This is a genomic window from Streptomyces sp. NPDC006208, from assembly GCF_040613775.1.
Lineage (GTDB): Bacteria > Actinomycetota > Actinomycetes > Streptomycetales > Streptomycetaceae > Streptomyces.
The window spans coordinates 171829-229499 of sequence record NZ_JBEXSW010000005.1 but is presented as its reverse complement, the minus strand read 5'-3'; the positions used below and the strand labels follow the sequence as shown (position 1 = coordinate 229499).

At 69.4% G+C, this 57671-nt stretch carries 42 protein-coding genes and 3 pseudogenes (1 of these 45 running past the window's edge); 24 read left to right on the top strand and 21 right to left on the bottom strand.

Translation table 11 applies throughout. The features are described 5' to 3' along the window. Positions 1 to 65: 65 nt before the first annotated feature. Positions 66 to 1559 carry a polysaccharide biosynthesis tyrosine autokinase gene (locus ABZ208_RS05855; protein WP_356908330.1) on the bottom strand — a complete coding sequence of 498 codons (1494 nt, stop codon included), beginning with the start codon at positions 1557 to 1559 and terminating at the stop codon, positions 66 to 68. A gap of 403 nt (positions 1560 to 1962) precedes the next feature. Between ABZ208_RS05855 and ABZ208_RS05850 the strand changes: the two genes are divergently transcribed. From ABZ208_RS05850 to ABZ208_RS05840, 3 genes are all read left to right on the top strand, one after another. After that, positions 1963 to 3666, top strand: a complete 1704-nt coding sequence (locus ABZ208_RS05850) for a DUF4012 domain-containing protein (protein WP_356908329.1) — start codon at positions 1963 to 1965, stop codon at positions 3664 to 3666. Then, positions 3663 to 3836 (top strand): hypothetical protein, encoded by a 174-nt coding sequence (locus ABZ208_RS05845; RefSeq protein ID WP_356908328.1) that lies wholly within the window; start codon positions 3663 to 3665, stop codon positions 3834 to 3836. The genes ABZ208_RS05850 and ABZ208_RS05845 overlap by 4 nt, the downstream gene beginning before the upstream one ends. A gap of 305 nt (positions 3837 to 4141) precedes the next feature. After that, positions 4142 to 5638, top strand: coding sequence for a sugar transferase (locus tag ABZ208_RS05840; RefSeq protein ID WP_356908327.1), 1497 nt, complete (start codon positions 4142 to 4144; stop codon positions 5636 to 5638). Between the two features lie 126 nt (positions 5639 to 5764). On the opposite strand, the gene ABZ208_RS05835 is transcribed toward ABZ208_RS05840, so the two are convergent. Continuing rightward, positions 5765 to 6691, bottom strand: coding sequence for a class I SAM-dependent methyltransferase (locus tag ABZ208_RS05835; RefSeq protein WP_356908326.1), 927 nt, complete (start codon positions 6689 to 6691; stop codon positions 5765 to 5767). Between the two features lie 304 nt (positions 6692 to 6995). Between ABZ208_RS05835 and ABZ208_RS05830 the strand changes: the two genes are divergently transcribed. From ABZ208_RS05830 to ABZ208_RS05820, 3 genes are read left to right on the top strand one after another with little or no spacing between them, the layout of a single operon-like run. Next, complete coding sequence (locus ABZ208_RS05830) at positions 6996 to 8198, top strand: hypothetical protein (RefSeq protein ID WP_356908325.1); 1203 nt, start codon at positions 6996 to 6998, stop codon at positions 8196 to 8198. A 13-nt stretch (positions 8199 to 8211) separates the two neighbouring features. Beyond that, on the top strand, positions 8212 to 9609 hold the full coding sequence (locus ABZ208_RS05825; protein WP_356908324.1) for an O-antigen ligase family protein: 1398 nt from the start codon (positions 8212 to 8214) through the stop codon (positions 9607 to 9609). After that, positions 9606 to 10970, top strand: coding sequence for a lipopolysaccharide biosynthesis protein (locus ABZ208_RS05820; RefSeq protein ID WP_356908323.1), 1365 nt, complete (start codon positions 9606 to 9608; stop codon positions 10968 to 10970). The genes ABZ208_RS05825 and ABZ208_RS05820 overlap by 4 nt, the downstream gene beginning before the upstream one ends. Here the strand turns inward: ABZ208_RS05820 and asnB (ABZ208_RS05815) are convergent. From asnB (ABZ208_RS05815) to ABZ208_RS05790, 6 genes are all read right to left on the bottom strand, one after another. Further along, positions 10946 to 12838: an asparagine synthase (glutamine-hydrolyzing) gene (gene asnB, locus ABZ208_RS05815; protein WP_356908322.1), complete on the bottom strand. Its 1893-nt coding sequence runs from the start codon at positions 12836 to 12838 to the stop codon at positions 10946 to 10948. The genes ABZ208_RS05820 and asnB (ABZ208_RS05815) overlap by 25 nt on opposite strands. A gap of 61 nt (positions 12839 to 12899) precedes the next feature. Beyond that, the gene (locus tag ABZ208_RS05810) at positions 12900 to 15182 is read right to left on the bottom strand and encodes a bi-domain-containing oxidoreductase (RefSeq protein ID WP_356908321.1); all 2283 of its coding nucleotides are present in this window, start codon (positions 15180 to 15182) and stop codon (positions 12900 to 12902) included. Position 15183: 1 nt separating this feature from the next. Then, positions 15184 to 16377, bottom strand: a complete 1194-nt coding sequence (locus tag ABZ208_RS05805) for a glycosyltransferase family 4 protein (protein ID WP_356908320.1) — start codon at positions 16375 to 16377, stop codon at positions 15184 to 15186. An 8-nt stretch (positions 16378 to 16385) separates the two neighbouring features. After that, positions 16386 to 18368, bottom strand: a complete 1983-nt coding sequence (locus tag ABZ208_RS05800; protein ID WP_356908319.1) for an alginate lyase family protein — start codon at positions 18366 to 18368, stop codon at positions 16386 to 16388. Then, positions 18355 to 20352: an asparagine synthase (glutamine-hydrolyzing) gene (asnB, locus tag ABZ208_RS05795; protein WP_356908318.1), complete on the bottom strand. Its 1998-nt coding sequence runs from the start codon at positions 20350 to 20352 to the stop codon at positions 18355 to 18357. The genes ABZ208_RS05800 and asnB (ABZ208_RS05795) overlap by 14 nt, the downstream gene beginning before the upstream one ends. Beyond that, complete coding sequence (locus tag ABZ208_RS05790; protein WP_356908317.1) at positions 20277 to 21875, bottom strand: glycosyltransferase family 4 protein; 1599 nt, start codon at positions 21873 to 21875, stop codon at positions 20277 to 20279. The genes asnB (ABZ208_RS05795) and ABZ208_RS05790 overlap by 76 nt, the downstream gene beginning before the upstream one ends. A 288-nt stretch (positions 21876 to 22163) precedes the next feature. Here ABZ208_RS05790 and wecB point away from each other — a divergent pair, with 288 nt between their 5' ends. Both wecB and ABZ208_RS05780 read left to right on the top strand, forming a co-directional pair. Continuing rightward, complete coding sequence (wecB, locus tag ABZ208_RS05785; RefSeq protein ID WP_356908316.1) at positions 22164 to 23399, top strand: UDP-N-acetylglucosamine 2-epimerase (non-hydrolyzing); 1236 nt, start codon at positions 22164 to 22166, stop codon at positions 23397 to 23399. Positions 23400 to 23544: 145 nt separating this feature from the next. Next, on the top strand, positions 23545 to 24306 hold the full coding sequence (locus ABZ208_RS05780) for a class I SAM-dependent methyltransferase (RefSeq protein WP_356908315.1): 762 nt from the start codon (positions 23545 to 23547) through the stop codon (positions 24304 to 24306). 81 nt (positions 24307 to 24387) lie between these two features. Here the strand turns inward: ABZ208_RS05780 and wecC are convergent, their stop codons facing one another. Together wecC and ABZ208_RS05770 are read right to left on the bottom strand one after the other, a co-directional pair. After that, entirely contained in the window at positions 24388 to 25629 is a 1242-nt protein-coding gene (gene wecC / locus ABZ208_RS05775; protein WP_356908314.1) for a UDP-N-acetyl-D-mannosamine dehydrogenase, read from the bottom strand. Positions 25630 to 25723: 94 nt separating this feature from the next. Continuing rightward, positions 25724 to 26452 (bottom strand): WecB/TagA/CpsF family glycosyltransferase, encoded by a 729-nt coding sequence (locus ABZ208_RS05770; protein ID WP_356908313.1) that lies wholly within the window; start codon positions 26450 to 26452, stop codon positions 25724 to 25726. A gap of 376 nt (positions 26453 to 26828) precedes the next feature. Between ABZ208_RS05770 and ABZ208_RS05765 the strand changes: the two genes are divergently transcribed. Then, positions 26829 to 27422 carry a low molecular weight phosphatase family protein gene (locus ABZ208_RS05765; protein WP_356908312.1) on the top strand — a complete coding sequence of 198 codons (594 nt, stop codon included), beginning with the start codon at positions 26829 to 26831 and terminating at the stop codon, positions 27420 to 27422. Between the two features lie 186 nt (positions 27423 to 27608). On the opposite strand, the gene ABZ208_RS05760 is transcribed toward ABZ208_RS05765, so the two are convergent. Next, entirely contained in the window at positions 27609 to 28838 is a 1230-nt protein-coding gene (locus ABZ208_RS05760) for an LPXTG cell wall anchor domain-containing protein (RefSeq protein ID WP_356908311.1), read from the bottom strand. Between the two features lie 841 nt (positions 28839 to 29679). Between ABZ208_RS05760 and tkt the strand changes: the two genes are divergently transcribed. From tkt to ABZ208_RS05735, 5 genes are all read left to right on the top strand, one after another. Further along, positions 29680 to 31740 (top strand): transketolase, encoded by a 2061-nt coding sequence (tkt, locus tag ABZ208_RS05755; RefSeq protein WP_356908310.1) that lies wholly within the window; start codon positions 29680 to 29682, stop codon positions 31738 to 31740. A 75-nt stretch (positions 31741 to 31815) separates the two neighbouring features. Next, complete coding sequence (gene gnd, locus ABZ208_RS05750) at positions 31816 to 32829, top strand: phosphogluconate dehydrogenase (NAD(+)-dependent, decarboxylating) (RefSeq protein ID WP_356908342.1); 1014 nt, start codon at positions 31816 to 31818, stop codon at positions 32827 to 32829. Between the two features lie 3 nt (positions 32830 to 32832). Next, a complete protein-coding gene (gene zwf / locus ABZ208_RS05745) occupies positions 32833 to 34290 on the top strand; it encodes a glucose-6-phosphate dehydrogenase (RefSeq protein WP_356908309.1) in 1458 nt (485 codons plus the stop codon). Positions 34291 to 34445: 155 nt separating this feature from the next. Beyond that, entirely contained in the window at positions 34446 to 35189 is a 744-nt protein-coding gene (locus ABZ208_RS05740; protein ID WP_356908308.1) for a beta-phosphoglucomutase family hydrolase, read from the top strand. After that, complete coding sequence (locus tag ABZ208_RS05735) at positions 35186 to 37573, top strand: glycosyl hydrolase family 65 protein (RefSeq protein ID WP_356908307.1); 2388 nt, start codon at positions 35186 to 35188, stop codon at positions 37571 to 37573. Before ABZ208_RS05740 ends, ABZ208_RS05735 begins: the two co-directional genes overlap by 4 nt. 93 nt (positions 37574 to 37666) lie before the next feature. Here ABZ208_RS05735 and ABZ208_RS05730 read toward each other — a convergent pair whose 3' ends face one another. Continuing rightward, positions 37667 to 38659 carry a DUF5937 family protein gene (locus ABZ208_RS05730; RefSeq protein WP_356908306.1) on the bottom strand — a complete coding sequence of 331 codons (993 nt, stop codon included), beginning with the start codon at positions 38657 to 38659 and terminating at the stop codon, positions 37667 to 37669. Between the two features lie 107 nt (positions 38660 to 38766). Between ABZ208_RS05730 and ABZ208_RS05725 the strand changes: the two genes are divergently transcribed. Then, entirely contained in the window at positions 38767 to 39387 is a 621-nt protein-coding gene (locus ABZ208_RS05725) for an isochorismatase family protein (protein ID WP_356908305.1), read from the top strand. Positions 39388 to 40144: 757 nt separating this feature from the next. Here the strand turns inward: ABZ208_RS05725 and ABZ208_RS05720 are convergent. Then, positions 40145 to 40756 (bottom strand): annotated as a pseudogene (locus tag ABZ208_RS05720) (iron chelate uptake ABC transporter family permease subunit); the annotation flags it as partial. A gap of 262 nt (positions 40757 to 41018) precedes the next feature. Between ABZ208_RS05720 and ABZ208_RS05715 the strand changes: the two are divergent. The 5 genes from ABZ208_RS05715 to argB all read left to right on the top strand — a co-directional run bounded on the left by ABZ208_RS05715 (position 41019) and on the right by argB (position 45741). Then, positions 41019 to 41726: a DUF2470 domain-containing protein gene (locus ABZ208_RS05715; protein WP_356908304.1), complete on the top strand. Its 708-nt coding sequence runs from the start codon at positions 41019 to 41021 to the stop codon at positions 41724 to 41726. A gap of 206 nt (positions 41727 to 41932) precedes the next feature. Then, complete coding sequence (locus ABZ208_RS05710) at positions 41933 to 42589, top strand: isochorismatase family protein (protein ID WP_356908303.1); 657 nt, start codon at positions 41933 to 41935, stop codon at positions 42587 to 42589. A gap of 46 nt (positions 42590 to 42635) precedes the next feature. After that, positions 42636 to 43676 carry an N-acetyl-gamma-glutamyl-phosphate reductase gene (gene argC / locus ABZ208_RS05705; RefSeq protein ID WP_356908302.1) on the top strand — a complete coding sequence of 347 codons (1041 nt, stop codon included), beginning with the start codon at positions 42636 to 42638 and terminating at the stop codon, positions 43674 to 43676. Continuing rightward, positions 43673 to 44824, top strand: a complete 1152-nt coding sequence (gene argJ, locus ABZ208_RS05700; protein WP_356908301.1) for a bifunctional glutamate N-acetyltransferase/amino-acid acetyltransferase ArgJ — start codon at positions 43673 to 43675, stop codon at positions 44822 to 44824. Before argC ends, argJ begins: the two co-directional genes overlap by 4 nt. A 17-nt stretch (positions 44825 to 44841) precedes the next feature. Continuing rightward, positions 44842 to 45741, top strand: a complete 900-nt coding sequence (gene argB / locus ABZ208_RS05695) for an acetylglutamate kinase (RefSeq protein ID WP_356908300.1) — start codon at positions 44842 to 44844, stop codon at positions 45739 to 45741. A gap of 83 nt (positions 45742 to 45824) precedes the next feature. Here the strand turns inward: argB and ABZ208_RS05690 are convergent, their stop codons facing one another. Next, the gene (locus ABZ208_RS05690; RefSeq protein ID WP_356908299.1) at positions 45825 to 47039 is read right to left on the bottom strand and encodes a transposase; all 1215 of its coding nucleotides are present in this window, start codon (positions 47037 to 47039) and stop codon (positions 45825 to 45827) included. A gap of 50 nt (positions 47040 to 47089) precedes the next feature. On the opposite strand from ABZ208_RS05690, the gene tnpA reads away from it, so the two are divergent. Next, complete coding sequence (gene tnpA, locus ABZ208_RS05685; RefSeq protein WP_356908298.1) at positions 47090 to 47518, top strand: IS200/IS605 family transposase; 429 nt, start codon at positions 47090 to 47092, stop codon at positions 47516 to 47518. A gap of 70 nt (positions 47519 to 47588) precedes the next feature. Next, positions 47589 to 48715 (top strand): annotated as a pseudogene (locus ABZ208_RS05680) (acetylornithine transaminase). Positions 48716 to 48799: 84 nt separating this feature from the next. Here ABZ208_RS05680 and ABZ208_RS05675 read toward each other — a convergent pair. The 7 genes and pseudogenes from ABZ208_RS05675 to ABZ208_RS05645 all read right to left on the bottom strand — a co-directional run bounded on the left by ABZ208_RS05675 (position 48800) and on the right by ABZ208_RS05645 (position 54836). After that, positions 48800 to 49309 carry a GNAT family N-acetyltransferase gene (locus tag ABZ208_RS05675; protein WP_356908341.1) on the bottom strand — a complete coding sequence of 170 codons (510 nt, stop codon included), beginning with the start codon at positions 49307 to 49309 and terminating at the stop codon, positions 48800 to 48802. A 165-nt stretch (positions 49310 to 49474) separates the two neighbouring features. After that, positions 49475 to 49687: pseudogene (locus ABZ208_RS05670) on the bottom strand (bacterioferritin); the annotation flags it as partial. A gap of 352 nt (positions 49688 to 50039) precedes the next feature. Then, positions 50040 to 50267: a hypothetical protein gene (locus tag ABZ208_RS05665; RefSeq protein WP_356908297.1), complete on the bottom strand. Its 228-nt coding sequence runs from the start codon at positions 50265 to 50267 to the stop codon at positions 50040 to 50042. Next, a complete protein-coding gene (locus tag ABZ208_RS05660; RefSeq protein WP_356908296.1) occupies positions 50264 to 51844 on the bottom strand; it encodes an amidohydrolase in 1581 nt (526 codons plus the stop codon). Before ABZ208_RS05660 ends, ABZ208_RS05665 begins: the two co-directional genes overlap by 4 nt. Positions 51845 to 51856: 12 nt before the next feature. After that, a complete protein-coding gene (locus ABZ208_RS05655; RefSeq protein ID WP_356908295.1) occupies positions 51857 to 52741 on the bottom strand; it encodes an ABC transporter ATP-binding protein in 885 nt (294 codons plus the stop codon). Next, a complete protein-coding gene (locus ABZ208_RS05650) occupies positions 52738 to 53844 on the bottom strand; it encodes an iron chelate uptake ABC transporter family permease subunit (protein ID WP_356908294.1) in 1107 nt (368 codons plus the stop codon). Before ABZ208_RS05650 ends, ABZ208_RS05655 begins: the two co-directional genes overlap by 4 nt. Then, complete coding sequence (locus ABZ208_RS05645) at positions 53841 to 54836, bottom strand: iron chelate uptake ABC transporter family permease subunit (protein ID WP_356908293.1); 996 nt, start codon at positions 54834 to 54836, stop codon at positions 53841 to 53843. Before ABZ208_RS05645 ends, ABZ208_RS05650 begins: the two co-directional genes overlap by 4 nt. Positions 54837 to 55110: 274 nt before the next feature. Here ABZ208_RS05645 and ABZ208_RS05640 point away from each other — a divergent pair, with 274 nt between their 5' ends. Both ABZ208_RS05640 and ABZ208_RS05635 read left to right on the top strand, forming a co-directional pair. After that, positions 55111 to 56808, top strand: coding sequence for an ABC transporter ATP-binding protein (locus ABZ208_RS05640; RefSeq protein ID WP_356908292.1), 1698 nt, complete (start codon positions 55111 to 55113; stop codon positions 56806 to 56808). A 146-nt stretch (positions 56809 to 56954) separates the two neighbouring features. After that, a protein-coding gene (locus ABZ208_RS05635; protein WP_356908291.1) for an ABC transporter ATP-binding protein crosses the window boundary here: on the top strand, positions 56955 to 57671 show its 5' portion. Its footprint extends 1056 nt past the window's final position; only the first 717 of its 1773 coding nucleotides appear in the window; the start codon lies at positions 56955 to 56957; its stop codon lies off the right edge, out of view.

Below are 57671 nucleotides of genomic sequence, written 5' to 3'. Positions count from 1 at the left end.
GGCGCCCCTGCCCGAGGTCCCGGACCGACAAAGCCGCCATGAAGCGGGCCGTCCCCCGGCCGGGGCTACGTCCGCGTCTCGGCCGACGCCGACGCCGACGCCGCGCGCCCGTTGGCGGACGATCTCCGTCGCGGAACCACCGATGCCAGACGGGTCGACACCAGCGCCGTGAGCCCGCCCGCCGTCTCCGGCTTCGGCTGGTACCGGTACGCGTAGCCGTGCGCCTCGCCGTCGCCTCGCGCCGGTGCCGCGTTCAGCACGGCTCCCAGCACGGGCACCTTGACGCGGTCGAGGATGCGCAGGGCGTCGAGGACCTGGCTTCTGCTCGTCCGTCCGGCACGCGCCACGAGCAGGTAGCCGTCGACGGCATGGGCCATCGCCGGAGTGTCGGCGAACGGCAGGACAGGAGCGGTGTCCACCACCACGTGGTCGAAATCCTCGGCGAGCCCCTGCAGCAGGGACTCGAATTGAGGGCTGCCGAGGAGCTGGGTCGGATTGGGGGGAATCATCCCACTGGTGAGCACGGAGAAGGACCCTGCCGACTGCAGCACGTCGCACACCGCGACCTTGCCCAGCAGGGCCGTGGTCAGCCCCGCGTCCCTGACCAGACCGAGAGCCGAGGCGACGGACGGACGGCGCAGATCGCAGTCGACCAGACACACCCGGGCGCCTTCCTCGGCCAGTGTGGCGGCCAAGTTGACCGAGACGCTGCTCTTGCCTTCCCGCGGCAGCGGACTGGTGACGGCGATGACCTTGGGCCGCTTGCCCACCTCGGCGAACTGGAGATTGACCCGGAGCTTGCGGAAGCCCTCCGCCCGCGTGCCGTGCGTGTCGTCGCGCAGGGAGACCGGGCGCCGCGAGGCACTCGGATCGTGCACGATGCTCGACAGCACCGGAGGCCCGGCAGCGGCCGCCAGGCATTCGGCCAGTGCCTTTGAGCCCCGCATCGACGTGTCCACGGTCTCCAGTGCGACCCCCAACCCGAGGCCGAGTGCGAGGCCCACGGCCAGGCCGAGGGCGACATTGAGAGTGGTCTGCGGGGACGACGGGGCGGACGGCACTGCCGCAGGCTGGATAACGGTGAGTCTCACCGGAGATTCGGACGTGTCCGCGTCGGGGCTCTCCAGCTCCCTGATCACCTCGGCGAAGCGACCGGCAAGGGCGTTGCTGGTACGCGCAGCCCGTACCGCTTGTGTGTCGGTGACGGTCAGCCGGACAAGCACGGTGTTGAGCGGTGCCTCGGCCGAGATCCGCTCGGCAAGCTGGCCCGGCGTCACACGGAGACGGAGGTACTCGATGACCGGCCTGGTCACCTCCGGGCTGGTCACTACTTCGGCGTAGGACTGGACCCGGGCCTGGGTGAACGAATTCCCCTGATTCAGCTGTGAGGTGTCGGCGCCTCCCTGAAGTGATGCGAACAGCGTGGTGGTTGCCCGGTACTCGGGAGTTGCGAGAGTACTTGCCAGGATGCCCGCCCCGGTTCCCAACAGCGTGACGAGGGCGATGACACGCCATCGACGGGAAAGGACTCGTAGGTAGTCGCGCAAATCCAAGGTCATCCCCGATCGGAGCGAGTGAATGGAATAGTCACTCTAGGACCGGGCCGAGGAATTTCAGGCACATTGCATGTCGCTCGCCTTTTCGTACCCCAACGGAGTGCAAGCGCACCCTCAAGAGGTACGACGTCTCCGCGTGGCACGCAGGGATGGGATGCAATTTCAGATTAGATTCACCCTCGACTGCGCTTTATCCGCTGTGCCGGTTTCACCGGGAGGTTCGTGAAGACATGTCCTCGCCATCCCAGTGGGGCTCTGCGCAGGTAACCATGGCGGCCTCCGCACCACCGTGGGGGCTGCGGTGAGGGGTACTGGTCCCACGGCGTGGCTGCGGCACTGCCCACGCCCGCGCCTGCACCAAACCAGGCTTCCTCTGGCAGCCGCTGCCGTGCTGCTCCTTGCGGGCATGGCATGGATCGCTGTCACCGGACTGCTCGCCCGCGCCGAACTGATGGCCGCACAGCGCGGGCTGGAGAGCCTGCGACAGTCCTTTTCCGGTACAGACCCGAAGGCAGGAGCGGACGGGGCCGGTCCGCGAGCCGCGATGGATTCCGCGGCAGCCCATGCAGCCAGGGCCCATCGCCTCACGACGGGGCCCGCCTGGTGGCTGGCTGCGCACGTCCCTTTCCTCGGTGCACCCGTCAGCACTGCGCGTGGCACAGCGCATGCGGCTGACCGGCTGACGCACGAGGTACTGCCACCCGTGGTGGGCATCGGCTCCGACACGCGTGCAGGTGGTCTGCAGACTCTCCTGTCCGCGCTCCACGGAAAGGCTCCGGAGCTTGACAGGGCGTCCAGAGCCGCCGCTGAAACTCGTGCCCAGGCCGCTGCGCTGCCCCGCGACACCTGGCTGCCGGCTGCCGACCGCGCCCGGGACCACCTGGTACACCAACTCGGCACCGTCACCACGGCCATGGCGGATGTGGCTGTCGCCAGTCGCGTACTGCCTCCGATGCTGGGTGGGCACGAGCCCCGGCGATACTTCGTCGTCTTCCAGAACACCGCCGAGGCGCGCGGCACGGGTGGGCTGCCCGGGGCCTTCGCCGTCCTCACCGTCAACAAGGGCCGACTGCGCTTCGAGACGTTCGGCAACAACACCGTCCTGGAGCACGTGAGGCCCTCGGTCGAACTGGGAGCCGAGTTCAGGGCGCAGTATGGAGCCAGTGATCCGACCGGAACCTGGGCAAACACGAATCTCAGTCCGCACTTCCCTTACGCGGCACGTATCTGGACGGCGACCTGGAAGAAGTACAGCGGTGAGCGGCTGGACGGTGTGGCCGCGCTCGATCCCAGCGCGCTGGCTCTGCTGCTCCGCGCCACAGGCCCGGCACAGCTGCCCGACGGTACCGCAGTCACCGCGGACAACGTCCTGGACCTGACCGAGCGCACCGGGTATGCGCGCTACCAGGACGTCGCCGAACGCAAAGCGTTCTTTCTCGATGTGGCGCGAGCGGCCGCGGCCAAGCTCACGGATGCCATCAGCGATCCTCATAGGCTCTCCGCCCTGCTGACATCCGTCCACGACGTGGTGAAGCAGGAGCGGCTGAAGGTGTGGAGTGCCCAGAGCGACGAACAACGCATCCTGGAAACACATCCCCTGAGCGGGGCACTGCCGCATGGCTCAGGGCCGTTCGCGGGGTTCGTCGTCAACAATGCCGCGGGCGGAAAGCTGGATTTCTATCTCGAGCGGCAGTTGCAGTGGATTCCGCGGCACTGCACACGCGAGGGCAGGTCGGTCACCGTACGGATCCGGCTCAGCAACCGCGCACCGGCATCGGGGCTTCCCGACTACGTGACCCTGCGTGTCGACAAGCGGTCGTACGCCACCCGCCCCGGCGACAATCGGCTGCTGCTCTCCTATTACGCCAGCCCGGGCGCACAGTTGACCCGCGCGACGGTGGACGGTCGTCGCGCCATGACGGCCAGCGGCGTCGAACGTGGGCACCCCGTATACACCTTGGACATGGAACTGCCCGCACAAGAGACCCGCACCGTGACGCTCCAGCTGGTGGAACCGGTCAGTGACCGCGCCCCCATCGTGTTGCGACAGCCGCTGGTCAGTCCTCTGAATGTCGACGTTCAGCCCTACCCGTCCTGTGGTGCCGAATGAGGTCACCCGGCGGTGGCGTCGCCATCCAGGTGATCACCGAGACGCTGCGGACGGACCGCAGGACGGACCGCAAGAACGCACACGCGGCCACCGTGGATGAACTGCTGTCCCCACCGCGGCAGAGCCGCCAGATGCTGCAGCCCTCGGCCGAGTACCTCGACAGCCGCTGACAAGCGGGCTGCACCGGCAGTGGCCGCTCTGTCCTTCCGCCGTCACGGACCCGGTCGCGCTGCGGACCGCAACCTGATGCTGCGGATCGGGTGACATTCTTCCGCCGCCGAGCGTCGCCACCGACCGCATGGTCGACGCATCGGACAATCACAAATGCATCTGCCACCTACCGGAGGCCGCTTTCCCTCACGCCAAGCATATGCACCCGGCATGATGCGTCGCCCTCCCTCCAGCACTGGTGCCCGTCATCGGGGGGTGCGAGGTGCACAGACCCCATGCGGTTTTGGAGCCAGTTGGAGGGCGAATGTGGCTGTTCGGGGCTAGCGGCTCCAATATGCCGGCGACTGACCAAATGCAGGTTCAGCGCATCCAGGAGCGGCCTCGAATCAGCCGAAGACACCCTGGTAAGCCCTTCTGGTACCTGCCGGTCTCACTCGCGTTCGACGCGTCATGGGCAGCCGCACCGGTGCACCTGGCCCTGCGGTCGGCCGGGGACACCCAAGCCATGCGGTACGCGTTGGTGGCAGCTGCCGCCTGGTTGTTCGTACGGACTTCGCGCGGACGCTATGCGCTGCGGAGTCTGGGCGAGAGCGGCACCGTCAGTGCTGCACTACGGGACTGGCTGGTATTGGTGGGGCTGCTTGCAGTGATGTGCGTGGCCTCTGGTGAGAGAACCCCCGTCCTGCATGCTGTCGCCGGCCTCGCCCCCTGTGGCCCGATGGCCGCAGTTTTTCAATCGCTGATCCACCGTCACCTGCGGGCCCAGCGTCGCGACGGACGGGCAGTCCGCCGGGCTCTGGTGATCGGTGAGGTGAGCGCTATCGAAGGCCTGGTGAACCACCTCGCCCGGCGCACCGATCACGAGTTCGTCGTCGTCGGGCTGTGTCCGATCGGGGATGAAGATCCCGACTCGCTCATTCCGGTCCACGCCCGGCTGGACAGGCAGCCGCCAACCCACTTGTCGGGGGACTCCTCACCGGTGCTGGAGGCTGTCCGAGGGCTCGATGTGGACTTGGTCTTCGTCGCCGCGGGGCCCTGCATGGCAGGCGAACGGCTACGCAGACTGTCCTGGGCCGTGCACGGGGAGGGACGTCCCCTCATCGTGTTGCCCGGACTGTCGGAGGTGGCACGGCGCCGGGTTGATGTGTCGTCAGTGGCGGGGCTCACCATGCTGCATGTGGCTCCGCCCGTCCGGCACGCCGGCGCTCTGCTGCTGAAGGCGGCGAGTGACCGGTTGGGCGCGATACTGCTGATCGTGCTGCTCGCCCCGGTGTTCGCCGCGGTGGCGTTCACGGTACGGCTGGGTTCACCAGGAGCTGTCCTCTACCGGCAGATCCGCATGGGGAAGGGCGGTCGCCCTTTCACCATGTGGAAGTTCCGTACCATGGTCGCCAATGCGGAGCAGTTGGCGAAAGAGCTTGCCGGCACCAATGAGCAGGACGGCCGCATGTTCAAAATCCGCCGCGACCCGCGGGTCACCCGCGTGGGCCGGGTACTGCGGCGCTACTCCCTGGACGAGCTCCCCCAGCTCTTCAACGTACTGCAAGGGCACATGTCGCTGGTCGGGCCAAGACCTCCCCTGCCGGAAGAGGTGGCCGAATACAACGATGTGGAGCTGCGCAGACTGACCGTCAAGCCAGGACTCACCGGCTTGTGGCAGATCAGCGGGCGCTCCGATCTGTCGTGGGACGAGACTCTCGCCCTTGACCTGCGCTATGTCGACAACTGGTCTCCGTCCGTGGACTACGGCGTCCTCTGCCGGACCCTTCGGGCCGTCGTCGAGGGCAATGGAGCCTACTGAGAGTGCCCGCGGTGCTGGAAATCCCTTGGCTCTGGGACGTAACGGCGGCAGTCCGCCGAGCCCTGACACCATGCGCAGGACCACCCAGCAGGCCGCCCAGACGCTGTTGTGGCCTCGATACCCTCGTCACCTGGGCTCGACTCCCCTGGGCGATACGCCGATGGACCGTGGGCCAACAGGGTGTGTCGTGCGCACTCGCGGACGCAGGTGAACCCACAGATGCCAACCGGCCAGTGCCGCGCCCGGGAGCCTGTGCACCGGCAGGGGCGGCGCATGCATGAAGCGCTTGTACGCACGAGTGAGCGAAAAGTCGGGAAAGCTCTGACGCACCGTGCGTGAGTCATACACCCGGGCGTAGGGGTTGTCGGGGCCGTCGGTGTTGTGGTGAATGAACTCCCGCATGCGCAGGTACTCGAACAGCCCGGTCGTTCGAGCATTCCTCACATGAGCGCCGACGACCCCGGTCGGTTGCAGCAGACCGACCCGGGCCAGCGGAACGGTGACTGCCAGGGCCATCCGCCGGACGAGGCCGATGGCAATGAGGTAGTTCAACGACCAGCGGGCATAAAGCATCGCCACCAACTCGCCTCCCGGCACCAGAACACGATGGATTTCCCGCTGCGCGGCAATGATGTCCGGCACGTGATGCAATACGCCGTGGCTGAACACCATGTCAAAGGATTCCGCCTCGAACGGCAGGTCGAGCACGCTGGCACGGTGCAGACCGTCGAAGGGCAGATTGCGCTGCGTCAGGCGGGTTCTCACACGCTCCAGGGAGGCCTCGGTCAGATCGACACCCGTCCATTTCGCACCGCGTCTGATGAGTTGTTCGGACTCTGCTCCTTGCCCGAGCCCGATTTCGAGTACGCGCCGGCCCGCTACATCGAGGCCGTCAAGGCATCGAGGGATGTGCGACTCCAACTCGTACTTGAACGCGTCGTAGCGGGTGAAAAATGATGCGTAGTCACCCTGCTCCTCCCTGGCCCGGCCGCCTGCCAACTGCTCTCCGCAGGGATGTGAGGACCAGAACGCAGCGATATCCGTCTCGCGCATTTACCCTCCTGTGGCGGTGTCACGACAGAAGAAGAGCCGCGCCTCAGGCGCGCCGGCCCTTGCCGCCAAAGCTTCGCTGCGGGGCGCGTCGGACAAGCGGAGTTACAGCGGACCGCTTCGGAGTGAAGGAAACCAGTAGGCGCGCCCGAACGGAGGATTCTTTACACGGGCGGCCCATCCCGACGAGACATTCTGCAGTCCGCCGAGTGCGTCGCCTGGCACAGCAGACGGACTTCCCCACTAGCCTGGCATTTCGTGAAGCGCGGCGTGAAAAGCGCCCCGGCAAGGAATTTTCGGAGGGCGCGTGGTCTGGAAGAGCAGCGTAGTCGCGGAACCCGGATCCGGCCCTGCCCCGATGAATGATGAAGAGCTCGAGGGGTATGCCGATCGTCTCTTCCGCCGACTGGACAACTGCGGCTGGGCGGGCCCGGATCCCTATGACGGGATGACAAGTCCGCTCTCGGCCCTCGCCGTTCACCCGCTTCTGCGCCAGGCCCTCCTCCAGACGGTGAAGCGCAGCCCTGTCGATCTCCGCCCCTGGCTGGGGATCCGCCCGCTGCGTACCGCCACGGCCTGCGGTCTGGGTGCGACGGCCTGCAGTCGTCCGGGCGGTTCGCCTCTGTGGCACGCCCGAGCCCAGCGGCTCGGACGGTGGACGGCCGACCGTCAACTGTCAGGCCGCTACGCTGGACTGTGGCGCTACGAGTTCGATGTCCAGACACGCTGGGGGCACTACCCCGCATCGGTGCCGAACGTCATCGCCACCACGTTCTGCGCCGACGGTTGCCTCGATGCCGGGACGCTCGACGGCCAGGCCGTGGAGACGCTCGCCGCCGCACTGCTGGAGCACCTGTTCAACGGCCGGTACTTCGTCTACACACCGACGACGAAGGTGCTGATCCACAACGCCAACCTCATGGGCGCAGCGCTCGCGACTCGTGTCGCCCACCTGGACAGCATCTCCCGGCCGCTCGCGTCGCGCCTGCTGGACGCCGCACGGTCGTCGGTCTCAGCCACGGTTGCGGCCCAGCGGCCCGACGGCTCCTGGCCCTACGGGACTTCTCCGAACCTCGGCTGGGTCGACGGGTTTCACACCGGCTACGTGCTGATGCGGCTCGACGCGGCGGCGAGAGGCCTGGACCTCGATCTCGACGTCGCGATCAGCACCGGAGCCCAATACTATTTCGACTACTTGTTCGACGGCCCGCTGCCCCGTTACTACGCCAACGAGCGGCCCCGCCTGGTCTCGCCCGGCCGTCGCGACCCGAACAACGACGCAACTGCCGTTCGTACAGCGGCATGGGCGGCAGAGCGCGGCTACGTGCCCCTTGGCTTCGCCGACGATGTACTGGCCGCCGTTGTCGACGGGATTCCCGGCTGTGGACGCATTCCGCTGCGACAGCCTTCCGCCATGATGCGGCACCCGGCCCGCTTGTCGCCCCGGTGGAGTCTCACGCCCTTCCTGGATGCACTGACCGCATTGCGCGTGGCCCGACGCAACGGGTGAGCGGAGCGCATCGATGACGACAACCCTGATCTTCGCGGCGGCGCTGCTGACGGCCATCGGCCTCCTGGCCGCACCCAACCTGTACTTCGCCGGCATGGCGTGGCTGGTGCTGTCACCCGCCCTGTATCCGTTCGCCCGGTACCCGCAGTCGGGCGCGCTGCTCACCTTCGACCGGGTGTGTGTGGGAGCCCTCGCGCTGGCGCTCCTGATGAGCAAGATCCGACGGCCGCCCCGCGCGCCGAGTGTGCGCGCCTTCGCCATCTCGGGCGTCGTCTTCGCGGGGCTCTTCCTGGCCCGCTGCCTGACGACCAGGCCGGGTGCGCTGAGCGCGCTTCAGACATTCATCGACGCGGTGCTGCTGCCGTGCGTCGTCTTCGCCGTCTGCCGCAGTACGGGGGGCAGCCACAGGAGACTGCGCGCGTGGGCAGCGGGGCTGATGGTGTGCGGAACGATCGTCGCCCTGCTGGGCATCACCGAGCGGCTCTTCACGTACGAGCTCGCGTCGCGCAGCGGAGGCTCCGCGCGGGTGGACCACGAGATCGGGGGAATCGTCAGGGTCTCCGGCCCCTACTCGGTCCCGGAGGTCTACGCACTCGTCCTGGCGCTGACACTCGCCGCGACCCTGTTCTGGTGGATGAGCGGACGGGTTCGCGGCAACCACCGAAGGGGCCTTGTCGATCTCGTGGGTCCCGTGCTCGCCGCCGTACAGATCACGGGCATGGCCATCTCGTTCTTCCGCGCGGCCTGGGCCTGTGCCCTGCTTATCCTGGTGGTCGGATTCGGCCTGCGGAGCAGACGCCGGATCAGGCTTGCGGTCGCCGGTGTCGTCGTCGCCTTCGGGGCGATGATCCTGCTGATGCCTCTGCAAAGCAGTGACGTGTTCCGCGAACGGGTGGGCAACACGGACAACGTCGCCGGACGGTTGGCCACCCACAAGGTAGGCATCGAGATCTGGCGCTCCGCCCCGGTCACGGGCGTGGGAATCCACCAGTTCATCGTTGCCCAGCGTCAGACGGGCCAGCAGCAGGTGTGGGGTGTCAGGTCGGTGGACTCGCCGCACAGCTCGTTCCTCGGGACCCTGGCGGAACAGGGAATCGTCGGTTTCACGGCTCTGATCGCCATGTGTGCGTGCGGTGTCCGGATGCTGCGGCGACTCGGCGAGATGTCTCGCGGTGACCCGGTGCTCGAGGCGCTGCGCGCCGCTGTCCTGGCCGGTGCATCCGCGTACCTGCTCTTCTCCGTCGAGCTGACCATGCTGCCGCTGGGGCCGAGCAATGCTGTTCTCGCGGTGCTGCTCGGGCTGGGAGCCGCAGCGATCGAGAACGGCCGGGCACGCACCGGCCCGGAGAAGCGCGCGGTGGTCACTGAGCACGGAGCGGTCGGACCCATGCCCGTCGAGGCCGTGCATTGACCACCGATCCCGCCCCCGTCGTCCTCGCGCCGGGGCTGAGGTCGAAGGTTCGGTCGGCCTGCTCGTCAACGACGGTCCGGCAGGCTGCGAGCTTCGCCCTGTCGAGCATGGTTCTCGGCGGTCTGGGCATGGCCACATCCGCTGTGCTGGCGAGAGCGCTCACGGTCGACGACTACGCGAGCTACTCGTTCAGCAAGCAATTGCTCCTGTTCACGGCGATGTTCTTCGAGTTCGGGCTTTTCCTGCCCGCGGCACGCCGAGCCGCGGCGGCAGGTACGGATGTGGCGGAACGGCACAGGGTCACCGGAGCGGCTGTCGTGCTGTTCGTACCGGTGTCGATCGCCTTCGCGCTCACCGTCCATGTGCTGTCCTGGGGAGTCGACGCCTTCTTCGGGGTTCAGGCGGGGCCGAGCCTGAGGCTGGTGGCGCTCGCTTCCATGGGGTACCCCTTGGACTTCGTCTGTCTGCAACTGGCCCAGGGGCTTGGACGGCTGCACAGCTACTCGGTCGCCGCGGTGTCCTCGAAGGTGTGCTGCCTCGTTGTGCTGGCGACCATGGTGGCGTCGGGGGTACGTCTCACCTCGTCAGGAGTCCTTCTGGCGGAGGCTCTTTTCCTGCTGGCCGGATGGGTGACGCTGCTGGCGTACCTGAGGCCGCTGTTCCGCGGACTCCGCGAGGCCCTGACGTGCTTGGTCCGCGACGCTCGCGAGTACGCGTTCTCCGTGTACGTGGGCCGGGTACTGAGCATGGGTACGTACCACATGGACACGCTCATGCTCGGCGCGCTCAGCGATCCTCGCTCCTTCGCCTGCTACATGATCGCGCTGTCGCTCGCGTACACGGTCGGGCTCCCCGGCTCGGGCCTGGCCACCGCGTTGTTCGCGCGGCTGGCCTGTCAGCCGCGCCTGGAGGCACGCTGGATCGTCGCGGTCCTGGCGGCGAGCGCCGTACCGGCATTGGTCTTGAGCGTGGCTGCCGAGCCGCTGGTGCGGCTGGTCTTCTCGAGCGAGTTCCTGCCGGCGGCGCACCTCATGCCCGTTGTCGCCGCCGCGCAACTGATCAACGCCGTCACCCGCCTGTTCAACACGTTCCTCGCGGCGCACGCTCTCGGGAAGGACCTGCGCGCAGCGGCAATCGCGCTCACGGTGTCGAACCTCGCCCTCAACGTGATCCTCATCCCGTGGTTCGGAGCCGCGGGCGCGGCATGGGCGAGCGTCGTCGCGCTGGCTGTCAACCTCTTCGTCCACGTCGTGCGGTATCGGCGCGCTGTTGCGGGGAGTGCGGGTACGGTCCTGGTCGGCGAGGTCGCCGCTGTCGCGGGCACCACCGGCCGGCGTCAGGACGAGGCCACCGGCCGGTAGTCACGCAGTGCCGCACCGACCTGTCCGTCACCGCCGGCATTCTGCTCCCACCACACGGCCGCGCAGAACAGCCCGAAGACCGCCAGGCCGCGCTCCCGTTCACCCTGAAGGTGTTCCGACACGAATCGGTCGGCCACCGACCGGTCGAAGAGCTCGTCGAACAGTCCGGAACGCCGGACGTGCGGCCACAGCCGTGCTCCGTGCTCCCGGAGCAGGGAGCGCACCGGGGCGCCGAATCCGGTCTTCGAGCGGCGCGCCACGAAGCCGGGAACTCCGGCCGCCCTCGCCGCTGATCTGAATCGGGCCTTTCCGTTTCCGAGCCGCAGTTGATCCTCCGGTCTCGTGGCGAGTGCCGTGGCGACGACCGGTTCACCGAGGAAGGGCACACGCAGTTCCACACTGGCCCGCATGGACGCACGGTCGCCGTACAGCAGGTTCAGCCCGGGCAGGAAGAGCTTTCGATCGCATTCCGCGACGGCTCTGAGAGGACTGGCGCCCGCCGCGAGCAAGGGGTCCCCGACGGCGTGATGAGCGGCCGTGACCTCGTCGAGCTCCACCTTGGGTGCCAGATCCCTCCATTCGGTAGCGGTGAAGTAGGCCTGGCCGGCCCACGTCCAGTCCCGGGGGCTCAATGCGCACATCCGGCGGAACTTGTCCGCCCGCTCGCGGAACCTGGGGGAAACCGGGCGGAGCGAGGCCCGTCCGAGACGACGCCGGCCGGACTCCGGAATCCGCTGCAGCAGTCGCACCGCCTGGTACCGCTCGTATCCGAGGAACAACTCCTCCACGCCGAGCCCGGAGAGCAGCACCGTCGCTTCGCGTCCGGCGGCGCGAGCGAGGCGCATGAGCGCGATGGCGGCCGGATCCCCGAACGGCAGCTCCATGGCCTGCACCAGCTCCGGAATCTGCTGCAGCACGTCGACGTCGAGATCGACCCGGTGCAGCGTCATACCGAGGTGCCGGGCAACCCGCTCGGCGTACGGGGCATCGCGCTCGAAAGGCTCCGCCGAGCTGCGGTGCGGTGCGGAATCACGCGCGGTGAGGACGGGACCGCTGAACCCGATCCGGGACAGCTCCACACCCAGCCAGGTGCTGTCAAGTCCCCCGCTGAGGAGCAACCCGACGGGGACATCCGCCCTTACCTGCCGTTCCACCGACTCGCGCACAGCCGAAGCGATGTCGGCAGCGGGCTTGGGCGGTCCGGCGATCCACAGCGGACGGGGCTGCCCGTATACGGGTGCCCGGAGGCTGTGAACGGTGCCCGCCGGTGCCGCCCGCACGCCCCGCCAGCCTGTCCTCGGTGGAGGAGTCCACAAGAACATCGCCCCTTGGGCGACCGCCACCGGATCGACCTCGTCCAGCAGACCGATGCTGCGCAGCGGCGCGATCTCACTGGACAGGGCGACGATGCGGGACGAGGTGTCCGATGCGACGTACAGGGGTTTGATCCCCAGCCGGTCGCGTCCGTACCGCACGCTGCCGTCGGGCAGGATCTGGGTGAATGCGAACATCCCGTCGACGTGGTCGAGCAGTTTGAAGGCGTCCGGCTGGAGCAGCAGCTCGTGCAGGATCTCGGTGTCTCCAGCGGTCGTGAACCGGACGCCGCGGGAGCGAAGGATCTCACGCAGTTCAGGAGCGTTGTAGAGCTCCCCGTTGTAGACGAGGACGCCTCGATCGGCGGTGCCGAACGGCTGGTCGCTGCGCGGGCCGACGTCGACGATCGCCAGTCGGCGAAAGTGCAGCGACGCATGCCAGTTCGCGCCGGAGAGATCCAGGTGTCCGCACGAGTCCGGGCCTCGGTGCTCGATCGCCTCGCACGGGTCGCAGCCCCCGGCGCCACGGTTCAGAACGACCACGAACCCGCACATCGCGCGTCCTCCTTCGTGCTCGTCGCAGGAAGCGCCTGCAAGGCGACCGTGCTGTGTTCACTCATGCGTGGTGCGGCCCGGCAGTACCGACGGGCTCCTGACGCGTGGCGGCTTCTCCGTCCGCGCTCACCTCCCCCGGCTCGGGTTGCCTGCCGGCCGGCAGCACACAACCGAGTGCCGCGGCAAGCGCGCCGGTCGCGGGAGCGATTTCGGCCCGCCCCTCCCGGGCCATGGCCTCCGCGGCCCGGCAGGCAGCGAGGGAGCTCCACAAGGCGAGCCGGAAGTCGGCATCGGGTACATCCTCGCCGCGGAGCAGACGGGCCAGAGCCCCCATTTCGGCGGCGTGCCCCTTGGGGGCGCCGCGGAACACGGACTTGGACTCCTTTCCGCGCTTCCACAGCGTCAGGGAGGCGAAGTCGTCGATCCTCGCGGCCAGGCCGTCGCAGGCCACCTCGATCAACTCCTTGGGAGCGCCGGGCGGTGTGGAGCCCCCGTACACGATCGACGCGGTCGACGAGTCCGAGTAGACGAGATGCAGGGTGATGTTCTGGGCGCGCACCGGGTCCCGGGTGTCGGCTCCGACCGCCGACACGCTCACCGGCAGGCCCGGGACGAGAAAGCTCGCTGTGTCGATGAAGTGGCAGACCTCGCCGAGCAGCCGACCGCCCTGCCGGGGATCGAAGTACCAGTGGTCGTCCGGCAGTCGGCCGGCGAATACGCGGTACACGATCTGCAGCGGCGCCCCCTGCGGGAGCGCAGCGCGTAGTTCCTGCACGGCCGGGGCGAACCGGCGGTTGAACCCGGCGAGTGCGGGCGCACCGGACCGTGACCAGGCATCCGCCAGGCTTTCCAGCTCGTCCTCCGTCAGGCCCAAGGGCTTCTCGCAGTACAGCGCGATTCCGCGGCGCAGCACCTCCGTCGCATAGCGCCCATGACTGTCGTGACGGGACAGCACCATGACGCAATCGGCGTCTTGCGATCCGAGTCCGTGCTCGGCACTCTCCGCGACAGTGCCGAACCCCCACCGCCGGCCCTGCTGGACGGCGGTCAGACCCCGGGCGCTCGCCAACCAGGAGAAGGCGACGCCGGGCTGTCGGTGCAGATGGGGAAAGAGCATCTTGGTGGCGAAGTTGCCCGCGCCGATCGCGGCGATCCTCGCCGTTCCGGAAGGGCGCGACCACTGTGCGGGCTCAGGTGGCGCCGGTGGCGGGCCGGTCACCTCCGCGGTCCCCGGATAGCGCAGCAGCAGGGCGACGCGGCGTTCCGGCCGCTCGGTGTGAAGTGCGCGGTACGCTTCGGCGGCGTCGTCGACGGCGAATACGTGCGGCTGGAGACTCTCCAGGTCCAGCGAGGGCGCGAGCCTCAGAACCTCTGCGAGATTGCGACGCTCCGTCCACGGTACGTAGCCCTCCGGGTACGACTGGCCGGCTTCCTCGTAGCGAGGGTCGTACCGCCCGGGGCCGTACGAACGGGAGTAACGGACCGTCAGTTCCTTGTGGTAGTAAGTCGATCGCGGCGGGGCGACCTTGACGTCCCCGACGACGACGACGGTGGCCCTGTCACGCGCCAGGCTCCCGGCCAGTTCCACCGGATCGGTGCTGGTTGTCGCGGCGGTCACGAGTACCGCGTCCGCCTTGACGCCGCCCCAGTGACGCGCGACGGTCCCGGCGAGATCCTCCGTGTCGCGCGGGTAGGCGACGATCCCGATGCTGCGGGTGGCTTCGACTGCTGCGGGATCCCGGTCGACACCGACCGTGTCGTAACCGTAGGCACGCAGGAGCCGGACGGTGAGCTGGCCCACAAGTCCCAGGCCGATCACCACGATCCGGGAGCCGGGAACCGCTTCTGCCTGGTGGATGCCCTGGAGCGCGATCGCCCCCACGGTCGCGAAGGCCGCCCAGCGGTCCTCCACGCCGTCCGGTACGGGGACGACGAGGTTCCGCGGCACGGCGACGATCTCCGCGTGGGAGGCGTAACCGGCACCGCCTGCGGCAACGCGCATCCCAGGGGCGAGGTCGTCCGCCCCTTCCCCGACCGCGATGACCTCGCCCGCACAGGAATAGCCCAGTGTCATCGGCCGGTCGAGCCGGTCCTGGACCATCCGGTAGGTCTCGGCGACACCCAGCTTCCGCGCCGTGTCGAGCACCTGTTTCACCTGGTCGGGCCGCTGGCGTGCCTTTCCCACGATGCCACTGGCGCCCGTCTGGAGTGTCGCCCGTTCAGTGCCTGCACTGATCAGCGAGTACCTGTTGCGGATGAGTACCGCGCCCGGCTGCAGCACGGGAGGCGGAATCTGCGCCACGCTGATCGAACCGTCCCGGGCCGATAGCAGTACTGCCTTCACTTCAAGCGCCTTTCGGTGGAGGGGACGGCGTAGCAGCCCGCCCGCGTTCGGTGTCGTCCGGTGCGGCTCCCGCCGCGGCAAGTGCCCGGTACAGGTCCGTCAGCGTCCGGCTCTCGGCCTCCCAGGAGTACTCGCCGCGTACCTTCTCTGCGTTCCGTCGGAACGTCGCCAGGTCATCGGCGACTTCTCGCAGGGCGGTGGCGACCGACGCAGGACTCGCCGGGTCGAACAACGCCCCCACCGGACCGACGGCGTTGTCGAGGACGACCCGTCGGACCTCGGGAAAGTCGCTCCCCACCACGGCGAGGCCGGCCATCAGGTACTCGAAGAGTTTGTTGGTGTCCCCGAGATAGCAGTTCAGATGAGCGTTGGTGAGTGCCACGACGCCCACATCGGCGCCTGCGGTGTAGGAGAGGAGGTCGTCGACCGGAACCGGGGGCAGAATGTGGGTCCGATTCCCGATCCCGCAGGCGTGAACCAGGTCCCGGAGTTTCCTGACCGTCGTCTCGCTGCCGAAACCGATGATCACCCAGTGCCAGTCCGGCAGACCGCGCAATGCGGCCGCGACCGTGTCGAAGCAGCGGGAGTCAAGGTAGAAACCCCCCTGGAAGATCAGGACAAGTCGGTCCCGTGGAATTTCCAGGCGTGCTCGCAGATCCTTCCATTCAGTGCTCGAGTCCGGTGTCCGGGGGTAGTTCCCGATGACGACGGGGCGGCCGCCGTGCAGTTCGTCGAGGTACTCCGCACGCGAGGGGTTGGTGGTGATCCTGGCCTGCGCGCGTCGCCAGACCAACCGCTCCCACGTCTCCACCAACCGCCGCACCGCACCCTGGTGCATGCACGCCTCCAGTTCGTGCGCGTCATACACCAGCGCGGCACGGTGGCGGGCAGCGACGAGCAGTGCGGGCAGACTGAGATGGAGGTTGTGGCAGTGCACGACGTCCGGCCGCTCCCGAGCCATGAGCAGCGAGGCGCGAACGAGGCCGAGAACGGCGTGGGCCAACCGCAGCGGCCTGGGAAGATTCCGGGCGGGGAACGGCAGCACGTCGTAGTGGACGCCTTCCTCCACCCTTCTGTCCCGGCGGCGGATCCCGGAGTCGAAGCCGACAACGAGCACCTTGTGCCCGTCCGCCGCAAGAGCGGCCGCCTCCCGTTGCACGCGCGCATCGCTGCGGATGTCCGACACCACGGCCATGAGGACCCTCACTCCGCGTCCTCCAACCGCCGGAACCGCAGCTCCCACCTGCACGGACCCTCAACAAACATCGTGGCGCGCAGGACTTGCGTGCTGAGGACACGGCCGTACGCGGGTGACCATGGCATCTCCTCGACACGGAAGGACAGCATGGGGCCCGCGGTCTGGACCAGACTCACCGCCGTTGCGTCGTCGGCATACAGCCGGGTGCCGCCGTCGCACGGTTCCGCCCGCACGCCGGGCGCCAGGGGAAAACTGATCACGAGCGTGTGCGGAGCACGGCAGCCGATGTCGTCGGAGATGACCAGCCCGTCCCGGTCCAGGGCGAACCGGCGCCGGTGCAGGACCGGATCCGCGAGCCTGCGGTAACCCTCGTGGACCGCTTCGACGACCTGACGGCCCCAGGCGTCTTCGGAGCGAGCCACCACCCGGGCACGGTCCTCGTCCTGCATGGTGAAGAGAAGTTCGTGGTCGAAGCGGTTCTGCTCCTCACCGTCCACCTCCACCGTGGCGTGCGAGCGGGTGGCCCGCAGCCGGTTCCGCAGACCGGGATCCGGCGTGTACACCCCGGTACCCGGATCTGTGACGATTTCCCGGCCGTCCACGCAGAGCACGAACGACAACGTGTCATTGTGTCCGTGGCCTCCGTTGCCCAGCTGTCCCACCCCTCCGCACTCCGCGAGGCACCAGTAGGGGCCGCACGTAAGCACGTACCAGCCGCCCGCCGGGAAGGATGCGGCAGGCGGCCGGGCGGGGGCCCGGCGCCCGGCCGCCCCGCACCACTGCGCCATCTCGGGCGCGGCCGTCTCCTCGGGTGTCCTCGGGTCGCTCACGGCCGAGGCGGCGGCGATGACCGGCGCCGCATCCCGCGCGTCCCGCGCGGACTGCAGGCCGACCACGAGACCGCCGTCGTCGTCCCCCACGGCGGGGAGCAACCCGTCCGGTTTGGTGAGTACGGCCAGGGCCTCGACCGCCGAGAGAAAGCGGGCTTCGGTCTCGGGCCGGACGGGGATGTGGAGGCGTCGCAGCGCGAGCAGGCCGACGAGGGCCAACTCGGTCGAGAGCCGGTGGTAGCCGGTGGACGCCTCGAAGTTGGAGCCGTCCTCGTGGAACTGCTTGAGGATCTCCCGCTGCAGTTGCCGGCTGCCGAGGCGAAGCCAGAGCCGGCCTGCGGAGCTGTGGCGCAGCGCCCCGCCGATGTGGACCAGCCCGACGAGGTCGGCGAGGTAATGGTTACTGGTCAGCCGCGGGGTGTATTCCAGGTTCGCGAGGATGAACCAACCGTGATCACGGAGCGTGCCGCCGACCAGCGTCGTGAATTCCGGGTCGTCGAGGATCTCGGCCGCCCAGACCAGATTGGTGGCGCGGATCCCGGCCTCCATCGCGTTGGTCCAGTTCGGTCCCGAGCCGACCGGATTGGCATCGGCCCAGGAGCGCAGCAGCCTCGTCGCCCCGTTCCGGTACCGGGAGTCGTCGGTGTAGGTGTACGCGCGCGCCAGGGCCACCAGCCACTGGAGGCGGCTCACCTCCCACGGAACCTTGATGTCCGCACGTCCTGGAACAGGGCCGAGGGACCGGTGGTGACAAGCCGGCCAGGTGAAGCCGTGCACCGGGTCCTGATGCCAGCCCGGGCCGTCCGTATCCACCGTCACGGTTCCGTACCCGAGGACGGTGAACCTGCCGTCGAGCGCGGCGTCCGCCTCGCGCAGACACGCCTCGAGTTCCAGAGCCGTCGGCGCCGGCTTGGGCCGGGCTGCCCTGTCCGGTCCGAGTACGAACGGCCGCCACCGCTCGGAAGATGCCGGCCGCGGTCCAGTCATCCGGTCCCGTCCGTCGGCGAGTGCCCGGCATCCCGTGCGAAGGAGCCGCCAGCCCGCTTCGGCGGCCAGTACGCCGGTGGGAAGTGCTGCCGCGACGGCGGCTCGACGCCGTAGCCGTGCCAGGCGCGGAGACCGGAGTTCGAGACGGTCGGCGTGGTCATGCTGCTTCAACGGTGCACCTTCGCAGCATCCGGTCGGTCAGCTCGTCCGGCGGGACTCCTTCGATCCAGACGCGGTGCCACAGAGCGAAGTTGAGGATCGTCCACAGAGCCCACTCGTTCCGCGCACGCCCCGCCTGGTGGTCGGCGACCATGCCGACGAGAGTCTCGGCCCGGAAGTAGCGCCGCATCGCCGAGGCTGACAGGAGCTCGAGAAGCACCTGCCCCATGGGTCCTCGCAGCCAATTCCCGATCGGCGCTCCGAAGCCCTGTTTGGCGCGGTTCGCCACGCGCTCGGGTACGACGTCGGCGAGTGCCCGGCGCAGCACCACCTTGGTCCTGCCCTCATCCAGTTTGTGCTCAACGGGCAGCCGGTAGGCGAACTCCACCAGCTCCGGGGCGAGGAACGGCACACGGGCTTCCACGGAGTGCGCCATCGAGAAGCGGTCGATCCGCATGAGCAGCAACTCGGGCAGACGCACGGAGAACTCGTAGTGCTGGGTGTCGAACGCCAGGGTCTGCGTCCGCGTCTCCCCGTCCGTCGGCTCTGCCGGTGTCCACGGGGAGTCGTACGGGCCCGGTACGAGCAATGACGAGCGCAGCGAGGCCGGCAGACCCAGCGGGTAGTGCATCGGCAGCTGTCTGCCGCGCGCGGCTCCTACGAGGACGTCGAAGCTCCGTCCGCGACGGGACGCCGGTACCAGTCGGGGAAGCATCCGGCGCGCCGGAGCGGGCAACGCCTGGAATGCGCGCAGCTCGCGCTGCCGCCGCAGGGAACGAACGTATGCGGGATATCCCCAGAACAGCTCGTCGGCCCCCTCACCTGCCAGGACGACGGGGACATCGCGCTGCCGTGCCAGTTCGCAGACGAAGCCGAGCGGCATGCAGACAGGGTCCGCGAGCGGTTCGTCCTGGTGGTGGACCATGGCCGCGAGCGCCTGCAGCGCGTCCTCGGCCGACACCGTCACCTCGTGGTGGTCCGTACCGAAGTGCCGGGCCACCCAGCGTGCCTCACGTCTCTCGTCGAGCGTGTGCGCGCCGTCGAAGCCGACCGAGAACGTGGACGGGCGGGCGACCTGGTCCCGCATCAGGGCGACGAGCGCCGTGGAGTCGAACCCTCCGCTCAGCAGAACACCCACGGGCACGTCACTCATCAGGCGGGCCTGCACCGACTCAGCCAGCAGGTCCCGCACGCGCGAGGCGGCCTCCGGCAGCGATACGTCGAGGAACGTACGGGGCTCGGTGACGTCCCGGAACCGCCAGGTGCGGACCCCGGTCGCGTCGCACGACCCTGCCGTCCCAGGGGGCAGCTTGCTGATGTCACGGTAGAGAGTGCTCGGCGACGGCACGACAAGGTGGGCGAGATAACTGTCCAGGACGCCGGTATTGACCTCTGCAGTGACGCGCGGATGCGCCAGGATCGCCTTCGTCTCGGAGGCGAACAGAAAGGTGCCGTCCTTGACGGTCCAGTAGAAGGGCTTCTCGCCGAGCGGGTCCCGGGCGAAGAGCAGACGCTCCCGTTCCGGATCCCAGAGAGCAAAGGCGAACATGCCGGTCAGATGCTTCACGCACTCATCGCCGTAGTGCCGGTACGCGTGGATGATCACCTCGGTGTCGCAGTTGGTGCGAAAGCGTGCTCCGCAGCTCTCGAGACGCCGGCGCAGGACCGCGTAGTTGTAGATCTCTCCGTTGAAGACCAAGCACTCACCGCGCTCGCCGAACATCGGCTGTGCGCCTTGGGCAAGATCGATGATCGCCAGGCGCCGGTGTCCCAGGCCGACCCTGCCGTCCTGCGTCACGTGAACCCCTGCGCCGTCCGGGCCGCGATGACTGAGCATGTCACGCATCCGCGTGACTGTTTCGGGCATCACGTTCCCCACCGCGCGCCCGTACTCGAATACCCCGGTGATGCCACACACAGTCAGTTCCCTTCCGCCGCCGTAAGGGCGGCAGGCAGCGGAAGCCGGGCGAGGATCTGCTCGGCGCGCCTGTCCCATGTGTGGTTCTCCAGGGCGTCCCTTCGGGCCCTGACGCCCAGTTCCGCCCCACGGTCCGGCATGGCCAGCACCTGCGCGACACCACGGGCAAGGTCCGCCGGATCGCCCGGCTCGGTGAGCACCGCGGTGACGCCGTCCTGAAGGATCTCGCCGATCTGGTCCAGCCTGCTGGCCACGATCGGCCTTCCCAGCGCCATGTACTCGAACAGCTTCGTCGGCGAGCCGAAGAACGGGCCGCTTCCGGTCCAATGGTGGGGAGAAAGCAGGACGTCACAATCGGAGAGCATGCGAAGCGCTTCCGGGCGGGGCAAGGTGCCGGACCAGGTGATGCGGTCGTGGACGCCCAGCCGGCGGGCGAGTCGTTCGCATTCGGCCCGCTGCTCCCCGTCGCCGATCAGAACGAACTCGACGTTCGCCGGCAGATGCTGCAGGCTCTCGACGGCCACCTCGACGCCGTGCCACGGACCGAAGCTGCCGATCCATCCCACCACAGCCCGCTCGCGGGGCGGCATCGGTGAAGGTGCGGGGACGGAATCCGGGTCCACCGCGTTCGGCATCACGGCCACGGTGGCGGAATCCGCTCCCATGTCCGTGGCGATCTGTGCCGCCCCCTGGGACACTGCGGCCACGACGGTGGCGCTGCGGACGGAATACCGCTCCACGCGGGCGCCGATCGTCTGGAACAACCGGCTCAGCGGAGCGTGCCGATACCAGTTCCGATTCACCCAGACGTCGGAGGCATTCCACTCGAGCACCATGGGGACGCCCAGTTCGCGGCTCACATCGGCGCCGGCACGGCTCAGGAAGGCGTTGCGTTCGTACACGAAGGCGGGCGGCATGCGACGCGCGACGGCCAGAGCCGCACGATGCATGGATTCGTTGGCCGCGACCCGGGCGGACTCTCTGGTGAACCGGGCACCACGGGGCAACGGCGCTGCGACCTCAACCACGTTCACCGCGGATCGGAGCTGCTGAGGCGGTTCACTGCTGGTCACCAGGACCACCTGCCAGCCGAGCCGCCGGAAGCCCGAGAGGATCCCCGACACGTGGCTGACCGCTCCCCCTACCCCGCTCGCGCCCGCGTCCCGCCACAGCGCAAGCAGGCACCGGGACCCGGACTCCGGGCGCGGGAGAGGGACGGTCCGCTGGTAGTTCCGGCTGGCCATCAATTCGCGCAGGACGTAACCGCCGGCGGTCACGGCGTCCGCGGCGCACCGGAACGTCAGCGATGCCAGACTGCCGACGGGCTCCCGCGACCCGATGCCGCTCGTGTCGATGAGGATTCGCCGGCGCGCGGGGGCCAGCGCGACCATCAGTTCGTAGGGCGTCGCATAGTGCCGCCGTGCCGCATCGCTGCTGAGCAGTGCGACGCCGGACACTCCTTGCTGACGGAGTCGCGCACGGTATGCGGGGATGTTCCGGACTGCGTCGGACGCGGCCATGACGATGACGGGTTCCTGCCCGAGCACCGAGGCCGCAGTGTTCCCGGCTCCGGACAACTGGTACGGCGACTCGGTGAGCACCGCCCAACGCTGTCGCCCGCTCGGGTCGGCTTGACGGTCGAAATTTGCAGTCAGCGGAGCCTCCAGAGGGCGACCTCTTGTGTAATCCGGCGTACGTCAAGGTATGTGCCGAAAGGCTTTGTCCAACCACGCAACACCGTTGGCCGGATGAATTGCAGTCAAAGGCAGTGCGGCGATGATCCGCTCGGGTGACTGCGGGTATTGCCTGCCTCTGCGACCACCCTTCCGCGAGTTACGGTCTCGGGCTTGGGGGACCGCATAGCCGGGAGGCGCAGCGTGAAAAGAGTCATGGCCGTTTACGGCACCCGCCCCGAAGCGATCAAAATGGCCCCCGTCATCGAAGCACTGCGTGGTTCCCCGGCCTTCGATCCCCTGGTTGTGGTGACGGGCCAGCACCGGTCGATGCTCGACCAGGTCAACCGGGTCTTCGGCATCGAGCCCGATCACGACCTGGACATCCTCACCGAGCGGCAGACCCTCGCCGACATCACCACCCGCACGCTGCAGCGCATTCAGCCCGTCATCACCCGCGAACGTCCGGACATCGTCCTGGTGCAGGGCGACACCACCACAACGCTCGCCGGCGCGCTGGCCGCGTTTTACCACAAGATTCCCGTGGCACATCTGGAGGCCGGGCTGCGGACGAGTTCCCGGTATTCGCCGTACCCGGAGGAAGTGAACCGCCGGCTCACCACGCAACTCGCGGATCTGCACCTGGCGCCGACGTGGAACGCCCGCGCCAATCTGCTGCGAGAGGGCATCGAAGAAGACTCGGTGGTGGTCACGGGCAACACCGTGATCGACGCGCTCCTGTGCACGGTGAGTCGCGTGGCCGGTCACGTGCAGTTCCCGGAACTGGCCTGTCTCGATGGGGAATCCCGGCGGATTGTCCTGGTCACCGCACATCGGCGTGAGTCATGGGGCAGCGGAATGGAGGCCATCGCCGACGCGGTCGCGACGGTGGCAACACTTCACCCGGACGTTCTGGTGGTGTTTCCCGTCCATCGCAACCCCGCGGTTCGCGCGGCTGTCGTTCCCAGGCTCCAGCAGTTGCCGAACGTCAGAATTCTCGAGCCGCTGGACTACACGGGCTTCGCCCACTTGATGAGCCGCGCGCACCTCATCCTCACCGACAGCGGAGGGGTGCAGGAAGAGGGTCCGAGTCTGGGAAAGCCCGTGCTGGTGATGCGTCATACGACCGAGCGGCCCGAGGGCGTCGCCGCTGGAACCGCGGCGTTGGTCGGCACGGACAGGGCGCGCATCGTGGCGGAGGTGACCCGGCTCCTGCGTGATCCGGGCGCCTACGCCGCGATGGTGAATGCCGTCAACCCGTACGGAGACGGACGTGCGGCGGAACGGACCGTGCAGGCGCTCGGGGCCTGGTTCGGACTGTGCGACGCACCGAGCGAGTTCTGCTGGGAGCCGGTGCAGGAGGCCGTGCCCGCCGACGGTGGCGTCGCCCCGCAGAGTGGCCCGGTCGACGCGACAGAAGGCGCACGCCGGCTGACCCGCGTCGGCGAGTGACGTGTTGGCCACGGCGGAAGTCAGACTTCCTCGACGGGATCTGACGCCATGTGTGGAAGAGGACTGCTCCAACGGATACTCCCTTTCCCGAATCACCGGGCCCGGGAAATAAGCCGGTCGACTTCCGGTCGCTAGGATCGAACTCATGGAGAATCACGCACGCGTCGCGGCAGGAACGCAGTGGCAGGAAAACCCCGCGGGCACGAATCACGCATCAGCCGCGGAAGGCACGCCGGATTTCTACGAGCAGATGACTCGCAGCCGGTATGCCCTGCAACCGTGGCTCCCGGCGCGTTTGCGGTCATGGGCGCCTTCCGGCCGCGTCCTTGAGATTGGTTGCGGCGCGGGGACCGACCACTCAGTGATCGCGAGCATGGCCGACGAAACAGCCGCCATCGACTTGGCACCTCGTGGCGCGTGGCTCACCCAGAAACGCCTGGATCTGGAAGGGCGACCGGGACTCGCGCAGGTGGCCGACGCCGAGAACATGCCATTCCCGGCACACACCTTTGACGCCGTATATTCCTTCGGCGTTCTGCATCACACCGACCATCCGGAGCGGGCGGTGGCGGAGATGTGGCGGGTGATGCGGCCCGGCGGGAAGTTCATGGTTGCGCTCTACCACAAGCACAGCCTGTTCGCGGCACACAAAGCCATTGAATACGCCGTCAGGCTGCGCTGGCGCTCGCAGACCTGGCGGGATTTCCTGCCTGAACTCGAATTCGGCGCTGCGGAGTTGACGCACCGCCCGCTCGTGCGTCTCTACAGTCGCGGGTCCGCCAAGGAGCTGTTCTCACAGTTTCACCAGGTGCAGGTGACTGTCGACCATCCGGCATTCCGCGGCAGCCTCCTGCCGAGATGGTTCCGGCCCTTCGGCTGGTATGTCATCGTGACCGGTCGCCGGTGACCCGCTCGGGGTGCCGGCGACCGGTCTCACAGCGCCGGGAGCTCTTGCACTCCCGCAGGCTCGTCGCCTCAGGCCGGAACTTCAGCGCCACAGGCCGCGGGTGTCGAATACGACCTTGCCCCGCAGCGTGGTCCGCTTGACCGGACGGAAGGCGTCATGGTCAACCAGCAGGACGATGACATCCGCTTCGTGGAGGGCCGCCTCGAGGTCGACGAGCTTTGCCTGACCCGTGCCGACGAGTCGCGCAGGGAGTTCACCGATGTGTGGTTCCACCACGAGCAGGCGGCCGACATCCTGTCTGGCCAGCTCTGTCACGATATGCAGGGCGGGGCTCTCACGCAGGTCGTCCACATTCGCCTTGAACGACAGTCCCAGGCACGCGATCACCGGGTCCTTGAACCGGGACGCCGTCCGGGACACCTCCGCGATCACATGTGCGGGTTTGGCGTCGTTCACCTGCCTGGCCGTTCTGATCAGCCGGGCCTGTTCGGGAGCAGCGGAGACGATGAACCACGGATCGACCGCAATGCAGTGCCCACCCACTCCAGGTCCGGGTTGCAGGATGTTCACCCGCGGGTGCCGGTTGGCCAGCGCGATCACATCCGCGGTGTCGATGTCCAACTGGTCGCAGATCATCGACAGCTCGTTCGCGAAGGCGATGTTGACATCGCGAAAGGCGTTCTCGCTCAGTTTCGCGATCTCGGCCGTGGTTGCGTCCGTGATGTGGCACTGCCCCTGTGTGAAGAGCTCGTACAGAGCCGTTGCCCGCGCCCCGCAACGCTCACTCACCCCGCCGATCAAGCGGTCGTTGGTAACCATCTCGATCATGATCCTGCCCGGCAGCACACGCTCGGGGCAGTGGGCCACTCGAACGTCAGCAGCATTGCCGGCGCTGTGCGGGAAGGTCAGATCGGGCCGTCGCTCGGCCAGCCACCGAGACAGCTGAACCGTCGTTCCCGGTGGCGACGTGGACTCCAGCACCACCAAGGCACCGGCATCAAGAACCTCGGCCACCGCCCCTGCGGCTGCCTGGACACACGAGAGGTCCGGCTCTCGGTTCGCACCGATAGGGGTGGGGACGGCGATGATGAACGCCTCAGCGGGCTCTGGTTTCAAGGTCGCACGCAATCGACCCATCGCGACCGCACCACTGACGGCAACGGCGAGGTCGGGCTCCACGAAGGGCGCCCGACCAGCGTTGATCATGTCCACGATGGCCGGGTCGACATCTACTCCTACGACATCTACTCCCTTGGTGGCAAGAGCAGCGGCGGTCGGTAGCCCGATATATCCGAGCCCGACGACGGAAACGGTGCTGAACACTGCTGATCCTTTCATGCCCGCGGCCTTCGGAAAGGTTGTTTTGCAGAAGCACGGAGGTATGGGATTCCAGCGTCGGCGATGCCGGCTCCACAAGTCAGGCAAGCCACGGTCCACGGCGGCCTATACGCTGCCGGACGGCCTGACTCAAGATCAGTACGATGAACCTGGAGTTGCCGATGAGATACCGTGCGAGCAGGCGACGAGGCTCCTGAAGCAAACGAAACGACCATTCCAGGCCAGTCTTTCGCATCCACACCGGCGCTCGACGTCGCGCTCCGGCCACTACATCGAAGGAACCCCCGACACCTACCGCCAATCCACAGTTCAGATCTGTGAGGTGACGGGCCAGAAAACGCTCCTTCAGGGGTGTGGGCACCGCGAGAAACAGAATGTCGGGACGCGCCTCCCGGACCGCTGCCACGACATCCGGCTCCTCGTCCTCGGCCCAGAAACCGTCACGACAGCCCACCACATTCACGCCCTGACGTGAAGCGATGGCCGCAACCTTGCGTACCACCGCCGGCTCGGCACCCAGCAGATAGACGCGGTAACAATTACCGGCCGCTCGCTTCCAGAGTTCCAGTATGAGGTCGATCCCGGCGACTCTCTCCGGTAACGGACAGCCAAGAATCCGACTCGCCCACACAACCGCCTGCCCATCAGCGTTGACCAGCGAGCATGAACGAATAATGCGCGAGAGTTCCCCATCGTGTTTCGCCATGACGAGCTTTGCCGCATTCACGGCGACATGTTGATGAGTGCGCTCATCTGCAATCAGGAGTTCAGCGGCCGCGACACTCTGGGACATTGTGAGCGCGTCCACCGGTACACCACAGATCAAAGCCCGGACCGGATCACTCAAACAGTCGGGCTGGACAGCGGGTACTGGATCACTACTTGGCTCCATACGCTCCGCCTGGACAGGAGGCATTTTTCTCACGATAGTGGACGCCGGCATGGACCAGGGGCTCTGCAGCGCGGGTCCTGCCCCGATGCAACTCGGATGGATCACACATCCATCTGATACTCAATCCCTGATGAAGGCCCGTCGCGGAGTGTTCGTACCGGGTGCCAGATTCCTTGAATTATTGAATATTCGGATTCTGTATCACCTTGGGCGGCCGTCCGGTCGGAGCCCGTCCGCATGACCTGGGGCCATGTCACGCAGAGGCCTTGTCCAATGCGGCAATACTGGCACCATGCTTGATTCCGATTGCCCGTCGAGTGGTGTGCGCCTGCCGCGATTCCGGGTGCTGACCGTGTGCACCGGCAACCTCTATCGGTCGCCCCTCACGGAACGTCTGCTGAGAGAAGGACTTGACGAGGATCAGCAGACGATCCACGTCAGCAGCGCGGGGACAGCGGCCGTGCCCATGACTCCGGCGGCGGGCACGGCCGAATCCGTCGCGGGGTGGGCGGTTGACACGTCCGGCATGGTCACACGGCGCCTGACCGCCGCGCTGGTCGACGGCTCGGATCTTGTGCTCGGTGCGGCGACGGAGCATCGCGAGGCCGCGGTACGCCTCTCCCCCGTGCATGCACTGCGCCGGGCCTTCAGCCTGCGGGAGTTCGCCCGGCTGGTCAGGGCGGAGGACGGGGCGGGAATGGCTGATCCGGCCGCGCGGTTCGCCGCCCTCGTCAAGGGCGCGGCGGCCCGGCGCGGTACATCCGGGTCCGGCACCGACGACGATGTGATCGATCCGCTCGGGGCAAGCCCGGAAGAGGTCCGCAGGTGCGTGGTACGCATTGAGGAGTCGGTCGAGCGCATCGTGGCCGCCGTGCGGGCCAGCTGACGCGCGAGGCCGGGAGGAAGCGACAGCAGGGTGGGCTCGACATGGGTCCGCGGCGGCGTGACCGAAGCGCGATCGGGCGGGTGGGGCGCGGAAGATGTACGGACCGTCATGCCGACAAGCAGGCAGTCTCCCGGTCAGCGCGGTGCTGACCGGGAGACTGCCGGTACCGCTCGGTGCCACAGGGTCTCAGTCGCGTTGCTGAGTTGCCGTGCGCCGGCGCTTCACGAGGACCAGCGATCCGCCGCCCAGCAGCACGAGGCCGCCGGCCGCTGCGAGCAGTGCGGCATTCGCGTCCGAGCCGGTGTCGGCGAGCTTCGAAGAGTCGTCGTCGGACGAGTTGCCGCCGCTCCCCGAGGCGCGATGATCCTTGTCGTCGTCGCCGCGGGAACCCTTGTGGCCATCGTCGTCATCGTGACCGGACGACCCGTGATCATCGTCGTCGTCCCCATGTCCGGGCCGGCCATGGTCGTCGTGGTCGTTGCCGGGGCGGCCGTGATCGCCGTCACCGTGATCGCCGTGATCGCCGTCGTCGTTGTGATCGCCGTCGTCGTTGTGATCGCCGTCGTCGTTGTGATCGCCGTCGTCACCGTCACCGTCATCGGAGATGGTCACGCGGGCGGACAGGACGATCCCCGAGACCTGGCCGGTGAGCTGGACGTCGTACACACCCGCCCGGACGTTCTCGGGGATGGAGATCGTGTCGATCACCTGGCCGTTCTCGTCCACGGTGAAGGTGCCGAGTTCCACGATCCTGCGATCGTCATCACCACGGTGATCGCCCTTGCGTGTGGATGTGGGTGAGGGCGAGGGCGAGGGCGAGGCTGTGGTCGTGGGCGAGGGTTTGAACGTGGGGCGGTCTGCCAGGGGCTCCGGGAACGCCGCTGCCCCCCTCAGTGCGGCTGCGCCCAACGGGCCGCCGGCACCGCCCGGCCCACCCACGGGCACGAGACGTGCGAGAGCCTGCTCGCCGGGCTGGTGACCGGTGGCGGTGAAGCCGACTTCTTGCCCGGGATCCAGGGTGATGTCTTCGACCGTCAGGATCGGACCGGGTGGGTACTGTGCGAATGCCGGCTCGGCGGTCACGAGGGGCGCTGCGAGGATGAGGCTTACGGTGGAGGCGGCCAGGGCGACTCGCCATCCGGAGCGTCTGGGCATGGCTTCGGGCTCCTTCGGAAGACGCTTGATGAGAAATGAACGTCGTGGTCGATAGAGGGTCAACTCTGCGTTGCAGAACAGCGGTGTTCGCCGTGTCCGCTTCGCTCCGTGGCCGTGTGGTCCGAACACCGACCCGGTCTGTGTTCGCATTTGAAGGCACACAATTGCGTCTGCCGTCCAAACATCCGCATCCATAGACGTGGGCAGTCTCGTGCAAACAGGCATACGACCGTGCTCGGCAGGACGGTCTAGCAGGTGCACTCGTGTGGCCCTCGTGGCTCGCGACCGTGGCCCGGATCTGCTGCGGTGCGTCTCGTCGCGGGTCGCGTTCCGGGTGACTGCACCACAATCCGACTGGCCACCGGAAGCTGTGGCGCCCGTGCCGGTGGTCACGTCCGCGGAGTTCTCGGCGGACGTGCTGACAGCCGCGAGACCTCCGACGCGGTAGGTGGTGCGAGGCCACTCGGATTCGTCGCTCGACACGCTCGACACCGGTGAGAGGGGGCGATCCCGCCGCCACGTTCGGCGCGTTCTCCACCCGGTGGTCCCGGCCGACCCGGAGGGCGTCCTCCTCGCCCCGTAGGCGGAGTCTGCCGGCCCTGCACCACGGCGCGGCGGCCGGCGACGGCGTGACGCCTGCCGGGGGCCGGAAGGGGACAGGGAGGCGGCACTGTCTGGCGCGGTGCGCCCCTACCTGGACGGGTTACCCCGGGTGGAGGTGTCCGAGGAAGCAGTCCCCGGTCGGGCGGGCAGACACCTCATCGCGGCGGCCCCGGGCGCGGGACTCGTGGGTCGTCGGCCGGCGAGCGGGCCGGCGGGCAGCCGCTTCGGGCCCTTCACCCCCGCCGTGATCCGTCGACCCCCTGACCGGTGGCCGTCGTGCCCCCGTGCCCCCGTGCCCCCGTGCCCGACGAACTGCACCACGCGCAGGAGGTGGGGCGGCCGCCTTTCACCCGTGGCGGGTGAGGCCGGGCGGCCCGCGCTCCGGGCACGCTGGCAGCCGGATCGCCGTGCTGCCCAGCCCTCACCGGAGCTGCGGAGCAGGCGTTCGTCGTGTGTCGCCCGCCGGACGACCTGAGCCCGTCGAGATCGGGGTTGCCTCATGACCGACCTGGACACGCTGTCGGTGAACACCATCCGCGGTCTGTGCATGGATGCCGTCGAGAAAGCCCAGTCCGGGCACCCGGGCACGCCCATGGGAATCGCGCCCGTCGCCTACACGCTCTGGCAACGGTTCCTGCGGTACGACCCACAGAACCCGATCTGGCCCAACCGCGACCGCTTCGTCCTCTCCGAAGGGCATGCCTCGGCGCTGCTGTGGTCCCTGCTGCATCTGTCCGGGGTCCGCGCGGTCGACCCCGACTACGAGGTGCTGGGACGCCCGGCGGTGACTCTCGACGACCTGAAGTCGTTCCGGCAGCTCGACTCCCGCTGCCCCGGCCACCCCGAATACCGTTGGACGAGCGGTGTCGAGACCACGACCGGACCGCTCGGCCAGGGGGTCGCCACCTCCGTCGGGATGGCGATCGCGGGCAGGTGGCTCGCCGCGCGGTACAACCGGGACGAGTTCCCGCTCTTCGACTTCGACGTGTACGCGCTCGCCGGGGACGGGTGCATGATGGAGGGCATCTCCTCGGAGGCCGCCTCGCTCGCCGGACACCTGCGGCTGTCCAACCTGTGCTGGATCTACGACTCCAACCGGGTCACCATCGAGGGCCACACCGACATCGCCTTCACCGAGGACGTCGCCGCCCGCTTCCTCGCGTACGGCTGGAACGTGACCACGGTCGCCGACGCCAACGACCTCGACGCCGTCGAGCGCGCGTTCCACACCTTCCGGGCCGAGAGCGAGCGGCCCACCCTGATCCTGGTGCACAGCCACATCGGCTACGGCTCCCCCGTGGAGGACTCGCCGAAGGCCCATGGATCGCCGCTCGGGGCCGAGGGCGTGCGGGCGGCCAAACGCTTCCTCGGCCTGCCCGAGGACGAACAGTTCTGGGTGCCCGACAGTGTCCGTGAACGGTTCGACGAGGGCATCGGTGCCCGTGGCGGCGACTTGAACACCGCCTGGGTCAAGCGGTTCGAGGCCTACCGCGCCACCTGGCCCGATCTGGCCGACGAGCTGGAACGGATGCAGCGCAGGGAAGTTCCCGACGGGTGGGACGGCGCACTCCCCGACTTTCCCGCCGACCCGAAGGGTCTGGCCACCAGGGACTCCTCGGGTCAGGTGCTGAACGCTCTCGCGCAGAGCATCCCCTGGCTCCTGGGTGGCTCCGCCGACCTTGCGCCGTCGACCAAGACCCGCCTCACGTTCCCCGGCGCGGGGGACTTCGAACCCGACGACCCGTCCGGGCGCAACCTTCACCTGGGCGTGCGGGAGCACACGTCGGCGGCCATCGCCAACGGAATGGCCCTGACCAAGCTGCGGCCGTACTGGTCGGGCTTCCTCATCTTCTCCGACTACGCCAAGGCGGCCATCCGGCTGTCCGCGCTGATGGAGATCCCGGTTCTGCACATCTTCACCCACGACTCCATCGGGGTCGGCGAGGACGGCCCCACTCACCAGCCCGTCGAACAGCTCGCCGGGCTGCGCGCGATGCCGGGACTGCTGGTGTTCCGGCCCTGCGACGCGGGCGAAGTCGTCGAGACCTGGCGGCTGGTCGCCGCTCTGCGCCACGAGCCGGCCGCGCTCGTCCTCTCCCGCCAGGCGCTTCCCACACTCGACCGCTCGCGGCTCGCCTCCGCATCGGGAGTCGCTCGCGGCGCCTACGTACTGGCCGACGCGCCCTCCGGCGAGCCGCAGGTGATCCTGCTCGCCACCGGTTCCGAGGTGTCCCTGGCGCTGTCCGCCCGGGACGAACTCGCCGCCGAGGGCATCGGGGCCAGGGTGGTGAGCATGCCCTGCTGGGAGCTGTTCGACCGTCAGCCGCGCGAGTACCGCGACGAGGTACTGCCACCGTGGGTGACCGCACGGGTCGGCATCGAGCAGGCGTCGACGTTCGGCTGGGACCGGTACGTAGGGGACGGCGGCGCCCTCATCGGCATGCACACCTACGGCGCGTCGGCGCCCCTGAAGCATTTGCTCACGAAGTTCGGATTCACCCCGCAACGAGTGGCCCAGGTCGCGCGCGAACTGACGGCCCGGCAGGAGGCGAGGACGTGAGGGCGGCCAGGACTCTGCTCCGTCACTACCGCGCTCCTCAGAACGTGGAGGTCCGCCATGACCACTGACACACCCATGCAGCTCGGCATGATCGGGCTCGGCCGGATGGGCGCCAACCTGGTGCGCCGGCTGATGCGCGACGGCCACCGCTGCGTCGTCTTCGACCTGGACACCGAAGCCGTGAAGGAGCTGGAGAAGGAGGGAGCGACAGCGGCATCCTCGCTCCGCGACCTGGTCGACAAGCTGGAGCAGCCGAGAAATGTCTGGCTGATGCTTCCGGCCGGCGTGGTACAGCCCACTCTTGACCAGCTTGCGGCCCTGCTGGACGCGGACGACACCGTCATCGACGGCGGCAATTCGTACTACCGGGACGACATCACCCGCGCCGGGCAGCTCGCTCCCAGCGGCATCCACTATGTCGACTGCGGCACCTCGGGCGGCGTCTGGGGTCTCGAGCGCGGCTACTGCCTGATGATCGGCGGCGAGGACGGAGCGGTGACACGGCTGGACCCGGTCTTCCGCACCATCGCACCCGGTACCGGGAACGCCGAACCCACCCCCGGCAGGACCCGGACCGACGGGACCGCGTCCGAGGGCTATCTGCACTGCGGACCGAGCGGCGCCGGCCACTTCGTGAAGATGGTTCACAACGGTGTCGAGTACGGGATGATGGCCGCCATCGCCGAGGGGCTCAGCATCATCAAGCACGCTGACGCCGGGCTGCGTTCGCGGTCCGTCGACGCCGAGACCGCCCCGCTGCGCGAGCCCGAGGTCTACCAGTACGAGATCGACGTGGCCGAGGTCGCCGAGGTGTGGCGCCGAGGTTCGGTCGTCGGCTCCTGGCTGGTCGACCTCGTCGCGGACGCGCTGGCCCGCTCGCCGGAACTCGACCGTTTCACCGGCCGGGTCTCCGACTCCGGGGAGGGCCGGTGGACGGTCGTGGCGGCGGTCGAGGAGAGCGTGCCCGCGCCCGTCATCAGCGCGGCGCTGATCGAGCGGTACGAATCGCGCGGGCTGGGCGAGTTCACCGACAAAGTGCTGTCCGCGATGCGCGGTGAGTTCGGCGGTCACGCCGAGAAAGCGGGGTGAACCGTGGCCGGCCCTACCCAGCCCGAAAACGGACTGCCGGTCCCCGAGGACCACGTCATCGTGCTGTTCGGTGCCACCGGCGACCTCGCCCGGCGCAAGCTCCTGCCGGGACTCTTCCACCTCGCCAAGGCCGGCCTGCTGCCGGCCCGCTACCGCATCGTCGGCTCGGCGCCGTCACAGGCCGCGCTCAGCGACGACGACTTCCGCAAGCGGGCGCGGGAGGCGGTCGCGGAGTTCGGCAGGTCGAAGCCCGAAGGGGCCGCGTGGCAGGAGTTCGAGGACGCGCTGTCCTTCGGCGCGGCCGATCCCGACGATCCCGGGCCGCTTCTCGCGGCCGTGCAAGAGGCCGAGCGGGCCGTCGGCGGGAGCCCGCGGCGCCTGTTCCACCTCGCCGTGCCGCCGAAGGCGTTCGCCTCCGTGGTCGAGATGCTCGGCGCGACCGGCCTGGCCGACAACGCCCGCCTCATCGTGGAGAAGCCCTTCGGCACGGACCTTCCCTCGGCCCGCGCCCTCAACGCGACCGTCCACGCCGTCTTCGACGAGTCCCGGGTCTTCCGCATCGACCACTTCCTCGGCAAGGAGTCCGTCGACAACATCCTGGCCCTCCGCTTCGCCAACGGCTTTTTCGAGCCCATCTGGAACCGCGACCACATCAGCCATGTGCAGATCGACGTGCCGGAGAAGATCGGGATCGAGGGCCGCGCCCAGTTCTTCGAAGGGACCGGGACCTTCCGGGACATGATCGTCACTCATCTCTTCCAGCTCATGGGATTCGTGGCGATGGAACCGCCGACCACCCTCGCGGCGAAGCCCCTGAGGGACGAGAAGGCGAAGGTCTTCGAGAGCATGCGGCCCCTGGATCCGGCACACGTGGTCCGCGGCCAGTACGAGGGCTACCGCGACGAGCTGGGCGTCGATCCCCGGTCGGACACGGAGACGTTCGTCGCGCTGCGCGTGGAACTCGAGAACTGGCGCTGGGCCGGAGTGCCCTTCTTCCTGCGCTCGGGCAAGTCGCTCGGGCAGGGACGGCATGTCGTCACGCTCGGCTTCCGGGAACCGGCCCTGCGCATGTTCCCGCTGGCCGCAACGGACGTCCCCGAGGCACGGAGCAACGAGCTGGTGATCGACTTCGACGACCCCGGCCGGATCACCGCCCGTTTCCTGGTGAAGGACCCCGGTCCTGCCATGCGCCTGAGCGAGGCCGAGATGGTCTTCGACTACGCAAGCTCGTTCAACGCGATGTACGCGCTCGAGGGGTACGAGCGCCTCATTCTGGACGCGATGCTGGGCGACCAGTCCCTGTTCACCCGCTCCGACGGGATCGAGCGCCTCTGGGAGGCGTCCACCCCGCTGCTGGAGAACCCGCCGCCGGTCGAGCCCTACGCGCCCGGTTCCTGGGGCCCGGAGTCGGTCGACCGGCTCATCGCGCCGTACCGCTGGAGCCTGCCGGACCGCCGCTGACGTCCAGGAGTGCCACCGCGGCACGCGCAGCCGGGGCCCGTCGCGTCCCGGCTGCTCCGGATGACACCCGGGCGTCATCCCTACGGGCTACGCCTGGCGCGGCGGGCTGCGCCTGCCGCCCCCGGGGGCTGCCGCGCCCTTCTAGCCTCGACGGCATGCTGGGGCTTCCGGATCACGTGCGCACGTGCCTTTTCGATCTCGACGGCGTCCTCACCCGTACCGCGAAAGTGCATGCGGCGGCGTGGAAGGAGATGTTCGACGACTACCTGCGGCGGCGCGCCGAGCGAGAGGGCACGTCCTTCGTGCCGTTCGACGCCGTCCATGACTACGACGAGTATGTGGACGGCCGCCCCCGCGAGGACGGGGTCCGTACCTTTCTCTCCTCGCGCGGCATCGTCCTGCCCGACGGCGCTCGCGGTGACGGGCCGGACGAGGAGACGGTGAGCGGCCTGGGCTCGCGCAAGAACGACCTCGTACTCCGCAAGATCCGCGAGCAGGGCGTGGAGGCATACGAGGGCTCGGTGGCCTATGTGCGCGCCGCCAGGGACGCCGGTCTGCGGCGGGCCGTCGTCTCGTCGAGTGCCAACTGCCGTGACGTACTGGCCGCCGCCGGCATCGAGGATCTCTTCGAGGAGCGCATCGACGGGATCGTCGCCCGGGAGCAGCAGCTGCGGGGCAAACCGGCGCCGGACACCTATCTCGCCGCCGCCCGTGCCCTCGGGGCCGAACCCGGTACGGCGGCGGTGTTCGAGGACGCCTTGGCCGGGGTGGAGGCAGGCCGGGCCGGGGCGTTCGGCATCGTCGTGGGCATCGACCGCACCGGGCAGTCCGCTCAACTGCGCCTTCACGGCGCCGATGTCGTCGTGAAGGACCTCGCCGAGCTGCTGGAGTCACCGTGATCACCCATCCCAGCTATGCGGTGGAGCCGTGGTGCCTGCGCGAGACCGAGCTGAACCTCGACGTCCTTGCCCAGAGCGAGTCCGTGTTCGCCCTGGCCAACGGCCATATCGGATGGCGCGGCAATCTCGACGAGGGCGAACCGTACGGACTGTCCGGCTCCTATCTCAACGGTGTCCACGAACTGCATCCACTGCCCTACGCCGAGGCCGGTTACGGCTATCCGGAGTCCGGCCAGACGGTGATCAACGTCACGGACGGGAAGATCATCAGGCTTCTCGTGGACGACCACCCCTACGACCTGCGGTACGGCGAACTGACGGCACACGAACGGGTACTGGACTTCCGGACCGGAGTGCTGCACCGCACCGCGGAGTGGACCTCCCCGGCCGGCCGCGCCGTGCGCATCACCTCGCACCGGCTGGTCTCGTTCACCCAACGGGCCGTCGCCGCGATCGCGTACGAGGTGGAGCCTCTGGAGAGTGGCGCCACGGTCGCCGTCCAGTCCGAGCTGCTCGCGAACGAGCAGATGCCGCACGACGCCGGCGACCCGCGGGTCGCGGCCGCGATCGACTCCCCCTTGCAGCCGGAGGAGGACTTCGCCCAGGACACCCTGCTCCGGCTGGTGCACCGCACCAGGATGAGCGGCCAGCGGGTGGCCGCCACCGCCGACCACATCGTCGAAGGACCCGACGGGACGAGCTGGTCGGCAGAGAGCGAACCGGACGTCAGCAGGCTCACGGTCACCGCAAGGCTGGCTCCCGGGGAGAAGCTGCGGCTGGTGAAGTTCGTGGGCTACGGGTGGTCCTCCGAGCGGTCGCTGCCTGCCGTCCACGACCAGGTCGAAGCGGCGGTGGCCGCGGCACGCAGCACCGGATGGGAGGGGCTGCTCGCCGAGCAGCGGGCGTTCCTGGACCACTTCTGGTCCGGCGCCGACGTCGAGGTGGACGGTGACGCGGAGATCCAGCAGGCCGTGCGGTTCGCCCTCTTCCATGTGCTCCAGGCAGCGGCCCGGGGCGAGGAGCGGGCGATCCCCGCCAAGGGACTGACGGGCACGGGCTACGACGGGCACTCGTTCTGGGACGTGGAGTCCTTCGTCCTCCCCGTGCTCACCTACACGGCCCCCCGGGCCGTCGGGCCGGTCCTGCGCTGGCGGCACGCCACCCTGCCCGCGGCGCGCGACCGGGCCCACCAGCTCGGGCTGGCCGGAGCGGCGTTCCCGTGGCGGACCATCACCGGAGCGGAGTGCTCGGCCTACTGGCCGGCCGGCACGGCGGCCTTTCACGTCAATGCCGACATCGCCGACGCCGTGGTGCGCTATGTGAGCGCGACCGGCGACGAGACGTTCGAGCGGGGGCCCGGGCTGGAACTGCTGGTGCACACCGCACGGCTGTGGCACTCGCTGGGCCACCACGACCCGGAGGGCACCTTCCACATCGACGGCGTCACGGGCCCCGACGAGTACAGCGCCATCGCCCGCGACAACCTGTACACCAACCTGATGGCGCGTCGGAATCTGATGGCCGCCGCGGAGACGGCGGGGCGCCACGCCGACCGGGCCGAGGAAATGGGGGTCGACGACGAGGAGACCGCCGCGTGGCGCGACGCAGCCGCCCGGATGGCCGTGCCGTACAACGAGGCGCTGGGGGTGCACGAGCAGTCCGCCGGGTTCACCGGCTTCCAGCACTGGGACTTCGACTCCACCTCGCCGGACCAGTACCCGCTGCTGCTGCACTTCCCCTACTTCGATCTCTACCGCAAGCAGGTCGTGAAGCAGGCGGACCTGGTCCTCGCCATGCTGACGTGCTCGGAGGCCTTCACGGCCGAGGAGAAGGCCCGCAACTTCGCCTACTACGAGCCGCTGACCGTGCGGGACTCCTCGCTCTCGGCGTGCTGTCAGGCCGTGATGGCCGCGGAGACCGGGCACCTCCGGCTGGCGTACGCCTATCTGGGCGAGGCGGCCCTGATGGACCTGGAGAACCTGGAGCACAACACCCGCGACGGGCTGCACATCGCGTCCCTTGCCGGCACCTGGATCGCCTTGGTGATCGGGCTCGGCGGAATGCGCCACGCCGGTGCGGCCGGTCGGCCGGGTTTCGCCCCCCGGCTGCCGGAACGTCTTACCGGCCTGAAGTTCACGGTGCTGCTGCGAGGGCGCAGGCTGCAGGTGGACATCAGCCGCACCGCGGCCCGCTACACCCTGGTGGAGGGGGACCCGCTGCAGATCCTGCACCACGGCGAGCCGCTCACGGTCTCGGCGGCAGAGACGGTGGAGCGTCCCCTCCCCCCGATGCCCGTGCGGCCCGAACCGCAGCAGCCCAAGGGGCGTCGCCCGGCCGACCGCGCGGGCGCCGAGGAGCCGACGGCCGGGGAGGCGGCCGACTGATCTGTGCGCCGGCCGGCTCGGTGGCGGTGCGGGTCCCGGTGCCGGGCTCGATGGAGGTACGCGTTCCGCGTCCGGTCGGTCGACGGCGACCGGCTACGACGCCGCGCACAGGGCGCGCCCCAGCGGAGTGGACGCGTAGAAGACCTCGCGGCCGGTGCGGTTGCGGCTCAGCAGCCCACCGGCGTGCAACACCTTCAGGTGCTGGCTCACCGCGCCCGGCCGCATGGACAGTCGGCGGGCGATCACTGCGGTGGTGGCCGGTTCCGCCAAGGCGACGAGGATCCGCGCACGGGTACGGCCGATGAGGGCGGTGAGCGCCTCGCCGGTGGGCACGATCCCCTGCTGCCACACCGTGGCGACGCCGGGGGCGGGGTAGATGACCATCGGCTGGTAGGGCTCGGCCATCACGGTCGTGTCGGGCCAGTGGAAGACACTCGGCACCAGGATCATTCCGTCGCCGAGGAGCGGGCCTGTACGACGCCACGCCTGCGTGGTCACGCGCAGGCGTCCGTCGTTCCAACTGATGTTGCCGTGCAGGTCGTTGAACATCGCCGCCGCACCCTGCCGAGCGAGCTGGCGGGAACGACGCAGCACTTCAGAGTCGAACAACCCTTGGATCTGAGGCCAGTACGGGGAGAGCACCGCGTCCCAGTAGCGCCGAAGGAGGTCCGCCACGCGTATGGTCCCGGCGGCCGGATCGGCGATGAACTCCTGCACCGTCGGCGAATGTGCGGCCGGAACCCGTGCAGCTTCCGCCGCCGCCTTGTCGGGATCCGCACTGGCCACCAGGTGGAGTTCGGCACCGATGTCCGGCAGCGGACTGGTCGGCGGCGGAGTCAGGAAGTCGGCGATGTACGGACCGGGTGGGGCGAGCGCGAACAGCAACTCCAGGTCCAGCTCGCCGAGCAGGGGGCGCACAGCACGGATCCACGGCAGATGCAGGGCATGCCGACCCGGGTCTTGCAGCATGCGCAGGCTGGCCACCGCCTCGGAGACGGGAGAGAAGGCAAAGCGCAGACGGGCGAGGTCGCCCGGTGCGAAGTCGAACTCCGCGCACGGGGCGGACGAGGATGAGGATTCAGGCACAACTGAAACATTCACTCAGAGCGGCCCGTGTGGTCAACCATCGGTGCAACGCCCGGCGCCGAACCTCGGCGGGCGCCGAACCCACCATGAACGTAAAGGACTTGACCATGTCGAACCCGTTCCACGAGCCGCTCACCACCGAGAACGCCGCGCTTCTCCTCGTCGACCACCAGATCGGACTGTTCCCCGGCGTCAGGGACATGGGCATAGACGAACTGAAGCACAACGTCACCGCTCTGACCCGCGTGGCCTTGCGGCTCGGCATCCCCGTCATCGCCACCACAACGTCGGCCGACGACCTGTGGGGCCCGCTCATTCCAGAACTTCAGGCGGTACTGCCCAAGGACCTGGAGGTGATCGACCGCTCGACGGTGAACGCCTGGCACGACGAGCGGGTCCGCGGCGCACTGGAGTCCTTCGGACGGGACCGGATCATCGTGGCGGGCACCTCCCTCGAAGTCTGTGCCGCCCTCCCCGCGATCTCGGCGACCGCCGCCGGACACACCACGTACGTCGCCGTGGACGCGTCCGGCACCTTCTCCGCGACCAAGCGCGAGACCGGCCTGGCGCGCCTGCACCAAGCAGGGGTGATCGTGAGCGACTACGCGAGCCTGGTCGTCGAGATGCTCGCGGACAACGCCCACCCGATCGCGCCGTATGTCTACGAGGACCTCGACATGCCGTTCGCCACGCTCGTCGGGCAGTTCGTGGCGGCCCGCTCCCGCTGAGGGCAAGCACGCCGCCCGCCCCGCCGCGCACCCCGGGCGGGACACAGAGGCGGCCGCACCGCCTGTCACCGAGCCGCGCCATGGCCGGGCCGGTACTACCAGCTGGACGGGGTCCAGGCCGGCCCCGCACCCGCGCACCCCATCGGAATCTGGCTCGGCGCACAGGGGCCGAGGGCGCTGGCCCAGACCGGGCGGATCGCCGACGGCTGGCCGCGCCCATTCCCAGCTACTTGCCGTACGAGAAGTGGGCCGAGGCCAACGCCCGCATGGACACCGCCGCCCGGGAGGCGGGTCGCAAGCCCGGCGACATCATGCGCACGGCGCAGATCGTAGGCACCATCACCGACCGACCCGCCGACGCCGAGGCCCGCACCGGCGCCGCACCGGTCCGGGGCACCCCCAGTGGGCCCGCCTCATCGCCCGCCTCGCCACCGAACAGCCCTTCCGCACCTTCGTGTTCTGGCCCGAACGCACCACAACCGAGCAGATCCACCGCTTCGCCCACGAAGTTGTGCCTGTGACACGCGCTCTCCTCGCGAAGCCATGGACGATGGCCAAGAGGCCCGCTGTCGAGCACTCCTGAGTCGGTGCAGGAACGGCCATGGCCCGGCGCGACACACGCAGCCGATGAGCGGGCAGGCGCCGTGGAACCGGGCTGCGGGCCCCGGGCCCGTACGGACGGCGGGTGACACCAGGGGCCCTACCGGCGGCTTCGCACAAGTAGCCAGAGGAAGTACGGCGTGCCGATCACGGCCGCCAGGCTCCATGACCCGGCGAGGGGCACCGTCGTCACGAGGAACACGGCGCCGACCGCAGCCCCGCCGGTGACGCCCAGGACACCGGGCTCCGCGAGCGGATTGCGGGTCACGGCCTGGACGAGCGCTCCCCAGGGCGAGTGCCGCGCACGCGAGGAGCGCCGCGAGGGCCCGGGGCGCCCGGGTGTCGAGGACGAAGGTGACGGTCCGGCCCGCCCTGCCTTGTGCCCAGTTCACCACGTCGCCGAGCCGCAGCTTGCTGTCGCCCAGCAGCACGGCGGCGATCGTCACCCCGATGAGCACCGCCGCCAGTACCGCTGCGGTGGTCAGGAAGACGGCCCGGCTCCTGGTACGCAGCCGGTGGGCTGCGGCAGCTCCGGCGGTGTCCCGGACCCGGGTGGCCATCGCGATCAGGAACACGGCGCCGACGAGGCTGGTGGCAACGCCGGTCGGCACGACGGCGGCCACGTCGGCCGGCACGACGGCGCGCAGGAGCACGTCCGAGCCGAGCACCAGCACCGCGCCGGCGAGGCCCGCGACCGGAACGCTCGACCGCGTCCGGGAGATGGCGCCGAATCCGCGGGCGAGGGGCGGACGGGGGCGGGGGCGCACACGGACCCCGCGTGGCGCGCGTCACATTCGGATCGCCGACCTGAGCGCGACACTCAGCAAGCGGTAAGGTTAGCCTTACCTAAGCAAGTGAGGGTGTGGTTGCCGGGAGAGAAACGCCGTCCAGGCTCGTGGTGGGCGAACAGAACCGCAACGACGCCCTGAGCGACTGCCCCGGTCCTGCAAGGTGAACCTGTCGGCCGTGGGCACCCTGCGCCGCCGCCAGTTGGAGGCGTGTCGATTCAACCCGTACCGCATGGAGTCCCGTTGAGCACTGTTGCCGACACCGCATCGCCCCAGCCGTCCGCTGCCGAGCGCGTCCGCTCCACACTCGCCCGCGCGGTCTCCTTGTCCCTCACCACCCACGGACAGGGATACGACCTGATCGGCCTGCACTCCGTCGACCCGAAGGGGCAGATCACGCTGCACCCGCAGGCCGACAGCCCACTCATGGCCGAGATGGCCTGCGCACCACGGGGAAGCCTCGCGGCCTTGCTGGAGTTCACCGACATCGCGCCGACCGCGGTCCGCGACCGAGTGCGGGCCAGGGTCACGGTGTCCGGGTGGCTGACCCCGGCAGGTGGCGACGACGGCCCCCTTCGGCTCGACACCGCTCGTGTCACGCTTCGCACTCCGGCGGAAGTGGTGGAGGTGGGGCTCGACGAAATGACCCTCACCGAGCCCGACCCGCTCGCCATCGACGAAGCGGCGATGCTGACGCACCTCGCCCACGCCCACAGGGACATGGTGACGGGCCTCCTCGCTCTCGCCGGGCCCCGGATGCCGCGCGGCATGACCCGAGCCGTTCCGCTCGCCCTCGACCGCCACGGCATCACGCTGCGCTGCGAGTACACGAGAAGCCACTGCGATCTCCGCTTTCTGTTCCCCGTCACAGCCAGGGACGCCGCCGAGGCGGGTGAGCAGATTCTGCGGCTGCTCGCCGCGCCCGGACCCTGCCCGCACCGGCGACCCTGACTCCCCGCCCGCGGCACCCCTCGAAGTACCGCTCGCGACCGTGTCGTTCAGATGGAAGCGACTCGGCCACACCGAAGGAGCGGTGGCGCATCCTCGGCCACTGGGGGCAGCCTGGGAAGCGACACGAGATCAAAGTTAGGTTAGGCTAAGCTAAATCTCGCTTGGAATGGGTGCGCACGGCAGTGTCATCAAGGAGAGGAACAGCCATGGGGTTGCCGGTCATCGACGCCTACCCGATGCCCGACCGCTCGGCAATTCCCCGCTCCTGCGCGCTCTGGGACGTCGATCCCGAACGCGCCGCGCTGCTCGTCCACGACATGCAGAACCATTTCGTAGGGGCGTTTCCGCCGGAACGCTCCCCTGTCGTGGAGCTCGTCGAGAACATAGCCGCCCTGCGCGAAGTCGCCGGAACGCTCGGAATGCCGGTGGTCTTCAGTGCCGAGCCGGCTGCCCAACAGCCCGGCAAGCGTGGGCTCGTAGCGGATGTCTGGGGCCCCGGCATCGGGGACGACCCCGAGGCCGCAGCCATCATCGAGCCCCTGGCCCCACGCCCCGGTGAGCATCTGCTGGCCAATGTGCGTCCCAACGCTTTCCTGCGCAGTCATCTCGGCAGGCTGCTGCGCTCGGAAGGGCGTGACCAACTGATCATTTGTGGGGTGTACGCGCACCTCGGGGTTCTTCTGACGGCCGCGGACGCCTTCATGAACGACATTCAGCCGTTCGTCGTCGCGGACGCCGTGGCCGACTTCTCCGCCGAGGAGCACGCCATGGCCCTGCGGTGGGCCGCGCACAGCGGCAAGGTCTGCACCACCAACACCCTGCTGCGCGACCTGCTGCTCCACAGAGCTCCTCGGGGCGCGTGACGCTCCCTTTTCACATGTCCCCATCTGACAGGAAAGACGGAAGAACATGACCGTACGGGTCGCGGTAGCCGGAGCCAGTGGCTATGCCGGCGGCGAGATCCTGCGCCTGCTGGACTCACATCCCGGCGTGGAGATCGGTTCCGTGACGGCACACAGCCGCGTCGGCCAAGCGCTCGGCGAGGCGCAGCCGCAGCTGTCCGCTCTCGCGGACCGGACGCTCGAGGAGACTTCGGCGGGCACCCTGCGCGGGCACGACGTGGTGTTCCTCGCTCTCCCGCACGGTGAATCGGCTCGGCTGACCCGCCGGCTGGAGAAGGACACCCTGATCGTGGACTGCGGCGCGGACTTCCGTCTGCGTGACCCCGACGACTGGGAACGCTTCTACGGCTGCGAGCACGCCGGGACCTGGCCGTACGGACTGCCCGAACTGCCCGGCGCCCGGGACGAACTGAGCGGCGCGAGCCGGATCGCGGTACCGGGGTGCTTCCCGACGGCGGTCACCCTGGCACTGTTCCCGGCCTACGCGGCCGGGCTGGTCGAGCCCGAAGCCGTGATCGTGGCGGCCAGCGGAACCTCGGGCGCGGGCCGGGCGGCCAAAGCGCACCTGCTGGGCGCCGAGGTGATGGGCTCGATGACCCCGTACGGCGTCGGTGGGGTCCATCGCCACACCCCGGAGCTGACGCAGAACCTGTCGCGCGTGGCGGGCGAGCGGGTCACCGTGTCCTTCACCCCGACGCTGGCGCCCATGCCACGCGGCATTCTGGCCACCTGCTCGGCCCGCCTGCGCACCGGCGTGGCCGTCGACGGCGGTACGGACGAGGTGCGCGCGGTCTTCGAAGCGGCGTACGCCGACGAGCCGTTCGTCCGGCTGTTGCCGCCCGGCCGGTGGCCCTCCACCGGCTCCGTCCTCGGCTCCAACACCGCGCAGGTGCAGGTGGCCGTGGATCCGGCCGCCGGCCGTCTGGTCTGCGTGAGCGCGATCGACAACCTGGTGAAAGGCACTGCGGGTGGCGCGGTGCAGAGCATGAATGTCGCCCTCGGCCTGCCGGAGTGGCTGGGCCTGCCCACGAATGGAGTGGCTCCGTGACCGTGACCGCTGCCCAAGGGTTCCTTGCGAGCGGTGTGGCCGCCGGCATCAAGGAATCCGGCGATCCCGACCTGGCCCTGGTCGTGAACCAGGGGCCGTCCCGTGCCGCCGCCGGGGTCTTCACCTCGAACCGGGTACAGGCGGCGCCGGTGCGCTGGTCACGCCAGATGCTGGCGGACCGTCGGCTCTCGGCGGTGGTCCTCAACTCCGGGGGCGCCAACGCGTGTACCGGCCCGGCCGGAATCGAGGACACGCGTCTGATGGCCGAGCGCACGGCCCGGGCGGTCGGGGCGGACGCGCACGACGTGGCGGTGTGCTCGACCGGGCTCATCGGCGTACCGCTGCCGATGGACCGGGTCACGGCGGGCATCGACACCGCGGCCCGCCGGCTGTCGGCCGACGGCGGCGAGGACGCGGCCGTGGCGATCAGGACGACGGACTCCGTGCACAAGACCGCAGTGGCGACCCGGTCCGGATGGACCGTCGGCGGTATGGCGAAAGGCGCGGGGATGCTGGCGCCCGGGCTGGCCACCATGCTGGTGGTCCTCACCACGGACGCCGAGGTCGACGGCCCGGCCCTCGACTCCGCGCTGCGCGCCGCCGTACGTACCACCTTCGACCGGGTGGACTCGGACGGCTGTATGTCCACCAACGACACCGTGCTCCTGCTCTCGTCGGGCGCCTCCGGCGTGACCCCGGACGACGGGGAGTTCGCCGAAGCCGTGCACGCGGTGTGCCTCGACCTGGCGCGTCAGTTGGTGGCGGACGCCGAGGGCGCGTCGAAGGAGATCGAAGTGGCCGTCGTCGGCGCGGCGTCCGAGGAGGACGCAGTGACGGTGGGCCGGTCGGTGGCCCGGAACAACCTCCTCAAGTGCGCGCTGCACGGAGAGGACCCGAATTGGGGCCGGATGCTGTCGGCGATCGGCACGACGGACGCCGTCTTCGACCCGGACCGCCTGGACGTGGCGATCAACGGCGTCTGGGTCTGCCGGGACGGCGCGGCCGCAGAGCCCCGCGACAAGGCCGATCTCTCGGGGCGCCTGGTCGCCGTCACCGTCGATCTGCGCTCCGGCAACGACTCGGCGGTCATCTGGACCAACGACCTCACCGCCGAGTACGTCCACGAGAACAGCGCCTACAGCTCATGAATGGGACCGGTACAGGGATGAAGGCTCCTGTCGAACAGCACGTGGCCGCGGCGGACCTGCCCGCAGGGGACCTTCCCTGGCAGGAGGAACTCCAGGGCCGGACGGTCGTCATCAAGTTCGGCGGCAACGCCATGGTGGATCCCGCGCTCCACCGGACATTCGCCCAGGACGTGGTGGAGCTGTGGCATGCGGGGCTGCATCCCGTCGTCGTGCACGGCGGCGGACCGCAGATCAGCGCGATGCTTGCCCGGCTCGACCTGGAGGTCCGCTTCGAGGCCGGCCTGAGGGTGACGACTCCGGAGACCATGGACGTGGTCCGTATGGTGCTGACAGGTCAGGTCCAGCGTGAGCTCGTCGGTGCCGTCAACGCCCACGGGCCGTTCGCCGTGGGCATGTCGGGCGAGGACGCGCACACGATGACCGCGGTGCGGCGCGCCGCCCTGGTGGACGGCCGGCCGGTGGACATCGGCCTGGTCGGCGAGATCGTGGCCGTGAACCCCGATACCGTACGGGCGCTGCTGGAGCAGGGCCGCATCCCGGTGATCTCGCCGGTCGCGCGCGGCACGGACGGGCAGGTCTACAACGTCAACGCGGATCTCGCGGCGTCCGCGCTGGCCGTCGCGCTCGGCGCGGAGCGTCTGGTGATGCTGACGGACGTGGAGGGCCTGTACGCAGACTGGCCGCACAGCACCGAGGTGATCGAGCACCTGACTGCCGGTGAGCTGGACAGGCTGCTGCCGGGCCTCGCTAGCGGGATGCTCCCGAAGATGGAGGGCTGTCTGCGGGCGGTCCGCTCGGGAGTCGGCCGGGCGCACGTGCTCGACGGACGGGTTCCGCACGCGGTGTTGCGCGGCGTCTTCACCGAGAAGAGCCCGGGCACCACGGTCGTACCCGACAGCGAGGAGACGGGCGCATGACCGCTGCCGACGCCGCGCCGCGGACCGACCGCTGGCGAGCGGTGATGGTGACTCCTCCACCCCGTAAACGGGGTGGCTTCTCGCTATGCCTGGTTGGCGTCGCGACGGACCAGCCCGGCCCGTAGAACGTTGGTTGCTCCGACGAGGTCAGCGTGTGCCCGGTGACCGCACGAGAGGCAGCGGAACTTTTCCTGGGCGGGCCGGTTCTCCTTAGCGGTGTGCCCGCATTCGGGGCACGTGCGGGAGGTGTTGCGGGGGTCCACGGCCATCACTTCCCGCCCGGCGCTTTCAGCCTTTGCGTTCAGGATCGCGAGGAACACCCCCCAACCGGCATCAGCGATCGAACGGTTCAGCCCGGCCTTGCTCGCGGCCCCGTTCGGCAGGAAGATGCCCGGCTGCCCGGGGTCGGGCTTCGGCGCGGGAGCCCTGCTCATGTTGCGGACCTTGAGGTCTTCGTGCGCGATGAAGTCGTGCTCACGGACCAGGCTGAGCGCGGTCTTGTGCGCGTGGTCGAGCCGCTGGCGGCGTACCTTGCGGTGAAGCTGGGCGACCTTGTCCACGGCGCGCTGGTGGTTGCGGGTGCGGTCCTTGGCCCTGCAGCGCGGGAAGCGGCTCAGGGCCTGCTGCGCGACTTCGAGCTTCGCGGCGGCCTTGCGTGCGTGGCGCGGGTTGGCGACGTGTACGCCGTTGGAGTCGGTGAGGAATGAGGCGATACCGAGGTCGATGCCGACTACTGAGCCGGTCGCGGGCAGCGGCTCGGGCTGAGGCTGCTCGGCGGTCAGCACGACGAACCACTTACGGCCCTCACGCTTGACCGACACGGTCTTGACCTTGCCGATCACCGCGCGGTGCTGGTTGACCTTGACGTGCCCAACGCCCTGGAAGCGGACCCGGGTCACGGGGTCGTGCGGGATGGAGTCCCACCGGCAGCCGTCCCCGTCCTTGGGGAATTCCACCGTGTCGAACCAGTTCACCCCACGGAAGCGCGGGTACCCGGGCTTGTCCCCGGCTTTGATCCGACGGAAGAACGCGGCAAACGCCTTGTCTAACCGGCGCAACGTCGCCTGCTGCGAGGAGAAGGACCAGCGGCCCTGCCGCTCGGGGTCGAAAGCCCGGATGTCCTTGAGCTGTCCGGACTGCTGCCCGTACTTCACGCTCGTCTTCGAGGCGTGTCGGTAGGCGTCGCGACGTTCTTGCAAGGCCCCGTTGTAGAGGGAGCAGTGATCGCGCAGCATCTCGCCCAGGGCGGCTTGCTGGCCCACGGTGGGCCGCATGAGGAACTTGTACGCACGGATCACCCAGCCCACCCCCTCCCGGTCGAGCTCCTTGATCCTACTACACTTGGTTCATGTCACCGCGCTGGGATCCAAACACCGATATCCGCCGGGGCCGTCACGTCGTCTACAACCTGCACGCCCACTTGGTGTTCGTTACCAAGTACCGGCGTGAAGTCTTCAACGACGACATGCTGACGCGCTGCGAAGAGATCATGCGGAACGTCTGCACCGACTTCGGCGCGGACCTGATCGAGTTCAACGGCGAAGAGGATCATGTGCACCTCCTGGTGCACTACCCGCCGAAGGTCGCCCTGTCGGCCCTGGTGAACTCGCTCAAGGGCGTGTCCTCCCGCTACCTGCGGCAGGAGTTCACCGGCCACGTCAACCGCTTCATCATGCACGGCCGGTTCTGGTCGGGTTCCTACTTCGCCGGGTCCTGCGGTGGCGCGCCACTGGCGATCGTCAAGCAGTACATCGAGCAGCAAAAGCGTCCGCTCTAGCCTGCGGGTTAGAGCAGTTCCGAGATCGGATTCCCTCCCCACCTGAAGGCGGGGAGGGAATCCGAAGAAGATGGACACCTACGGCACTCCCCGCTGGCTCTGGTCAGCGGCGACGGCCGCACCGTCCGGGACGAATCGGGGCGCGCGTACACGGACTTCACAGGCGGGATCGCGGTCAACACACTCGGACACGGCGACCCTGCCGTGGTGACCGCGGTCGCCTCGCAGATCGCCCGCATGGGACATGTGTCGAACCTCTTCGTCTCGGAACCGGCCGTCGCTCTGGCGGAACGGCTGCTGCAACTGCTGGGCAGACCGGGCAGGGTCTTCTTCGCCAACTCGGGTACGGAGGCCGTCGAGGCAGCCTTCAAGATCGCCCGCAGGACGGGGCGGACGCACCTGGTCGCAACGGAGGGCGGTTTCCACGGGCGGACCATGGGCGCCCTGGCCCTGACCGGGCAGCCCGCGAAGCGCGATCCCTTCCTCCCGCTGCCTGGCGACGTGACGCATGTGCCGTACGGGGACACCGAGGCCCTGCGCGCCGCGGTCACGGCGGACACCGCGGCCGTCTTCGTGGAGCCCGTCCAGGGCGAGGCGGGCGTGATTCCGGCTCCCGACGGGTATCTGCGGGCGGCCCGGGACATCACCCGCTCCACGGGAAGCATGCTCGTGCTGGACGAGGTGCAGACGGGGATCGGCCGTACGGGCCACTGGTTTGCGCACCAGGCGGTACCGGGCGTGGACCCGGACGTGGTGACCCTGGCCAAGGGCCTGGGCGGCGGGCTGCCGATCGGCGCCACGGTGGCGTTCGGCGCGGCGGCGGAACTGCTGGGCCCGGGGCAGCACGGCTCGACCTTTGGCGGCAACCCCGTGGCGTGCGCGGCCGGGCTCGCCGTCCTGGAGACGGTCGAGGCCGAGGGCCTGCTCCTCCATGTCGTGCGGGCGGAGGAGTTGCTGCGCCGCGGGATCGAGGAGCTGAAGCATCCTTTGGTGCGCGAGGTGCGGGGCATGGGGCTGCTGCTGGGAGTCGCGCTCACCGAGCCGGTCGCGGCCCGGATTCAGCGGGCAGCGCAGGAGGCCGGGTTCCTGGTGAACGCCGCCGGCGCCTGGACCGTGCGGCTGGCTCCCGCTCTGACGGTCACGGAGACGGAGATCGCTCAGTTGGTGGGGGCGTTGCCGGCCGTCCTCGGCACCTGACGTCCACGCGGTGCGAAAAGGGCGGGGCCCAGCCGTTCCGGCTCGGGCCCCGCCCTTTCGTCGTGGCTGCTCACCATGTGGCGATCACAGGACGCGGGCGAGAACTCGGGCGCCCCGCGCGGGGTCCAGGGACCGTGCCCAGGCCGCAGGGGCGAGGCTCGGGCAGGCCGGGGCAAAGGCGTACCGAAGGAAGAGACGGCCGCTGCCGGTCGTTGCCGTGAACAGCGCGTCCAGGGACTGCGCCCGCCCACGGGCCAGGGCGGCGCCCAGAAGCCGCGCGCCCACACCGCTCCCCTGCATGTGCTGCGCGACGCAGAAGTTGTACAGGACCCCGAGGGCGCGGCCGTCGCGCGTCGGGTCCGGGTCGACGCGCAGCGCGAGGCAGCCGCCCAGGGTGCCGTCAGGCGCCTCGGCTACCAGGAAGTCGGTCGCCTGCCACGCGTAGACGTGGAACGGCCGCTCGCGCAGTGCGCCCGAGCGGATGAACGGACGTGACAGAGCGGCGAGAGCGGCGGCGTCCCGTGGGCGGGCCGAGCGCACGGACAACGTGGGGATGTGGGGCAGGTAAGGCGGGTGGGGCGCGCGGGACAACAGCGTTCCGGGGCGCGGCATGGCCGTGATCAAGGCGTTCCTTCCTCGGTTCCACCGGGCGAGGAAGCGATCGATCGCCGCGTCACCTCGGTGAAACAGTCAGACCAAGGTTAGCCTCACCTAAGCTGTTGACCAAGTCGGGTCCGGTCGAGGGACCTCGATCAGCCGTCAGCCACCCGGCTGTTCGACCTGCCGAGCGATGCAGAGGGCCCCTCCGAGCTTGCCGATCAGGTCCAACTGCGTGCCGAGGTGGTCGATGCGGTGCTCCTCGTCCGCCCGGATCGACTCGAAGGTGTTCGCCGATGCGATGTCACCCTTGCCGTGCATCTGCCCGACGCCCCGCCGGAGTCGGTCGATCGCTTCCACCTCGATCCGGCGGTCAGGCGCGCATCCTCACGGCCGAACCACGGGCCGGATCCAGTAGGTTGAGCCTCAGTTCGTACCGGCGTCCTCCACACGCAGCGGGACCGTACCCGCGTCCGCCGGGCTCGTCGCCAGGCCCTGTCCGGGCGATCTTCGAGGATCAGCCTGCGGCGTCAGATGCATGGGCCCCGGGCCCGCCAGGGCCGAAGGGACACATCGCATGGCGGTGGGGTACCGCCCGGCCGGAGGCTGGGGGGCGATCGCCCTCGTACCGGACGTACTTGGGCGACTCCGACAACACAGCGAGGTGCCGCAGCTGGGGGAGAAGCTCTGGGGGAGCGTCGCCCGACAAGATCGCCCGGACAGGGCCCTAGCCGCACGGGCGGCCCGGGTACTCGCTGCTCTCCGGTGCCCCTGCTGCACGCATCCGGCGCACGACCTCGCCGAGGACCTCGTCGTCCACGGGGGCGGGGATGTTGAGCTTCGTGTCGAAGACCATGCTGTCCTCGCCCGTGTGCCAGATGACCCACCGCGCCGGTGTCCTCGGCGGCTCCCAAAGAGGCGCGTGTCGCCGGAGGTTGTCAGCCGGAGTGCTCACAGCTTGTGCGCCTCCTTCGCGTCCCGCCCGTCCACGAACGTCGCCAGGACCTCGATGTCCCCGATCCTGGACGGATCGACGCGGCGCGGGTCGTCCGCCAGCACCACGAGGTCGGCGCGCTTGCCGGGAGTGAGGGTGCCCGCGCTGTCGTCCCACCGGGAGGCGTACGCCCCTGCGACCGTGTAGGCGCGCAGGGCCTCGTCGACGGTGATGCCCTCCTCGGGACCGATGATCTGCCCGGACGTGGAGGCACGTTCCACCATGAACTGGATCGCCCGCAGCGGCGATCCGTCCGTGACGGGCCGGTCCGAGCTGCCGACGAGCGTGACACCGTGGTCGAGGAAGGCCCGGCCCCGGTACATCCACGCGGCCCGCTCCTCGCCCATGATCGCCGCGTAGTCGTCACCGAAGTAACGCAGGAAGTTGGGCTGGATCACGGCGCTGAGGCCGAGGCGGGCAAAGCGGGGGAGCTGGTCGGGCCGTATCAGTCCGGCATGCTCGATGCGGTGGCGCGCGTCCGGCCGGCGGCGCAGCCGCTGGGCCCGCTCCAGGGCGTCCAGCGCGATGTCGGCGGCGCGGTCCCCGATGGCGTGGACGGCGAGCTGCCACCCGGCCAGGTGCCCGTCCACGATGAGGTCGGCCAGGGCCTCGGGGTCCTGCTGGAGCTGGCCCGTGTGGGTCATGCCCTCGTACGGGGAGGTGAGCGCCGCCGTACGGGCCATCATGCCGCCGTCGGTGTAGATCTTGAGTGCGCCCACGGAGAGCCAGTCGTCGCCGAACCCGGTGCGCAGGCCAAGGTCCAGGGACCGCGGGATGCCGTCGTCCCGGTGTGCGGGCAGCGGCCGCAGGGTGTCACCGGCCGCCATGAGCTGGACCCGCAGGGACAGCCGGCCCTGGTCCCGGAGCAGTTGGTAGGCGCCGAGCTCGACCGGGCTGTGCCCCAGGAGGCCGCCGCCGATGCCCGCTTCGGCGCAGGCGGTCACGCCCTCGGTCAGACACATCCGGGCGGCACGCTCGATGGCGTCGGCGAGCTCGGCCTGCGAGTACGGCAGGCGCAGCCGCCGTGCGGCCGTCATGGCGCTCTCCGCCAGGAAGCCGTCCTGGTGCGGGACTTCGGCGGGCAACAGGTCCAGGACGGCGCTGTTCACCACGCAGGCGTGCCCGGAGTCGTGCATCAGGAACACCTTGCGGCCGTCGCTGACCCGGTCCAGCTCGGCCGCGGTAAGGTGCCGGCCGAGGGCCCGCTGGTCGTACCCGGCGACGTCCACCCAGGCACCGGGCGTGCTCCTTTGGGCGACAGCCTCCTGCACGACCGCGAGGACATCCTCGACCCGTCTGCAGGGGGCGACGCTCGGGGTGCTCGCCTTCAGCCCGGTCCACGCCAGGTGGACATGGCTGTCGATGAAGCCCGGCAGGACCGTGGCACCCTGAAGGTCGATCACCTCGCGCGCGGGCAGCGAGGTCACCGCGTCGTCCAGGCCCACGATCCGGCCGCGCCAGATGCCCAGGTCATGGGCGACCGGGTGGTCCGGATCCATGGTGAGGACGTAAGCGTTCGTCAGCCTCGTACAGAGCATGGGCTTCCGTCCCTAGAGTCTGTCGGCCACGGCGGTGTCGGCGGCGGTGAAGGGGCGTTTACGCGCGGCGGGCACCATCAAAGGAGTGCCGGTCTCGGGGTCGTCGATGATCCGGCAGGGCAGGCCGAACACGTCCTCGACAAGCTCAGCGGTCATGATCGTCGCGGGATCGCCTTCGGCGGCGACCTCGCCGCCCGCCCTCATCACCACGAGGTGGGTGGCGTAACGGCACGCCTGGTTGAGGTCGTGGAGGACCGCGACGATCGTGTGTCCCTTCCGCTCGTGCAAAGACGCACACAGCTCGAGGACCTCGACCTGGTGGGCGATGTCGAGGTACGTGGTCGGTTCGTCCAGCAGAAGGATGGGGGTCTGCTGTGCCAGCACCATGGACAGCCATACGCGTTGCCGCTGACCGCCCGAGAGGTCGTCGACGGGCCGCTCGGCGAGTTCGAGCACGCCGGTCTGGCGCATCGCCTCGGTCACGGCGCTCTCGTCCTCCGCGGACCACTGCTTCAGCAGCCGCTGGTGGGGATAGCGGCCTCGGGCCACGAGGTCGCCGACCGTGATCCCGCCGGGCGCGGTCGACGACTGCGGGAGCAGCCCGAGGCGCCGGGCGACCTCGCGGGAGCGGTACGACGCGATGGCGGCGCCGTCGAGGTAGACCTGTCCGGACCGGGGTTTGAGCATCCTCGCGAGCGCCTTGAGCAGAGTGGACTTGCCACACGCGTTCGGCCCGATGATCACGGTGAAGGAGCGGTCCGGGATGTCGACTCCGAGGCCGGTGGCCACGGTGCGCTGGTCGTAGGACAGCGTCAGGTCCTCGGCCCGCAGCCGGGGGGCCCGGTGCCCAGCGGGGGCCGTCTCGGCCCTCACGGTCGTCTCCGTCGTTCCAGTCATGCGCGGCTCTTTCGGGACTCGGTGACCAACAGCCAGATGAGGTACAGCCCGCCGATGGTGCCGGTCGCCGTGCCGACCGGAAGGAGTGCGGGTGCGAACAGGCGCTGCACGAGGAGATCGCTGATGGCCAGCAGCACGGCCCCCATGAGGGCGGACGGCAGCAGTGCGGGACCGGACGTCCCGGCGAGCCTGCGCGCCAGCTGCGGCGCGGCCAGCGCGACGAACCAGATCGGGCCGGTCACCGCCGTGGCGAAGGCGGCGAGGGCGACGCCGATCACGAGCAGTGCCGCCCGGGTGCGGGCCACGTCGACGCCGAGCGCGATCGCCGTGTCGTCGCCCATCTCCACCATGGACAGCCTGCGGGACAGGAGGAGGGCGAGCGGGAGCAGGACGGCGACGGCGAGCCCGATGGCGTTCGCGTGGACCCACAGCCGGTTCCCCAGGCTTCCGAGCAGCCACGCCTGAGCCTCGAGCGCCTCCTGCCAGGTGGCCCGGGTGATCAGGTACGAATTGACGGCCAGGAGCAGGGCGCTGACGCCGATGCCGACGACCACGAGCCGGAACCCCTGCAGTGCCCGGCCCGCCATGAGCAGATGCACGGCGGCGGCGGTGGCGAGGCCGCCGATCAGGGCGCCGAGCGCGATCTGGGTCATGCTGCCGTGCAGGACCACGATGACCAGCAGCGCTCCGGTGGCGGATCCGTTCGTGAAGCCGATGATGTCGGGGCTGCCCAGCGAGTTGCCGGTCAGACTCTGCAGGATGGCGCCGCTCACGGCCAGGGCGGCACCGACGCACAGGGCGGTCACCAGCCGGGGCATCCGCAGGGTGTTGACGATGAAGTCGGCCGCTCCGGAGCCGCGGCCGATCAGAGCGTCGGCCACCTCGCCGAGGGACAGTTCGAAGTCCCCCGTCGTCAGTGTGACCGCCATGACGGCCACGAGCGCGGCGAACAGGACCACGGCCGCGGCCACGGCCCGGCCCTGGACCCGTACGGAGAAGCTTCCCGAACGGGTGCGCACAGCGATGCCCGTGACGACGCGGGGCGTCGCGGCGGCCGGGCCGGTGTCGGAGACGGGGGGCTCTGACTCCTGTACGGCTCTCACAGCATGACCAGCTTTCGACGGCGGCACAGCGCGATGAACAGGGGCGCACCGACGAACGCCGTGACGATGCCGACCTGGACCTCGCCCGGGGCGCCGAGCACTCGGCCCAGGACGTCGGCCCCGATGAGCAGGACCGGTGCGAGCAGCATCGAGTAGGCGAGCACCCACCGCTGGTCGGGTCCGACGACGAACCGTGCCACGTGCGGCACCACCAGGCCGACGAACCCGATCGGTCCGGCGGCGGCGGTGGCCGCGCCGCACAGCAGCACCACCCCGACGGCCCCCAGGATGCGGGTCCTGTTGACGTTGACTCCCAGGGCTCGCCCCATCTGGTCGCCCATGGCGAGCGCATTGAGCGCGGGCGCCAGCACGAGGGCAAGGAGCAGCCCCACGGCCACAAACGGCAGGATGATGAGGACGACGTCCATCCTGCGGCCCGCCAGGGAGCCGGCCGTCCAGAAGCGGAACTGGTCGAAGGCCCGCGGATTGAGCAGCAGGACCGCCGAGTTGAAGGCGTACAGAACGGCCGTCACCGCCGCTCCCGCGACCACGAGCCGGTCGGGTGTGGCCACCTTCCGTCCGGACGAGCCCAGCACGTACACGACCACGGACGCGACGGCCGCGCCGACGAAGGCGAACCAGACGTATCCGAGGGCGGTGCCGATCCCGAAGAACGCGATGGCCACCACGACGCCGGTGGAGGCGCCCAAGCTCACCCCGAGCAGGCCGGGGTCGGCGAGCGGATTGCGCGTCAGCGACTGCATCAGGGCGCCGGACAGGCCAAGGGCGATGCCGACGAGCAGTCCGAGGAGTGTCCGCGGGATCCGGTACTCGTGGACGATGACCGAGGTCTCGGACCCGTCAGGGCTCCACAGCACGCTCCACGTCGACGTGAAGGGGATGCCTCTGGTGCCGAGCCAGACGCTGAGCAGTCCGACCAGGACCAGAGCGGCGAGAGCCAGAAGCAGGCCGAGCCCCCGGAGCGCGGACACGGACCGGCGTACTTCGGGTACGACCGGGGCCGGCTCCAACCTTCCGGGCGGCGCCTGGGTTTCAACCGACAAAGACAACCCCCCGGCCCCTAGCGGCAGTTCACGCGAGCTGCAGAAGATGTGAGATACGGACGACAACTCACGACTTAGGTGAGGCTAACCGAACAAAGCAGGGAGGTCAACGCGCGGGCAGGACCACCGCCGAACAGCGGGAACGGACGCGCGATTAGAGTAGCCTTACCTAACTAGCCAACCACCTTCGTGGAGGTACCGCATGCTCGATGGAGAACTGACGGGGGGCCACGTTCTCCGGAGAGCGATCAGGGGCCAGCGCCGCCGAGTCGTCACGGCGTCGTCGCTCGGCATGGCCCACCAATGCTGCGAGGCACTGGTGCCGGTCGTCATCGGCATGGTCATCGACGAAGCCGTGGCGACAGGATCCACGTCCGCGCTCTGGCGCTGGCTGCTGGCTCTCGCTGTGCTCTTCCTCGTCCTGTCCACGTGTTACCGGACCGCCGCGAGGATCACGGACGGCTCCGGCGAGCACGCGGCCCACCGCATCCGGCTCGATCTCGGTGCCAAGGTGCTGGACCCTCGGGGCGGAGCCGACAGGGGCCGGCTGCCCGGCGCGCTGACCGCCGTCGCCACCGGCGACGCCGCCCGGGTGGGCGCCGTCGCGGCAGCCCTGCCGTATGCGGTCTCGGCGCTCGCCGGACTGGCCGTCAGCGCCGTTGCCTTGCTGCGCATATCGGTGCCCCTGGGCCTCCTCGTCCTGCTCGGGGTCCCGCCCCTGCTGTGGCTGGGCCACGTGATCAGCCGGCCGCTGGAGCGGCGCAGCGAGGCCGAACAGGAGCGTGCCGCCCACGCTTCGGGCGTCGCCGCCGACCTCGTCACCGGCCTGCGCGTCCTGAAGGGCATCGGGGCCGAGCCCGCCGCCGTGTCCCGCTACCGGCGGACCAGTCAGGAGTCGCTGGCCGCCGCCCTGCGGGCCGCCCGCAGCAGAGCCTGGCACGACGGCGCCATCCTCGCACTGACCGGCGTCTTCATCGCGGTCATCGGCCTTGTGGGCGCGCATCTGGCGATGCGCGGCTCGATCAGCGTGGGTGACCTCGTGGCGGCGGTCGGCCTCGCCCAGTACCTGCTCGGCCCGTTCCAGCTGCTCACCTTCGTCAACGGCGAGTTCGCGCTGGGGCGGGCCTCGGCGGACCGCGTCGCCGAGGTCCTTGCCTCACCGCATGCTGTGGCAGCCGGGCAGAAGACCCTCCCGCAGCCGGTGACCGGTCGCCTCCGCCTGCGAGGTGTCGCTCTCGGTGCGCTGCGCCGGTTGGACGCCGACATCGCCCCCGGCAGCCTGGTCGGAATCGTCGCCAAGGACTCCGCCGTGGCGAACGACCTCCTGCTGTGCCTGGGCCGCGAGCTCGATCCCGACGAAGGCACGGTCGAACTCGACGGAGTGCCGCTGACAGAGCTGCACCCCGACACCGTCCGCCGGGCGGTCCTGGTCGCCCACCACGACGCCGCCCTCTTCGAGAGCAGCCTCCTGGACAACGTACGGGCCGGCACGGACCCCACCGAGAAGGACGTCGAACGGGCTCTGGCCGCCTCGGCGGCGGACGACGTCGCACGGGCGCTTCCCCAAGGCGTGGACACCCTGCTCGCCGAACGCGGGCGGTCACTGTCAGGCGGTCAGCGCCAACGGGTCGCGCTCGCACGGGCTCTCGCCGCCGATCCCCCCGTTCTCGTCGTCCACGATCCGACGACCGCCGTCGACACGGTCACCGAGTCACGTATCGCAGCACGCCTCAGGGAACTCCGGAGCGGCCGCACGACCATTCTCGTCACCACCAGCCCGGCCCTGCTCGCCGCGACCGACCGCGTCCTGGTGCTCGAGGGTGGCGCGGTGACGGCGGAAGGCCGCCACCTTGAACTGGTCGCCGCCGACGAGGCCTACCGTGCGGCGGTGCTGGCATGACGGACCCGGTGAACCGCCCCTCCGTGATCGAGCCCCGCGACGGCCGGCACGCGGACGGACCCGGCACGAACGCCCCGAACGCGAACCGGCCCGGCGCGACCGGCCCCGGCCGAAACAGCCCCGGCAGGGGCGAAGAAGGACGTGAGATGAGCGGACCTGCCACGGACGATCGTGAGCTGCTCCCCACCGCCACCGGCGCCCAGACCTTCGCCGTCGTAGCGGAGCTGCTGCGCCGTCACCGGCTGCTGGCGCTGGCCTCGGCTGCCGTGCTGGTCGTCGGCACGGGCGTCGGGCTCCTGACGGCCCCTCTGCTCGGCCGCATCGTCGACCTGGTCGTGGCGCGGCGTGGCGCGGGCGCGCTGACCGTGCCGCTGGTGCTGCTCCTCGCCGTGGCCCTGGCCAGGGGGATCGCCACCGCGATCGGCGCCTCCCTGGTGGCCCGCCTCGGCGAGACGGTCCTCGCGAGCCTGCGCGAGCGGTTCATCGCACGCGCGCTGCGGCTGCCGCTCGAGCGCGTCGAGCGGGCCGGTTCGGGCGACCTGACATCGCGGGTGACCGGCGACGTCACCGTTATCGCCAAGGCCGTACGACAGGCCCTGCCCGAGCTCGCCGGGGCACTCCTGACCATCGTCCTGACGCTCGTCGGACTCGCCGTACTGGACTGGCGGTTCCTGCTCGCCGTGCTGCTGGCGGTACCCGTCCACGTCCTCACGGTCCGCTGGTACATCCCGCGTGCCGCGAAGGTGTACGCCGCGCACCGGGTGGCGAGCGGTGCGCTGCAGCACCAACTCCTCGACAGCGTCGGGGGCGTGCGCACCGTACGCGCCTTCCGCCTGGGCGACCGGCACGCACGGCTGCTGGAG

Coding starts and splice junctions, on each gene's coding strand:
- ABZ208_RS05855 (WP_356908330.1), bottom strand. CDS start 1,559: ATGACCTTGGATTTGCGCGACTACCTACGAGTCCTTTCCCGTCGATGG.
- ABZ208_RS05850 (WP_356908329.1), top strand. CDS start 1,963: ATGGCATGGATCGCTGTCACCGGACTGCTCGCCCGCGCCGAACTGATG.
- ABZ208_RS05845 (WP_356908328.1), top strand. CDS start 3,663: ATGAGGTCACCCGGCGGTGGCGTCGCCATCCAGGTGATCACCGAGACG.
- ABZ208_RS05840 (WP_356908327.1), top strand. CDS start 4,142: ATGTGGCTGTTCGGGGCTAGCGGCTCCAATATGCCGGCGACTGACCAA.
- ABZ208_RS05835 (WP_356908326.1), bottom strand. CDS start 6,691: ATGCGCGAGACGGATATCGCTGCGTTCTGGTCCTCACATCCCTGCGGA.
- ABZ208_RS05825 (WP_356908324.1), top strand. CDS start 8,212: ATGACGACAACCCTGATCTTCGCGGCGGCGCTGCTGACGGCCATCGGC.
- asnB (WP_356908322.1), bottom strand. CDS start 12,838: ATGTGCGGGTTCGTGGTCGTTCTGAACCGTGGCGCCGGGGGCTGCGAC.
- ABZ208_RS05805 (WP_356908320.1), bottom strand. CDS start 16,377: ATGGCCGTGGTGTCGGACATCCGCAGCGATGCGCGCGTGCAACGGGAG.
- asnB (WP_356908318.1), bottom strand. CDS start 20,352: ATGGGACAGGCGCGCCGAGCAGATCCTCGCCCGGCTTCCGCTGCCTGC.
- wecB (WP_356908316.1), top strand. CDS start 22,164: ATGGCCGTTTACGGCACCCGCCCCGAAGCGATCAAAATGGCCCCCGTC.
- ABZ208_RS05780 (WP_356908315.1), top strand. CDS start 23,545: ATGGAGAATCACGCACGCGTCGCGGCAGGAACGCAGTGGCAGGAAAAC.
- ABZ208_RS05765 (WP_356908312.1), top strand. CDS start 26,829: ATGCTTGATTCCGATTGCCCGTCGAGTGGTGTGCGCCTGCCGCGATTC.
- tkt (WP_356908310.1), top strand. CDS start 29,680: ATGACCGACCTGGACACGCTGTCGGTGAACACCATCCGCGGTCTGTGC.
- gnd (WP_356908342.1), top strand. CDS start 31,816: ATGCAGCTCGGCATGATCGGGCTCGGCCGGATGGGCGCCAACCTGGTG.
- ABZ208_RS05740 (WP_356908308.1), top strand. CDS start 34,446: ATGCTGGGGCTTCCGGATCACGTGCGCACGTGCCTTTTCGATCTCGAC.
- ABZ208_RS05725 (WP_356908305.1), top strand. CDS start 38,767: ATGTCGAACCCGTTCCACGAGCCGCTCACCACCGAGAACGCCGCGCTT.
- ABZ208_RS05710 (WP_356908303.1), top strand. CDS start 41,933: ATGGGGTTGCCGGTCATCGACGCCTACCCGATGCCCGACCGCTCGGCA.
- argC (WP_356908302.1), top strand. CDS start 42,636: ATGACCGTACGGGTCGCGGTAGCCGGAGCCAGTGGCTATGCCGGCGGC.
- argB (WP_356908300.1), top strand. CDS start 44,842: ATGAAGGCTCCTGTCGAACAGCACGTGGCCGCGGCGGACCTGCCCGCA.
- tnpA (WP_356908298.1), top strand. CDS start 47,090: ATGTCACCGCGCTGGGATCCAAACACCGATATCCGCCGGGGCCGTCAC.
- ABZ208_RS05660 (WP_356908296.1), bottom strand. CDS start 51,844: ATGCTCTGTACGAGGCTGACGAACGCTTACGTCCTCACCATGGATCCG.
- ABZ208_RS05655 (WP_356908295.1), bottom strand. CDS start 52,741: ATGACTGGAACGACGGAGACGACCGTGAGGGCCGAGACGGCCCCCGCT.
- ABZ208_RS05640 (WP_356908292.1), top strand. CDS start 55,111: ATGCTCGATGGAGAACTGACGGGGGGCCACGTTCTCCGGAGAGCGATC.